General features: G+C 60.8%; 47 protein-coding genes and 1 pseudogene (1 of these 48 running past the window's edge). 21 read left to right on the top strand and 27 right to left on the bottom strand.

The genetic code is table 11. The features are described 5' to 3' along the window. A protein-coding gene (locus IB241_RS12245; RefSeq protein WP_192298647.1) for a PilZ domain-containing protein crosses the window boundary here: on the top strand, window positions 1-249 show its 3' portion. 48 nt of this gene lie to the left of the window's left edge; only the last 249 of its 297 coding nucleotides appear in the window; its start codon lies off the left edge, out of view; the stop codon is at window positions 247-249. 60 nt (window positions 250-309) lie between these two features. Here IB241_RS12245 and IB241_RS12240 read toward each other — a convergent pair whose 3' ends face one another. Next, window positions 310-999, bottom strand: coding sequence for a VacJ family lipoprotein (locus IB241_RS12240; protein WP_192298646.1), 690 nt, complete (start codon window positions 997-999; stop codon window positions 310-312). A 196-nt stretch (window positions 1,000-1,195) separates the two neighbouring features. On the opposite strand from IB241_RS12240, the gene IB241_RS12235 reads away from it, so the two are divergent. Further along, complete coding sequence (locus tag IB241_RS12235) at window positions 1,196-1,804, top strand: HAD family phosphatase (protein WP_192298645.1); 609 nt, start codon at window positions 1,196-1,198, stop codon at window positions 1,802-1,804. 110 nt (window positions 1,805-1,914) lie between these two features. Continuing rightward, entirely contained in the window at window positions 1,915-2,181 is a 267-nt protein-coding gene (locus tag IB241_RS12230; RefSeq protein ID WP_192298644.1) for a DUF4404 family protein, read from the top strand. A gap of 554 nt (window positions 2,182-2,735) precedes the next feature. Here IB241_RS12230 and IB241_RS12225 read toward each other — a convergent pair. The 4 genes and pseudogenes from IB241_RS12225 to IB241_RS12210 form a co-directional block, all read right to left on the bottom strand. Continuing rightward, on the bottom strand, window positions 2,736-3,356 hold the full coding sequence (locus tag IB241_RS12225) for a hypothetical protein (RefSeq protein ID WP_192298643.1): 621 nt from the start codon (window positions 3,354-3,356) through the stop codon (window positions 2,736-2,738). A 551-nt stretch (window positions 3,357-3,907) separates the two neighbouring features. Continuing rightward, a pseudogene (locus IB241_RS12220) lies at window positions 3,908-4,611 on the bottom strand (NADPH-dependent 7-cyano-7-deazaguanine reductase QueF). 557 nt (window positions 4,612-5,168) lie between these two features. Continuing rightward, on the bottom strand, window positions 5,169-5,999 hold the full coding sequence (gene queF, locus IB241_RS12215; RefSeq protein ID WP_192298642.1) for an NADPH-dependent 7-cyano-7-deazaguanine reductase QueF: 831 nt from the start codon (window positions 5,997-5,999) through the stop codon (window positions 5,169-5,171). A 61-nt stretch (window positions 6,000-6,060) separates the two neighbouring features. Next, entirely contained in the window at window positions 6,061-6,576 is a 516-nt protein-coding gene (locus tag IB241_RS12210; RefSeq protein ID WP_192298641.1) for a plastocyanin/azurin family copper-binding protein, read from the bottom strand. A 156-nt stretch (window positions 6,577-6,732) separates the two neighbouring features. Here IB241_RS12210 and IB241_RS12205 point away from each other — a divergent pair, with 156 nt between their 5' ends. Continuing rightward, a complete protein-coding gene (locus IB241_RS12205; RefSeq protein WP_192298640.1) occupies window positions 6,733-7,413 on the top strand; it encodes a heavy metal response regulator transcription factor in 681 nt (226 codons plus the stop codon). Next, window positions 7,410-8,756, top strand: a complete 1,347-nt coding sequence (locus IB241_RS12200; RefSeq protein WP_192298639.1) for a heavy metal sensor histidine kinase — start codon at window positions 7,410-7,412, stop codon at window positions 8,754-8,756. Before IB241_RS12205 ends, IB241_RS12200 begins: the two co-directional genes overlap by 4 nt. 105 nt (window positions 8,757-8,861) lie before the next feature. Here the strand turns inward: IB241_RS12200 and IB241_RS12195 are convergent, their stop codons facing one another. The 3 genes from IB241_RS12195 to IB241_RS12185 are packed head-to-tail and all read right to left on the bottom strand — an operon-like array spanning window position 8,862 to window position 12,106. Next, window positions 8,862-10,106 (bottom strand): lipoprotein-releasing ABC transporter permease subunit, encoded by a 1,245-nt coding sequence (locus IB241_RS12195; RefSeq protein WP_192298638.1) that lies wholly within the window; start codon window positions 10,104-10,106, stop codon window positions 8,862-8,864. A gap of 58 nt (window positions 10,107-10,164) precedes the next feature. Then, window positions 10,165-10,848, bottom strand: a complete 684-nt coding sequence (gene lolD / locus IB241_RS12190; protein ID WP_003218941.1) for a lipoprotein-releasing ABC transporter ATP-binding protein LolD — start codon at window positions 10,846-10,848, stop codon at window positions 10,165-10,167. Window positions 10,849-10,855: 7 nt separating this feature from the next. Continuing rightward, a complete protein-coding gene (locus IB241_RS12185) occupies window positions 10,856-12,106 on the bottom strand; it encodes a lipoprotein-releasing ABC transporter permease subunit (protein ID WP_192298637.1) in 1,251 nt (416 codons plus the stop codon). Between the two features lie 94 nt (window positions 12,107-12,200). Here IB241_RS12185 and IB241_RS12180 point away from each other — a divergent pair, with 94 nt between their 5' ends. Beyond that, window positions 12,201-12,785 carry a PilZ domain-containing protein gene (locus IB241_RS12180; RefSeq protein WP_192298636.1) on the top strand — a complete coding sequence of 195 codons (585 nt, stop codon included), beginning with the start codon at window positions 12,201-12,203 and terminating at the stop codon, window positions 12,783-12,785. A 44-nt stretch (window positions 12,786-12,829) separates the two neighbouring features. Next, window positions 12,830-13,552, top strand: coding sequence for a glycerophosphodiester phosphodiesterase (locus IB241_RS12175; protein ID WP_192298635.1), 723 nt, complete (start codon window positions 12,830-12,832; stop codon window positions 13,550-13,552). 42 nt (window positions 13,553-13,594) lie between these two features. On the opposite strand, the gene sthA is transcribed toward IB241_RS12175, so the two are convergent. Together sthA and IB241_RS12165 are read right to left on the bottom strand one after the other, a co-directional pair. Next, window positions 13,595-14,989, bottom strand: coding sequence for a Si-specific NAD(P)(+) transhydrogenase (gene sthA, locus IB241_RS12170; RefSeq protein WP_017526644.1), 1,395 nt, complete (start codon window positions 14,987-14,989; stop codon window positions 13,595-13,597). A gap of 188 nt (window positions 14,990-15,177) precedes the next feature. Further along, entirely contained in the window at window positions 15,178-16,188 is a 1,011-nt protein-coding gene (locus tag IB241_RS12165) for an FAD:protein FMN transferase (RefSeq protein ID WP_225595458.1), read from the bottom strand. Between the two features lie 64 nt (window positions 16,189-16,252). Here IB241_RS12165 and IB241_RS12160 point away from each other — a divergent pair, with 64 nt between their 5' ends. Then, window positions 16,253-16,774, top strand: a complete 522-nt coding sequence (locus IB241_RS12160) for a chalcone isomerase family protein (RefSeq protein WP_192298634.1) — start codon at window positions 16,253-16,255, stop codon at window positions 16,772-16,774. A gap of 173 nt (window positions 16,775-16,947) precedes the next feature. On the opposite strand, the gene IB241_RS12155 is transcribed toward IB241_RS12160, so the two are convergent. After that, a complete protein-coding gene (locus IB241_RS12155; RefSeq protein WP_192298633.1) occupies window positions 16,948-18,411 on the bottom strand; it encodes a glyceraldehyde-3-phosphate dehydrogenase in 1,464 nt (487 codons plus the stop codon). 340 nt (window positions 18,412-18,751) lie between these two features. On the opposite strand from IB241_RS12155, the gene mfd reads away from it, so the two are divergent. Genes mfd through IB241_RS12140 form a run of 3 tightly spaced genes read left to right on the top strand, consistent with a single transcriptional unit; the run spans window position 18,752 to window position 25,482 of the window. Further along, window positions 18,752-22,201 (top strand): transcription-repair coupling factor, encoded by a 3,450-nt coding sequence (gene mfd, locus IB241_RS12150; RefSeq protein ID WP_192298632.1) that lies wholly within the window; start codon window positions 18,752-18,754, stop codon window positions 22,199-22,201. An 11-nt stretch (window positions 22,202-22,212) separates the two neighbouring features. Then, a complete protein-coding gene (locus IB241_RS12145) occupies window positions 22,213-22,782 on the top strand; it encodes a CsiV family protein (protein ID WP_192298631.1) in 570 nt (189 codons plus the stop codon). Between the two features lie 9 nt (window positions 22,783-22,791). Beyond that, a complete protein-coding gene (locus IB241_RS12140) occupies window positions 22,792-25,482 on the top strand; it encodes a DEAD/DEAH box helicase (RefSeq protein ID WP_192298630.1) in 2,691 nt (896 codons plus the stop codon). Window positions 25,483-25,594: 112 nt separating this feature from the next. Here IB241_RS12140 and nagZ read toward each other — a convergent pair whose 3' ends face one another. Next, window positions 25,595-26,605, bottom strand: coding sequence for a beta-N-acetylhexosaminidase (nagZ, locus tag IB241_RS12135; RefSeq protein ID WP_192298629.1), 1,011 nt, complete (start codon window positions 26,603-26,605; stop codon window positions 25,595-25,597). A 145-nt stretch (window positions 26,606-26,750) separates the two neighbouring features. Beyond that, window positions 26,751-27,458: a TetR/AcrR family transcriptional regulator gene (locus tag IB241_RS12130; protein WP_192298628.1), complete on the bottom strand. Its 708-nt coding sequence runs from the start codon at window positions 27,456-27,458 to the stop codon at window positions 26,751-26,753. Window positions 27,459-27,721: 263 nt separating this feature from the next. Between IB241_RS12130 and lexA the strand changes: the two genes are divergently transcribed. Both lexA and sulA read left to right on the top strand, forming a co-directional pair. After that, entirely contained in the window at window positions 27,722-28,330 is a 609-nt protein-coding gene (lexA, locus tag IB241_RS12125; RefSeq protein ID WP_003172575.1) for a transcriptional repressor LexA, read from the top strand. A gap of 13 nt (window positions 28,331-28,343) precedes the next feature. Continuing rightward, window positions 28,344-28,820, top strand: coding sequence for an SOS-induced cell division inhibitor SulA (gene sulA, locus IB241_RS12120; protein WP_192298627.1), 477 nt, complete (start codon window positions 28,344-28,346; stop codon window positions 28,818-28,820). 203 nt (window positions 28,821-29,023) lie between these two features. On the opposite strand, the gene IB241_RS12115 is transcribed toward sulA, so the two are convergent. The 7 genes from IB241_RS12115 to IB241_RS12085 form a co-directional block, all read right to left on the bottom strand. Further along, entirely contained in the window at window positions 29,024-29,257 is a 234-nt protein-coding gene (locus tag IB241_RS12115; RefSeq protein WP_026136850.1) for a hypothetical protein, read from the bottom strand. Between the two features lie 130 nt (window positions 29,258-29,387). After that, window positions 29,388-29,909 carry a DUF6586 family protein gene (locus tag IB241_RS12110; RefSeq protein ID WP_192298626.1) on the bottom strand — a complete coding sequence of 174 codons (522 nt, stop codon included), beginning with the start codon at window positions 29,907-29,909 and terminating at the stop codon, window positions 29,388-29,390. A gap of 175 nt (window positions 29,910-30,084) precedes the next feature. Next, window positions 30,085-32,706: a type I DNA topoisomerase gene (topA, locus tag IB241_RS12105; protein WP_192298625.1), complete on the bottom strand. Its 2,622-nt coding sequence runs from the start codon at window positions 32,704-32,706 to the stop codon at window positions 30,085-30,087. A gap of 114 nt (window positions 32,707-32,820) precedes the next feature. Next, on the bottom strand, window positions 32,821-33,057 hold the full coding sequence (locus IB241_RS12100; protein ID WP_028619417.1) for a DUF1653 domain-containing protein: 237 nt from the start codon (window positions 33,055-33,057) through the stop codon (window positions 32,821-32,823). A gap of 97 nt (window positions 33,058-33,154) precedes the next feature. Then, entirely contained in the window at window positions 33,155-34,330 is a 1,176-nt protein-coding gene (gene fadA, locus IB241_RS12095) for an acetyl-CoA C-acyltransferase FadA (RefSeq protein ID WP_192298624.1), read from the bottom strand. 29 nt (window positions 34,331-34,359) lie between these two features. Continuing rightward, window positions 34,360-36,507, bottom strand: a complete 2,148-nt coding sequence (gene fadB / locus IB241_RS12090; RefSeq protein WP_192298623.1) for a fatty acid oxidation complex subunit alpha FadB — start codon at window positions 36,505-36,507, stop codon at window positions 34,360-34,362. Window positions 36,508-37,009: 502 nt separating this feature from the next. Continuing rightward, window positions 37,010-37,447 (bottom strand): hypothetical protein, encoded by a 438-nt coding sequence (locus IB241_RS12085; protein WP_192298622.1) that lies wholly within the window; start codon window positions 37,445-37,447, stop codon window positions 37,010-37,012. A 105-nt stretch (window positions 37,448-37,552) separates the two neighbouring features. On the opposite strand from IB241_RS12085, the gene IB241_RS12080 reads away from it, so the two are divergent. After that, window positions 37,553-37,993 (top strand): universal stress protein, encoded by a 441-nt coding sequence (locus tag IB241_RS12080; RefSeq protein ID WP_192298621.1) that lies wholly within the window; start codon window positions 37,553-37,555, stop codon window positions 37,991-37,993. A 184-nt stretch (window positions 37,994-38,177) separates the two neighbouring features. Here IB241_RS12080 and IB241_RS12075 read toward each other — a convergent pair whose 3' ends face one another. After that, window positions 38,178-40,097 (bottom strand): ATP-binding cassette domain-containing protein, encoded by a 1,920-nt coding sequence (locus IB241_RS12075; protein WP_192298620.1) that lies wholly within the window; start codon window positions 40,095-40,097, stop codon window positions 38,178-38,180. 214 nt (window positions 40,098-40,311) lie between these two features. Between IB241_RS12075 and IB241_RS12070 the strand changes: the two genes are divergently transcribed. Continuing rightward, window positions 40,312-42,240 carry a transglycosylase SLT domain-containing protein gene (locus IB241_RS12070; protein ID WP_192298619.1) on the top strand — a complete coding sequence of 643 codons (1,929 nt, stop codon included), beginning with the start codon at window positions 40,312-40,314 and terminating at the stop codon, window positions 42,238-42,240. Between the two features lie 134 nt (window positions 42,241-42,374). On the opposite strand, the gene IB241_RS12065 is transcribed toward IB241_RS12070, so the two are convergent. Continuing rightward, window positions 42,375-44,141, bottom strand: a complete 1,767-nt coding sequence (locus IB241_RS12065; protein WP_192298618.1) for an ABC transporter transmembrane domain-containing protein — start codon at window positions 44,139-44,141, stop codon at window positions 42,375-42,377. 246 nt (window positions 44,142-44,387) lie between these two features. On the opposite strand from IB241_RS12065, the gene IB241_RS12060 reads away from it, so the two are divergent. After that, window positions 44,388-44,561: a PA1571 family protein gene (locus tag IB241_RS12060; RefSeq protein WP_192298617.1), complete on the top strand. Its 174-nt coding sequence runs from the start codon at window positions 44,388-44,390 to the stop codon at window positions 44,559-44,561. A gap of 60 nt (window positions 44,562-44,621) precedes the next feature. On the opposite strand, the gene pdxB is transcribed toward IB241_RS12060, so the two are convergent. Next, window positions 44,622-45,764: a 4-phosphoerythronate dehydrogenase PdxB gene (gene pdxB, locus IB241_RS12055; RefSeq protein ID WP_192298616.1), complete on the bottom strand. Its 1,143-nt coding sequence runs from the start codon at window positions 45,762-45,764 to the stop codon at window positions 44,622-44,624. Between the two features lie 280 nt (window positions 45,765-46,044). Between pdxB and IB241_RS12050 the strand changes: the two genes are divergently transcribed. Continuing rightward, a complete protein-coding gene (locus IB241_RS12050) occupies window positions 46,045-47,439 on the top strand; it encodes an MATE family efflux transporter (RefSeq protein ID WP_192298615.1) in 1,395 nt (464 codons plus the stop codon). Here the strand turns inward: IB241_RS12050 and tusA are convergent. Together tusA and rlmM are read right to left on the bottom strand one after the other, a co-directional pair. Then, window positions 47,436-47,681, bottom strand: coding sequence for a sulfurtransferase TusA (gene tusA / locus IB241_RS12045; protein ID WP_192298614.1), 246 nt, complete (start codon window positions 47,679-47,681; stop codon window positions 47,436-47,438). The two genes, IB241_RS12050 and tusA, sit on opposite strands and share 4 nt — an antisense overlap. Window positions 47,682-47,842: 161 nt before the next feature. After that, a complete protein-coding gene (rlmM, locus tag IB241_RS12040; RefSeq protein ID WP_192298613.1) occupies window positions 47,843-48,919 on the bottom strand; it encodes a 23S rRNA (cytidine(2498)-2'-O)-methyltransferase RlmM in 1,077 nt (358 codons plus the stop codon). Between the two features lie 196 nt (window positions 48,920-49,115). Here rlmM and acnA point away from each other — a divergent pair, with 196 nt between their 5' ends. After that, entirely contained in the window at window positions 49,116-51,857 is a 2,742-nt protein-coding gene (gene acnA, locus IB241_RS12035; RefSeq protein WP_192298612.1) for an aconitate hydratase AcnA, read from the top strand. A 133-nt stretch (window positions 51,858-51,990) separates the two neighbouring features. On the opposite strand, the gene IB241_RS12030 is transcribed toward acnA, so the two are convergent. Next, a complete protein-coding gene (locus IB241_RS12030; protein ID WP_192298611.1) occupies window positions 51,991-52,926 on the bottom strand; it encodes an aspartyl/asparaginyl beta-hydroxylase domain-containing protein in 936 nt (311 codons plus the stop codon). Window positions 52,927-53,041: 115 nt separating this feature from the next. After that, on the bottom strand, window positions 53,042-54,016 hold the full coding sequence (gene cysK / locus IB241_RS12025; protein ID WP_192298610.1) for a cysteine synthase A: 975 nt from the start codon (window positions 54,014-54,016) through the stop codon (window positions 53,042-53,044). A 127-nt stretch (window positions 54,017-54,143) separates the two neighbouring features. Between cysK and IB241_RS12020 the strand changes: the two genes are divergently transcribed. The 3 genes from IB241_RS12020 (at window position 54,144) to IB241_RS12010 (ending at window position 57,517) form a co-directional block, all read left to right on the top strand. Beyond that, window positions 54,144-55,220: a DUF748 domain-containing protein gene (locus IB241_RS12020; protein ID WP_192298609.1), complete on the top strand. Its 1,077-nt coding sequence runs from the start codon at window positions 54,144-54,146 to the stop codon at window positions 55,218-55,220. A 273-nt stretch (window positions 55,221-55,493) separates the two neighbouring features. Beyond that, a complete protein-coding gene (locus IB241_RS12015) occupies window positions 55,494-56,339 on the top strand; it encodes an AAA family ATPase (RefSeq protein WP_034112447.1) in 846 nt (281 codons plus the stop codon). Beyond that, window positions 56,339-57,517, top strand: coding sequence for a vWA domain-containing protein (locus IB241_RS12010; protein WP_192298608.1), 1,179 nt, complete (start codon window positions 56,339-56,341; stop codon window positions 57,515-57,517). Before IB241_RS12015 ends, IB241_RS12010 begins: the two co-directional genes overlap by 1 nt. Window positions 57,518-57,671 lie beyond the last annotated feature (154 nt).

Below are 57,671 nucleotides of genomic sequence, written 5' to 3'. Positions count from 1 at the left end.
ATGCGAGTGGATGCCGATGTGTCGCTGATCCACGCCGGGCAGGAGATTGCCGGGGTTTGCGTGGACCTTTCCAGTTCCGGCATGCAGGTGCAGGCACCTCGCCAATTCCAGGTAGGCGACAAACTGACTGTACGCATCGATTCCGAGCACAGCGCCCTCACGGGACTGGAAGCGGACACCGAAGTGGTCTGGACCAAGACAAACGTCCCAGACCAGCACCTGGGGCTCAAGATCCTGAAAATGTACTGAAACCTGCCCACAAAAAAGGCGACCATCGAGGTCGCCTTTTTCGTTTCAAAACATCACGGCTTAAAAGTCGTCGACGACCTTGCCGTCCTTGACCTTGAACTCGCGGTTCTGCAGGTAAGCATTGCGGATGAACGTGTACTTGTCGCCGGTGATCAGCTTCTCGCTGTCCAGCAGGCTGGCACGGGTATCGACAACGTTCAGACCGAAGGTGCTGTTGCGCCAGCCGATGTCGTTCATATAGCGGTACGGCTGGGTGTAGCTGTCTACGTATTTGGACGGCGCATCACGCAGGGTGCTTGGGCCCAGCAGTGGCAGCATCACATAAGGACCACTGCCGACGCCCCAGTAGCCGAGGGTCTGACCGAAGTCTTCGTCACTGCGTTGCAGCCCCATTTTGGTGCCGACGTCGATAAAGCCGAGCACACCAAACGTGGTGTTCATCAGCAAGCGCGCCGTGTCCACACCCGCCGCATGCGGCTTGAGCTGCAGCACGTTGTTGGCCAGGTTGCCGACATCGCCGATGTTACGGAAGAAGTTATGAACGCCGTCCTGCATGAATTGCGGCGTCACGAACTGATAACCCTGGGCCAATGGCTTGAGCGCATAGGTATCAACGGTGTCGTTGAAGGTGAAGATCGGGCGGTTGACGCTTTCCCACGGATCATCTTCCGAGGCGGCCTGTACAGCGAACGGGGCCAGCAGGACAGTGGCACACACCGACAGCTGAGCGAAATAGTGGCTCCAGCGCATAGCTTTTGCTCCTTAAGGGTCTGTCATGGGCGCTATGCCCTGAATAAGTCAGTGAGTATATGACGGAAGTGTCCATTTACGCAGCAGTCGGGGAAACGTCCTGTCTAAAATGCACAAAATTCCTACAATTGAAGCCCTGTGTCATCCACTTGTCATCCTATGCCGATAGCGTCAGAGCTATTTCAGGGATGTCGACATGCCTCACGCCGAGATTGCCATCGCCAGCGCGCCTGCCTTGACCGCTGTATTGTTCGGCCTGAGTGGCTGCCTGGTGGACTTCGGTTCCCAGGCACGTACCGATTCGCCCTCGCCGGGCTCCCACGCCACGCCGGGCGCCCTGAGCATACTGCGCAGCCTGCATGAACAAGGCGTGCCCTGCGCTTGGCTGGATGAACTGCCCGCTTCCGTCACCACGCCACTGGCCGCCGTATTGCCGGGCTGGCTGAAAGCCGCATCGCCCTCTGCCATCCGTTGGCCTGCGCCTCACGCCTGCTGGCAAGCCTTGATGGAACTGAACATCGAACGCCTGGAAGGCTGTGTGCTGATCAGCGGCGAACCGCGCTTGCTGCAATCGGGGCTCAACGCCGGCCTGTGGACGATTGGCCTGGCATCCTGCGGCTCGCTGTGCGGCATGGCCCCGACACAATGGCAGGCATTGAGCGAGCAAGAGCGCGAGCACAAGCGCGGCAAGGCCACCGTGGCCCTGTACGGGCTGGGCGTGCACTCGGTGATCGACCACCTGGGCGAACTCGGCACCTGCCTGGCCGACATCAGCCTGCGCCAACTAAAAGGCGAGAAGCCCTGACACGGATCATGCACGGTTGGCGCCAGTGGATTAATCTACAGGTCAGCCCGTAGACCTTTCTCGGCGTGCCGTGGTCTATGTCAGTGCCTATCGATAAAAGGAAACACGTCATGCCTGATCGCAAAAAACTGGAAGAACAGGTCGAAATCCTGCGCGGGCAGTTGGAACAGGAACCGCCGCTGTCGGAAGAAAAACGTACAGCATTGCAAGCCTTGATTGCCAAGTTCGAATTACAACTTGAACTTGAGCCGGCCACCCAGACACCGAGTATTTCCGATGATGTGAATCAAGCGGCCATTGAGTTCGACGCTGAGCACCCGGTGATTTCCGGGACCTTGCGCAATATCATGGTCACCTTGGGCAATATCGGGATCTGACGGCACAGCACCTGAAAATCAACATCTATCAGAGCTGCATTTGCGCGGATCCCTCTCGGCAAACAATTGAAAACCGATGCCTAAGCGGGCGTCGGCTTTTTTTTGCTCAGAAATACGCCTTCCCTTTTGTAGAATCATAGCGTCGCTTTTGCGGGAAATTTCATCATCGACGGGAACCCAAACCGCGGAGCTTTCCACTCAGGTTGTGAGAGGAATGGTCCTTTCAATTAACTTTGGAAGTTTTACCTATAATGAATGCCGTATCGAGCACATCGCCAGTTTTTCAACCAAGCCAACAGTATTATCAGCAGAACGAGATAGATACAGGGCCGCAAGAGGCTAAAGGACCTGGGCCTTCATACTCAATTTCGCGCAGCGCTGGTGAGGCTTCAGACGAGAATGGTCGACGTTTCACAGTTGGCGACGACATGGAGAAAATGCAAATCACATACTGATACCCACGAAACGCCGTCTATCCACGCACATTAGGCGTGGATAAGAAAGTGGCGGGAGGAACCACTCCCGCCACTCCTGAAGAGTGACGTTTTCCGGTTTTACTGACGCGCCAGGCGCACGTTCTGGAACGCCACATCCTCAGTACTGCGATACGGGTTGATATCCAACCCGCCCCTGCGAACATACCGCGCATACACGGTCAGTTTTTCCGGCTTCAGCAAGCTCGCGTGATCCAACGCGCGCCCCCGGTATTCGACCACCACACTGCCCCAATCGGGCTGGCTGGTCACCGGGCAGTTGGATTTGAGCAGGTGGCTGTGCACGCCCTCCTCGACAATCCGCGATTGATCGCAACGCAGCAGCTCCGGGCGTGGGTGTTCGTAGTTGCTGACGCTGATGTCCAACTCTTCAATGCACAGACCGGGCAACGCCATCACGCCTTCGGCCTCGATCTCGGCCAGGCTGCGGATGCGCACGCTCACCGGCTTGCCCGACGGCAGCAGCCAGGACAGTTCGAAGCAGTTCCAGAAATCCACGCCTTTGTATGGCAGGGTCTCGGCACTCAGGCCCAGCTCGGCCCATTTGGCGGCGCGAGGGATCGGGAACAACAACGACGGGGTGTAGGTGGAGATGTATTCACTGGACTTGCCCAGCGGCGAATTTCCGGGACCTTGCGCAATATCATGGTCACCTTGGGCAATATCGGGATCTGACGGCATAGCACCTGAAAATCAACATCTATCAGAGCTGCATTTGCGCGGGTCCCTCTCGGCAAACAATTGAAAACCGATGCCTAAGCGGGCGTCGGCTTTTTTTTGCTCAGAAATACGCCTTCCCTTTTGTAGAATCATAGCGTCGCTTTTGCGGGAAATTTCATCATCGACGGGAACCCAAACCGCGGAGCTTTCCACTCAGGTTGTGAGAGGAATGGTCCTTTCAATTAACTTTGGAGTTTTTACCAATAATGAATGCCGTATCGAGCACATCGCCAGCTTTTCGACCAAGCCAACAGGATTATCAGCAGAACGAGATAGATGCAGGGCCGCAAGAGCGTGTGAAAGATAAAGAACATAAGCCTTCACAGGCAATTACGCGCAGCGCCTCTGGGGCTACAGACGAGAATGGTATATATTTCTCAGAAGCTGGCCCTGAACAGAAAATCACATACTGATACCCACGAAACGCCGTCTATCCACGCACATTAGGCGTGGATAAGAAAGTGGCGGGAGGAACCACTCCCGCCACTCCTGAAGAGTGACGTTTTCCGGTTTTACTGACGCGCCAGGCGCACGTTCTGGAACGCCACATCCTCAGTACTGCGATACGGGTTGATATCCAACCCGCCCCTGCGAACATACCGCGCATACACGGTCAGTTTTTCCGGCTTCAGCAAGCGCTGCAAATCCAGGAAGATGCGCTCCACGCACTGCTCATGGAAGTCAGAGTGCTGGCGAAAGCTCACGATATATTCCAGCAAGCTCGCGTGGTCCAACGCGCGCCCCGGGTATTCGACCACCACACTGCCCCAATCGGGCTGGCTGGTCACCGGGCTGTTGGATTTGAGCAGGTGGCTGTGCACGCTCTCCTCGACAATCCGCGATTGATCGCAACGCAGCAGCTCCGGGCGTGGGGGTTCGTAGTTGCTGACGCTGATGTCCAACTCATCAATGCACACACCGGGCAACGCCATCACGCCTTCGCCTCGATCTCGGCCAGGCTGCGGATGCGCACGCTCACCGGCTTGCCCGACGGCAGCAGCCAGGACAGTTCGAAGCAGTTCCAGAAATCCACGCCTTTGTATGGCAGGGTCTCGGCACTCAGCCCCAGCTCGGCCCATTTGGCGGCGCGAGGGATCGGGAACAGCAACGACGGGGTGTAGGTGGAGATGTATTCACTGGACTTGCCCAGCGGCGAATTTCCGGGACCTTGCGCAATATCATGGTCACCTTGGACAATATCGGGATCTGACGGCATAGCACCTGAAAATCAACATCTATCAGAGCTGCATTTGCGCGGGTCCCTCTCGGCAAACAATTGAAAACCGATGCCTAAGCGGGCGTCGGCTTTTTTTTGCTCAGAAATACGCCTTCCCTTTTGTAGAATCATAGCGTCGCTTTTGCGGGAAATTTCATCATCGACGGGAACCCAAACCGCGGAGCTTTCCACTCAGGTTGTGAGAGGAATGGTCCTTTCAATTAACTTTGGAGTTTTTACCAATAATGAATGCCGTATCGAGCACATCGCCAGCTTTTCGACCAAGCCAACAGGATTATCAGCAGAACGAGATAGATGCAAGGCAGCAAGAGGCTGTGAAAGAGAAAGAACATAAGCCTTCATGGTCAATTTCGCGCAGCGCCAGTGGGTCTACAGACGAGCAAAAAGGATATTCCTCAATTGTCGACAAAATACCGACAGTGGAAATCACATACTGATACCCACGAAACGCCGTCTATCCACGCACATTAGGCGTGGATAAGAAAGTGGCGGGAGGAACCACTCCCGCCACTCCTGAAGAGTGACGTTTTCCGGTTTTACTGACGCGCCAGGCGCACGTTCTGGAACGCCACATCCTCAGTACTGCGATACGGGTTGATATCCAACCCGCCCCTGCGAACATACCGCGCATACACGGTCAGTTTTTCCGGCTTCAGCAAGCGCTGCAAATCCAGGAAGATGCGCTCCACGCACTGCTCATGGAAGTCAGAGTGCTGGCGAAAGCTCACGATATATTCCAGCAAGCTCGCGTGGTCCAACGCGCGACCACGGTATTCGACCACCACACTGCCCCAATCGGGCTGGCTGGTCACCGGGCAGTTGGATTTGAGCAGGTGGCTGTGCACGCTCTCCTCGACAATCCGCGATTGATCGCAACGCAGCAGCTCCGGGCGTGGGTGTTCGTAGTTGCTGACGCTGATGTCCAACTCATCAATGCACACACCGGGCAACGCCATCACGCCTTCGGCCTCGATCTCGGCCAGGCTGCGGATGCGCACGCTCACCGGCTTGCCGGCGGCGGCGCCGAGGTCGGTACGCAAGGTCGCTTCCAGGCTTGCCGTATCGGCAAACGCGGTCTGGTTCAACGAGTTGAGGTACAGCTTGAAGGACTTGGACTCAATGATATTCGGCGAGTCAGCCGGGATGCTGAACTCACCGATGGCCACCACCGGCTTGCCCGACGGCAGCAGCCAGGACAGTTCGAAGCAGTTCCAGAAATCCACGCCTTTGTATGGCAGGGTCTCGGCACTCAGGCCCAGCTCGGCCCATTTGGCGGCGCGAGGGATCGGGAACAACAACGACGGGGTGTAGGTGGAAATGTATTCACTGGACTTGCCCAGCGGCGAATGTTCGGCTGCGGGATGCATGGCGGAAACCTGGCTAAATAAACGCCGCCAGTCTACCAGCCTTTGCCCCCGCCTTTGCGGCCTACTCGACGTTCAGCTTGCCAACCATGCCCGCCTGATAATGCCCTGGCAGGTTGCAAGCAAACTCCAGGCCCGTGGACTGGGTGAACGTCCACGTCAACTCGGCGGTTTTGCCGGGCTCGACCAACACGCTGTTGGGATCATCATGCTTCATCATTGCGCCATGGCCCATGGCGCTGTGATCCATCTTGCCCATGCCAGTGGCGGTGAGCATGCCGCTGGCCTGCATCTGCAACATTTCCTTCTGATGCTGGGCATGCATCGCCGCATCGCCCAGGTTGAATTCGTGCAGCAACTGGCCTTTATTCACCAGGACAAAGCGCACGGTCTCACCGGCCTTCACGTCCAGTGACTTGGGCGAAAAAGCAATGTCCTGCAGGGTCACTTCCACGGTACGCGTGGCCTGCTCGGCCGGGGCCGCGTGGCCGAAGGCAAAGGTATGTGCCGCATCCGCCATCGCACCAAAACTCGCCACCAACAGGCAACCTGCCAACAACAGGGGTGTACGCAATGCCATCTCAACTCTCCAAAAATGTGTAACCCGCTTGGACAGCACTCTAAGATGAGGCCGCTGCCAGCCAGCTGACTGCTAGATTACAACTTTGTCAGGTTGCGCCCTGATCCCGTAACCCACGGTATAAAGCGCCTCGTGCACCGCAACCAAGAGCCGCCCATGAAATTGCTGATTATCGAAGACCAACCGAAAACCGGCCATTACCTGCGCCAGGGCCTGGCCGAGGCCGGCTTCACCACCGAACTGGTGGCCGACGGCACCAGCGGCCAGCACCTGGCACTGACCGGCGACTATGATCTGCTAATCCTCGACGTGATGCTGCCGGGGCGCGACGGCTGGCAAATCCTGCAAGCGGTACGCAGCGCCGGCCTGGACATTCCGGTGCTGTTTCTCACCGCTCGCGACGCCGTGGAAGACCGCGTGCATGGCCTGGAGCTCGGTGCCGACGATTATCTGGTCAAACCCTTCGCCTTTTCCGAACTGCTGGCCCGGGTACGCAGCCTGCTGCGCCGCGGTAGCAGTTCGCCGCAGGAAACCGCCCTGCAACTGGCCGACTTGCGCCTGGACCTGATCCGCCGCCGCGTCGAGCGGGATGGCCAGCGCATCGACCTCACCGCCAAGGAGTTCTCCCTGCTGGAACTGCTGCTGCGCCGCCAGGGCGAAGTATTGCCAAAATCCCTGATTGCCTCACAAGTGTGGGACATGAACTTCGACAGCGACACCAACATCATCGAAGTGGCGATCCGCCGCCTGCGCCTGAAAGTCGACGACAACTTCCCCAACAAACTGATCCACACAGTACGCGGCATGGGTTATGTGCTGGAGGAGCGTGTCAATTGATCAAGCGCCTGTCCCTGGCCAGCCGCCTGGCGCTGCTGTTTGCCGCGTGCACGGCGGTGGTCTCGTTGCTCGCCGGCGTGTTGTTCAACCGCGCCAGCGAGGCGCACTTCATCGAACTGGACCAGCAACTGCTCGAAACCAGGCTGGGAGCCCTGCGCAGTACCTTGCAAGGGGTCGACACGCCGCAGCTATTCAGCCAGCGCGAAGCGCAATTGCGCACTGAACTCGATCACCAACCCGACCTGACCCTGCGCATCAGCGCTGCCGGCCAACGCTGGTTTGATGGTGCGCCGGGGGTCACGCTACCCGAATCCCCGGGCCTGCATCGCCTGCAACACGCCGGCACCGATTACCGTGTCTACAACGCGCCGCTGAGCGCCGGTCAACCGGGCTCGGCGCAACTGAGCCTGATGCTCGACATCACCCACCACCAGCACTTCCTGCAACGCATGCAGCATTTGATCTGGCTCACCGTCGGCCTTTCGGCACTCGCCACCGCACTGCTCGGCGCATGGGCGGCACGCAGTGGCTTGCGGCCACTGCGGCGCATGGGGGAAGTGGCGGCGGGCGTTTCCGCCCACTCCCTGACCCAGCGCCTGCCCCAGGAACAAATGCCGGCGGAACTGGCCGAGTTGGCCCAAGCCTTCAATGCCATGCTCGGCCGCCTGGACGACGCGTTCCAGCGCCTCTCGGCGTTCTCCGCCGACATCGCCCATGAACTGCGCACGCCGCTGTCAAACCTGCTGACCCAGACCCAGGTCATCCTCACCCAACCACGCCCGCTAGAGGATTATCGCGAGGCCCTGCACAGCAACCTGGAAGAGCTGCAATGGATGGCGCAGCTCGTGAACGACATGTTGTATTTGGCCAAGGCGGACCACGGCTTGCTGATGCCCAGGCGCGAACCGCTGGCACTGGCGGAAGAAGTGGATGCCCTGCTGGAGTTTTTTGCGTTGCTGGCGGAAGACGCGCAGATCAGCCTGATGCGCGAAGGCACGGCCCACATCACCGGGGATCGCGGGATGCTGCGTCGGGCGCTGTCGAACCTGCTGGATAACGCGCTGCGGTTTACCCCGACAGGCGGAGAAGTGCGGGTACGGATCGAGGACGGGGTGCGGCTGACTGTCGAGAACACCGGGGAAGGCATTGCACCGCAGTTGCTACCAAAGCTGTTTGACCGCTTCTACCGGGCTGACCCGGCGCGGCGCGAGGGCAGCAGCGAGCATGCGGGGCTGGGGCTGGCGATTACCCAGTCGATTGTGCGGGCGCATGGGGGGCGGATTTTCTGTGAGTCCGGGCCGGGGTGGACCAGGTTTGTGGTTGAGCTGCCACAGCCGGATTGATGCAGGCGGTGCCGGCCGCTTCGCGAGCAAGCCCGCTCCCACATTTGAATGTATTCACAACTCAAAATGTGGGAGCGGGCTTGCTCGCGAAGACGGTCTTAAAAACTACGAGTATCTCAGGGCATGCGCCGGCTCAATCTTCGCCGCCCGATACGCCGGGTACAGCGTCGCCAAAAAGCTCAACACAAACCCTGCCGTACAAATCAGCAGCACATCGCCGCCTTGCAGCTCCGAGGGCAGGTTACTGACGAAGTACACGTCTGAGCTGAAGATATGCTGCCCCGTCACCCGCTCGACCCAGCCCACCAGCTCACTCACGTTCAGGGCCGCAATCACCCCCAGCACACCGCCAATCAACGTGCCGACGATGCCGATCACCGTGCCCTGCACCATGAAGATCGCCATGATCTGGCGTGGCGTGGCACCGATGGTGCGCAGAATCGCGATGTCGGCGCCCTTGTCGTTCACCACCATGATCAAGGTCGCGATGATGTTGAACGCCGCCACCGCGACGATCATCAGCAGCAACAAGCCGATCATGGTCTTTTCCATCTTCATCGCGCTGAACAGGCTGCCCTGGGTGTGGGTCCAGTCATCCGCCTTGTAGGCCGCGCCCAGGCTAGCGGCAATATCGGCCGAGACTTTGGGGGCGGCGTACAGGTCCTTCACCGCCAGGCGCACGCTCTGCACCTGGTTCGGCTGCCAATGCTGGATTTCTGCCGCGTCAGCCATGTGGATCAACGCCATGGAGCCATCCAGCTCGGCGCCGACCTTGAAGATGCCGACCACATTCAAGCGCTGCATGCGCGGGGTGATGCCGCCGGGCGCGCTGCTGATTTCCGGCACGATCAGGGTCAGCTTGTCACCCACGTTCAGGCGAAAGCGCCGTGCGGTGATTTCGCCGACCACCACTCCGAACTCGCCGGGTTTCAGGTCATCCAGTTTGCCCTGCACGATGTGCTGGGCCACGATAGACACCTTGCCTTCCTGGGCCGGGTCGACGCCGCTGATTTCAATCGGCTGCATGGCGCCCTTGTAGGAGAACATGCCGTCCATTTGCGTGAACGGTACTGCGGCAGTCACCTCGGGATTCTTCATCGCAGCGGCAGCCAGCGGCTGCCAGTCGTCAATCGGGTTCACGCCGACGATGGTGGCGTGGGGCACCATGCCGAGGATGCGCGAGCTCATTTCACGCTGAAAGCCGTTCATTACCGACAACACCACGATCATCGCCAGCACGCCCAGGGCGAGGCCGATCATCGAGGTCATCGAGATAAACGAAACAAAACGGTTGCGGCGCTTGGCGCGGGTATAGCGCGTGCCGATGAAAATCGATAACGGTCTGAACATTCGCGGGCACCGTTGGAAAAATAGAAAACCCGATGTAGGACACCGGGCTTGAAACAGGTCAGATGGCGACCAGATGACCTTCCTGCAGGTGCAGCACACGGTCCATCTGGCGGGCCATGCTCATGTCATGGGTCACCACCAGGAACGCGGTGCGCATCTGGGTGCTCAGTTCCAGCATCAAGTCCTTGATGCCCTGGGCGGTGTGGGAGTCGAGGTTGCCGGTCGGCTCGTCGAGCATCACCAGGCCTGGGTTGTTCACCAGGGCGCGGGCGATGGCCACGCGCTGGCGCTCACCACCGGACAGCTCGGCCGGCTTGTGCTCCAGGCGATGGCCGAGGCCGACGCGCTCCAACAAGGCTTGGGCGCGCTGGCGGGCTTCCGGGATCGCGGTCTTGCCAATCAGCAGCGGCATGCACACGTTTTCCAGGGCGGTAAACTCCGGCAGCAGGTGGTGGAACTGGTACACAAAACCGAGGGAACGGTTGCGCAGTTGGCCACGAGCCTTTTCACCGAGGGCCGAGAGTTCTTCGCCGGCCAGCCAGACACTGCCCTGGGACGGCGTATCGAGGCCGCCCAACAGGTTCAGCAGGGTGCTTTTGCCGGAGCCGGAACTGCCGACAATCGCCACGCGCTCGCCAGGATGCAGTTCCAACTGCAGGTTCGACAGCACCACCACCGACTCCGGGCCTTCCTCGTAGGACTTGCCCAGGTTGCGGCAGCTCAAGATTGCTTTTTCACTCATGCCCGATTCACTCATAACGTAAGGCCTGTGCTGGCTGGGTACGTGCCGCGCGCCAGGCTGGATACAGGGTGGCAAGGAAGCTCAATACCAACGCGGCGCCGCCCACCATCAACACGTCCTGGGCCTGCACCTGGGACGGCAAGTAATCGATGAAATAGACGTCGGCGTTGAGGAATTTGTGGCCGATCAAGGTTTCAAGGCCGGCGATGGCGGCGCTGACGTTGAGCGCGGCCAAAATGCCGACGGCGGTACCGATCAAGGTGCCGACCACGCCGATCACCGTGCCCTGCACCATGAAGATCGCCATGATCTGCCCGGGCGTGGCGCCCAGGGTGCGCAGGATGGCGATGTCGCCCTTCTTGTCGTTCACCACCATCACCAGCGTGGAGATGATGTTGAACGCGGCCACGGCGACGATCAGCAGCAACAGCAGGCCGATCATGGCTTTTTCCATGCGGATGGCCTGGTACAGGTTGCCGTGGGTACGCGTCCAGTCGCGGGCGTAGTACTGGCTTTCACCCAGGTGCTGGGCGATTTCCCACGAGGTACGCGGAGCGTCGAACAGGTCGTTGAACTTGAGACGCAGGCCCTGCACCTGATCCGGCTTCCAGCGATGCAGGCGCGCCAGATCGGTGAGGTTGGTCAAGCCAAGGTAGCCGTCGATCTCGCCGGCGCCGACGTGGAAGGTGCCGACCACGGTAAAGCGCTTCATGCGCGGGAACATGCCTGCCGGGGTCACGGTGACTTCCGGGGCGACGAAGGTCAGCTTGTCACCCAGGTTAACGCCGAGCTTGGCCGCTGCCTTGTCGCCGATCACGATGCCGAATTCACCCGGCGCCAGGTCATCGAGTTTGCCCGACAACATGAACTTGTCGATGATCGAGACGTTGCGCTCCTGGGCCGGATCGATGGCATTGAGCAGGATCTTCTGCACCTTGCCGTCATTGGTCAGCAACCCCTGCATCTGGGTAAACGGCGCGACGGCCACTACCTTGGGGTTCTGCTTGACCTTGTCGGCCAGGCTTTGCCAGTCACTGATGGGCGCGTCGCCCTCGATGGTCGCGTGGGGCACCATGCCCAGCACGCGGGTACGCATTTCATGATCGAAGCCGTTCATCACCGACAGCACCACGATCATCACGACCACGCCCAAGGCGAGCCCGATCATCGAGGTCAAGGAAATGAACGACACAAAATGATTGCGACGCTTTGCACGGGTATAACGCGTGCCGATAAATACGAAGAGAGGTCTGAACATGTCGGGGCTTGTTCGGAGGAAAAGAAGACGTCCCGGTGGCGGGGTCTGGTAAGCAGCTTTACACTCAGACCATTAACGCTAGCTGGGGTTCGCCATGTCGACATTAGATGAAGAAGAGCGCCGCGAATACTACCGTATCGACGACATGATCGCACTTCAAATCAAAAACCTGTCCGCCCCTGAAGCAGCGAGCAAGGAAGTGTTGCAGGATGAGTCACCGCTGTTCAATCTGCTCAGCGAACTGCACCTGAGCGAATTCGAAGCCCAACACCTGCTACGCCAGATCAGCGAGAAAGATCGCAGCCTGGCCGCCTTCCTCAAAGTGCAGAACAAGCGCCTGGACCTGCTCAGCCAGGTCATGGCGCAAAGCCTGCGCAGTGCGGTTGGCGAGCCGCAGCCGGTGATCATTTCCGAAGGCGGCATCGACTTCCAGCACCCCACCCCGCTCGTCCCCGGCGCACACCTGGCGGTCAAGCTGGTGCTGATGCCCCAGGCGCTCGGCCTGCTGCTGCGTGCGCGAGTGACCCATTGCGATCCCAAGGGCGCAGGTTTTGACATCGGCACCGAGTTCGAATCCATGACCGACGCCCAACGCCAACTGCTCGCCCGCTATATCCTGCAAAAACAAGCCCAGGAACGCCGACTGGCGCGGGAACAAAGCGACGCCCAAGACACCTGAATCCCTATTCACCCCGCCAGGACAGCTGGCGCAAAGGAGCAATTGTGACCCTGATTTACGGCCACCGCGGTGCCAAAGGCGAAGCACCGGAAAACACCCTGACCAGCTTTCAGGAATGCCTCAAGCACGGCGTGCGCCGTTGTGAACTGGATCTGCACCTGTCCATGGACGGCGAGTTGATGGTCATCCACGACCCTACCCTCAAGCGCACCGCCGACCGGCGCGGCAAAGTCGTCGAATACTCGGCGGCGGACCTGGTGAAGATGGACGCGCGCAAGGGCGGCCCTGGCTGGATCACGCCTTGCCCGATCCCGCGCCTGGAAGAACTGTTCGAAAAATGCGACTTCGATCACTGGCAACTGGAAGTCAAAAGCGCTTCGCGCACCCGCGCGGCCACCACCGTACTGGCAATTCGTGAGATGGCCGTACGTTTCGGCCTGATGGACAAGGTCACCGTGACCTCAAGTTCGCGGGAAGTACTGAAAGCCGCGGTAGAACTCACCCCGGATCTGTCACGCGGCCTGGTGGCCGAATACGCCTGGCTCGACCCGCTGAAGGTCGCGCAGAACTACGGCTGTGAGATTCTGGCGTTGAACTGGACGTTGTGCACCCCCGAGCGTCTGGAAAAAGCCCAGCGCCAGGGCCTGCATGTATCCGTGTGGACGGTCAACGAACCTGCGCTGATGCGCAGGCTCGCCGACTTCGGCGTAGATAGCCTGATTACAGACTTTCCCGGTTTGGCCACTGCCACCCTCGGGAATTACTGAAATCGGTCTCCCCGGCCGGCTCAGGCCACCGGCCGGAGCCGCTCAAAAAAGCCGGTTGAGACCGTCGTAGGCGGCTACCCGATAGGCTTCGGCCATGGTCGGGTAGTTGAACGTCGTGTTCACAAAATACTTGAGGGTATTCTGCTCGCCCGGCTGGTTCATGATCGCCTGGCCGATGTGCACGATCTCCGACGCCTGATAGCCGAAGCAATGCACGCCGAGGACTTCCAGGGTTTCGCGGTGGAACAGGATCTTCAGCATGCCTTGGGGCTCACCGGCGATCTGCGCACGCGCCATGCTCTTGAAGAACGCCTTGCCCACTTCGTAAGGCACCTTGGCCTTGGTCAGTTCGTGCTCGTTCTTGCCGATCGAGCTGATCTCGGGAATCGTGTAGATCCCGGTCGGCACGTCGTTCACATAACGCCAGCTGCCATTGTCGACGATGCTGCCAGCGGCCGAACGGCCCTGGTCATGCGCGGCACTGGCCAGGCTTGGCCAGCCGATCACGTCACCGGCGCCGTAGATGTTCGGCACGCAGGTGCGGTAGTTCTCGTCCACCTCGATCTGGCCACGGCTGTTGACCTTGACCCCGATGTTTTCCATGCCCAGCTTGTCGGTGTTGCCGGTACGGCCGTTGCACCACAGCAAGGCGTCGGCCTTGATCTTCTTGCCGGACTTGAGGTGCAGGATCACGCCGTTGTCCAGGCCTTCGACGCGCTCGTACTCTTCATTGTGGCGCACGGTGATGTTGTTGTTGCTGAAGTGGTAGCTCAACGCCTGGGAAATTTCCGAGTCGAGGAAGCTCAGCAACTGGTCGCGGTTGTCCACCAGCTCCACCAGCACACCCAGGCCGCTGAAGATCGAGGCGTATTCACAGCCGATCACGCCGGCGCCGTAGATGATCAGTTTGCGCGGGGTGTGGCCCAGGCTCAGGATGGTGTCGCTATCGTAGATACGCGGGTGGTGGAAATCGATGTCCGCCGGACGATACGGGCGCGAACCCGTGGCGATGATGATGTGCTTGGCCACCAGCTTTTCGACCACGCCATTGGAGCAGACCACTTCGATGGTTTGCTCGTCGGCGAAACTGCCGGTACCGAAGAACAGGTCGACACGGTTGCGCGCGTAGTAGCCAGTGCGCGAGGCGACCTGCTTGGAGATGACTTTCTCGGCGCTTTTCAGCACGTCCGGGAACGAGAACCAGCGCGGCTCACCAATGGCCCGGAACATCGGGTTGGTGTTGAACTGCATGATCTGGCGTACGGAGTGACGCAACGCCTTGGACGGGATGGTACCCAGGTGGGTGCAGTTACCGCCGACCTGGCGACGGCTATCGACCATCGCCACCTTGCGCCCTGCCTTCGCGGCGTTCATCGCCGCACCTTCTCCAGCCGGGCCGGAACCCAGTACCACCACGTCGTAGTTGTAGACAGCCATGCGTACTCCTCAGAACAGGCCAGGCGTACGGTTGGACGCCGGGCTAAATCATGCCGCGGCCAGCGGTCATGAAGGACAATTTGGCTCAAGTGTGTGAACCGGGGCACAGTCTATATAAGGCTCAACGCCGCGCACATTAACCCTTGGTCGCGTCGTAGGCCAGTCTTGCCTTTACTACAGGCTGCCGATTACGGTTTCAGCGCCGTCAGTTGCTCGAATGCCTTGTTACTGCGCGTGACGAAACCTTCGCCCTCACGCAGCACAAAAAACGCCGCGATCTGCTGTTGTTCGGCGTAGTTCCACGCCTGTTCAGGCCCAAGCACCAACAGCAACGTCGACAACCCATCGGCCATCAGCGCCGACGGATGCAACACCGTCACCGACGCCAGTCGATGCCTGACCGGCGCACCACTGCGCGCATCCAGCGTGTGGGAATAACGCTGTCCATCCTGCTGGAAATAATTGCGATAGTCACCTGAAGTGGACACACCAAAGCCATCCACGGCGATGATTCTTTCGGCGACCCGTTGATCGTCACGCGGCTCTTCCAGGGCGATGCGCCAGGGTGTGCCGTCCGGTTTGCGCCCGGCAGCCTTGAGTTCGCCCGTCGCTTCGGCGAGGTAGCGGTGGATGCCCTGCCCGGCCAACAACTCGGCGATGCGATCCACTGCGTAACCGGCGGCGATGCTGTTGAAGTCGACCTCGACGGCGGCGTCCTTGCACAACTGTGCGCCATTGATGCGCAGGTGCTGGTGGCCAACCCGCTGGCGGACCTGCGCCAGCGTCGCCGCGTCCGGCACCTTCAGCTCACGCGCCTGGGGGCCGAAGCCCCACAGGTTGAGCAACGGCTCGACCGTCAGGTCAAACGCGCCGTCACTGGCCAGGGACAACTGCTCCCCGGTGCGCACCAACTGCAGGATCGGCTCGGGCATGGGCTGGCAACTGTGCGCCGGCAGGGCGTTAAAGCGCTCGATGTCCGAATCGCTGCGGTAGGTCGACATTTGCCGGTCAACCTCATCCAAGAGATTTTCCACTTGGCGTTGAAGCTCTTTCGGCGCCGGAGTATGGGCCGTTCTGACGTACTGGACCGAATACGTACTGCCCATGGTCGGGCCTTCAAAGTGCTCCAGCGTCTCGCCACCGCATCCCGCCAGCAGGGCAAGCATCCCCATCATCACCACTTGTCGCAGATCACCCATAAATCCAGTCGCCATCGCAAATTGAATTAACCTGTAGGCACGCACCCTTTCAGGACTGGCCATTATGCGGCATGCGCTTTTTTGTCTATTGCTGATGTTGGCGCCCACAGCCCAAGCCAATGAGGCAGATCGTCTCAGGCAAGCGGATTTTCCGGTGCAGGCGCATGCGCTGACCCTGAAAAACCAGACCGTGCTCACCTACCTCTGGGCCGATGTGTACGCAGCCGCCCTGTACGCCCCGCCTGACACCAGCGCGAAGCTCGCCTGGCATCAGCAACAGGACCTGCGTCTTGAGCTGTATTACTACCGCGACATTGATCGCAGCGATGTGATCAAGGCGGCCAATAGCACGCTGGAGCGCCAGCAAGCCGACGCGCGCTTGAAGCCCGCAGTGGCCCGGCTGCACGCCCACTTTCGCGACATACGCCGGGGCGATCGGTATGCGCTGGATTATCGAGCAGCGCGCGGCTTGAATCTGGAGATCAATGGCCAGGTGGTGTTCAGCAGTCGCGACCGTGAACTGGCGAAGGCTTACCTGGGAATCTGGCTGGCGCCCAAGGGGTTGTCAGAGGGGCTGCTGGACTGAAACTGATCGGTTGACTGAGCTGACGCCTTCGCGGGCAAGCCCGCTCCCACATTTGGAATGCAACGCCCTGTGGGAGCGGGCTTGCCCGCGATGAGGCGCTCACAACCAGCACAAACCCCTCAGCCACAAAAAAGCCCCGAACCAGTCGGGGCTTTTTCATTCAGCGCTGATGCTTAGCGCGGGAACGCAGGCGGGTTGACCCCGGCCATGTCTTCCATCACGCGAACCACCTGGCAGCTGTAGCCGAACTCGTTGTCGTACCACACGTACAGGACAACACGGTTGTCCTGGGTGATGGTCGCTTCAGCGTCCACCACACCGGCGTGGCGCGAGCCAACGAAGTCGGTGGAGACCACTTCCTGGGAATTGACGAAGTCGATTTGCTTATGCAGATCGGAGTGCAGCGCCATGAAGCGCAGGTACTCGTTCATCTCTTCGCGGGTAGCGGCTTTCTCAAGGTTCAGGTTGAGAATGGCCATCGACACGTTAGGCGTCGGAACGCGGATCGCGTTACCGGTCAGCTTGCCGGCCAGTTCAGGCAGGGCCTTGGCGGCGGCAGTGGCAGCACCGGTCTCGGTGATGACCATGTTCAACGCGGCGCTGCGGCCACGGCGATCGCCCTTGTGGAAGTTGTCGATCAGGTTCTGGTCGTTGGTGTACGAGTGAACTGTCTCAACGTGACCGTTGACGATGCCGAACTTGTCATTCACCGCCTTGAGCACCGGCACAATGGCGTTGGTGGTGCAGGAAGCGGCGGACACGATCTTGTCGTCAGCGGTGATTTCACCGTGGTTGATGCCGTGAACGATGTTCTTCAGCTTGCCCTTGCCCGGAGCGGTCAGGACAACGCGGTCGATACCCGGGCAGGCCAGGTGCTGGCCCAGGCCTTCGGCGTCACGCCACACACCGGTGTTGTCCACCAGCAGCGCGTCTTTGATGCCGTACTGGGTGTAGTCCACCTCAGTCGGGTTCTTCGCGTAGATCACCTGGATCAGGTTACCGTTGGCGGTGATGGTGTTGTTTTCTTCGTCGATGGTGATGGTGCCGTTGAACGGACCGTGCACCGAATCACGACGCAAGAGGCTTGCGCGCTTGGTCAGGTCGTTGTCGGCGCCTTTACGCACCACGATGGCACGCAGGCGCAGGCCGTCGCCGCCACCGGTTTTTTCGATCAGGATGCGCGCCAGCAGGCGGCCGATACGACCGAAGCCGTACAGCACAACGTCGGTGCCTTTGCGGGCAGCGGCGTTTTGCTGACCCACCACATCGGCCAATTCTTCACGCACGAACTGCTCGGCGGTACGCCCGGCGCCTTCCTTGCGGAATTTGTAGGCCAGCTTGCCCAGGTCTACCGAAGCCGCGCCGAGCTTGAGCTCGCTCATGGCTTTAAGCAGCGGGAATGTTTCGTGGACGGAGAGTTCGCTGTCGTCGGCGGAGCGATGGCGCGCAAAGCGGTGAGCTTTGAGAATCGCGATGACAGACTGGTTGATCAGGCTGCGGCCATAGATCGAGCTCACCACATTGTTATTGCGGTACAGCTGGCCGATAAGCGGAATCATCGCTTCTGCGAGTGCTTCACGGTCGATCCATTCACCAAGACACTGGTCGGGCTTCTGAGTCACGGGAACCTTCCACATGTAGGGGCAGAAAAAAGGGGCTACATTATGCCGCCCGACCGCCCTCGGAGCAATGCGCGCAACCCAACAAAAAGTGCTTGCGAAAAACAGGCACCGCGCTGGAGCCCAGTAAACACGCGGGTTTCAGAAGGCCATCAGTTGAGCGCGGCACGCGACTTGTCCGTAACCCTCCGAAAACCTGAGCAGTTTTGGCACTACATATTGAGTCAAAACCCGCCATTGTTTGTCTTAGCCACTACATTTCCTACAAACCGTAATAGGCGCAGTCAGCAACTGACAGACGGCGCCTTGCCCCGTTACAATTACCGACTTTGTCGCAACGCTTGGAGCTCAACCTTCCGTGCCCGTCCTGCGTCTACCGCTTCTCCCTGCTGCGGCAGGCAAACAGCACTGGGGCAACCTGCCCGGTGCCGCCCTGAGCCTGGCCATCGCCGAGGCTGCCAGCGCAGCCAAGCGCTTTACCCTGCTGCTCACCGCCGACAGCCAAAGCGCCGAACGGCTGGAGCAGGAGCTGAGCTTCTTCGCCCCCGATTTGCCGGTGCTGCATTTTCCCGACTGGGAAACCCTGCCCTACGACCTGTTCTCGCCGCACCAGGACATCATCTCCCAGCGCATCGCCAGCCTGTACCGCCTGCCGGAACTGGCCCACGGCGTGCTGGTGGTGCCGATCACCACCGCCCTGCACCGCCTGGCGCCGACCAAGTTCCTGTTGGGCAGCAGCCTGGTGCTGGATGTCGGCCAGAAGCTCGATGTAGAGCAGATGCGCACGCGCCTGGAAGCCAGCGGCTACCGCTGCGTGGACACGGTGTACGAGCACGGTGAGTTCGCCGTACGTGGCGCGCTGATCGACCTGTTTCCGATGGGCAGCAAGTTGCCGTATCGCATCGACCTGTTCGATGACGAAATCGAGACCCTGCGCACCTTCGATCCGGAAAACCAGCGCTCCATCGATAAAGTCGATTCGATCAAGTTGCTGCCCGCGCGGGAATTCCCGTTGCAAAAGGATGCGGTCACCCGCTTCAAGGCGCGCTTCCGTGAACGCTTCGACGTCGACTTCCGCCGCTGCCCGATCTTCCAGGACTTGAGCAGCGGGATTACACCCGCTGGTATCGAGTACTACCTGCCGTTGTTCTTCGACGAAACCTCCACCCTGTTCGATTACCTGCCCCAGGACACCCAGGTGTTCTCCCTGCCAGGCATCGAGCAAGCGGCGGAAAACTTCTGGAACGACGTGCGCAACCGCTACGAAGAACGCCGCGTCGATCCGTCCCGGCCTTTATTGCCGCCCGCCGAGTTGTTCCTGCCGGTGGAAGACTGCTTCGCCCGCCTGAAAAACTGGCCGCGCGTGGTCGCCAGCCAACAGGACGTGGACGCTGGCAGTGGCCGCGAGCGCTTTCCCGCGCAGGCGCTGCCCAACCTGGCGATTGAAGCCAAGGCCAACCAGCCACTGGAAGCGCTGTCCAACTTCCTCGGCGATTTCCCTGGCCGCGTGCTGTTTACCGCCGAATCCGCCGGCCGCCGTGAAGTGCTGCTGGAACTGCTCGAACGCCTGAAACTGCGACCGAAAACCGTCGACAGCTGGCCGGATTTCGTCAAAGGCAAAGACCGCCTGGCGATTACCATCGCGCCGCTGGATGAAGGCCTGCTGCTGGACGACCCGGCCCTGGCACTGATCGCCGAGAGCCCGCTGTTCGGCCAACGCGTGATGCAGCGCCGCCGTCGTGAAAAACGCGCCGACGCCAACAACGACGCGGTAATCAAGAACCTTACCGAACTGCGCGAAGGCGCGCCGGTGGTGCATATCGACCACGGTGTCGGGCGTTATCTCGGCCTGCAAACCCTGGAGATCGACAACCAGGCCGCAGAATTCCTCACCATGGAATACGCCGAGGGCGCCAAGCTCTACGTGCCGGTGGCCAACCTGCACCTGATCGCGCGCTACACCGGCAGCGACGACGCGCTGGCACCGTTGCACCGCCTGGGCTCCGAGACCTGGCAGAAAGCCAAGCGCAAGGCCGCCGAACAGGTGCGCGACGTGGCCGCCGAGTTGCTCGACATTTATGCCCGCCGCGCCGCCCGCGAAGGCTATGCGTTCGCCGACCCGAAAGCCGACTACGCCACCTTCAGCGCCGGCTTCCCCTTCGAAGAAACCCCAGACCAGCAAACCACCATCGAAGCGGTGCGTGCCGACATGCTCGCACCCAAGCCGATGGACCGCCTGGTCTGCGGCGACGTAGGCTTCGGCAAGACCGAAGTGGCCATGCGCGCCGCCTTCATTGCGGTACACGGCGGCCGCCAGGTGGCGATCCTGGTGCCCACCACCCTGCTCGCCCAACAGCACTACAACAGCTTTCGCGACCGCTTCGCCGACTGGCCGGTGACCGTGGAAGTGATGAGCCGCTTCAAGTCGGCCAAGGAAGTGAATGCCGCCGTCGCCGATTTGGCCGAAGGCAAGATCGACATCGTGATCGGCACCCACAAGCTGCTGTCGGACGACGTGAAAATCAAGAACCTGGGCCTGGTGATCATCGACGAAGAGCACCGCTTTGGTGTGCGCCAGAAAGAACAGCTCAAGGCCCTGCGCAGCGAAGTCGACATCCTCACCCTCACCGCCACGCCGATTCCGCGCACGCTGAACATGGCGGTGTCGGGCATGCGCGATCTGTCGATCATCGCCACGCCGCCGGCGCGCCGCCTGTCGGTGCGCACCTTTGTGATGGAGCAGAACAAAAGCACGGTCAAGGAAGCGCTGCTGCGTGAACTGCTGCGCGGCGGGCAGGTGTATTACCTGCACAACGACGTGAAGACCATCGAGAAATGCGCCGCCGACCTCGCCGAGCTGGTGCCGGAGGCGCGTATCGCCATCGGCCATGGGCAGATGCGCGAACGTGAACTCGAACAGGTGATGAGCGACTTCTACCACAAGCGCTTCAACGTGCTGATCGCCTCGACCATCATCGAGACCGGCATCGACGTACCGAGCGCCAACACCATCATCATCGAGCGGGCCGACAAGTTCGGCCTGGCGCAACTGCACCAACTGCGTGGCCGGGTCGGGCGCAGCCACCACCAGGCGTACGCCTACTTACTGACGCCGCCGCGCCAACAGATCACCTCCGACGCGGAAAAGCGCCTGGAGGCCATCGCCAACACCCAGGACCTGGGCGCTGGTTTTGTACTGGCCACCAACGACCTAGAAATCCGTGGCGCCGGCGAACTGCTGGGCGACGGCCAGAGCGGGCAGATCCAGGCGGTGGGTTTCACGCTGTATATGGAGATGCTCGAACGCGCGGTGAAAGCCATCCGCAAGGGCGAACAACCCAACCTCGATCAGCCGCTGGGCGGCGGTCCGGAGATCAACCTGCGCTTGCCGGCGTTGATTCCCGAGGACTACCTGCCCGACGTGCATGCGCGACTGATCCTATACAAGCGCATCGCTTCGGCCACCGACGAAGAAGGCCTCAAGGACCTGCAAGTGGAGATGATCGACCGCTTCGGCCTGCTGCCGGAACCGACCAAGAACCTCGTGCGCCTGACCCTGCTCAAATTGCAGGCCGAGCAACTGGGGATCAAGAAGGTCGACGCCGGGCCGCAAGGCGGGCGTATCGAGTTTGAAGCGCAGACGCCGGTGGACCCACTGGTGCTGATCAAACTGATCCAGGGCCAGCCCAACCGCTACAAGTTCGAAGGGGCTACGCTGTTCAAGTTCATGGTGCCAATGGAGCGCGCCGAAGAACGCTTTAATACCCTGGAGGCGCTGTTTGAGCGCCTCATCCCGAAATCTGTTTGAAGGACGCCGTCATGCGCCTGTTCCGCACCCTGAGCCTGTTGTTGCTGGTCGTGGCCCCGTCGGCGTTCGCCGACAGCCCGTACCAGGTGGAAATGATCCTGGTGCGCCAGAATGCGGAGCCGCCGCTCAACAGCCGCGCCGCGCCGGAAAACTGGGATGCCGGGGCGATGCATCTGAACGCCGATAAAATGAGCCCGCCACGCCTGAGCAATATTGTCGACAAGCTGCGCGCCGACAACAGCTACACCGTGCTGGTGCACAAGGCCTGGGAGCAAAACCTCGGCGAACAACCGGTAAAGGTCGCGATCACCGACGGCCAGGAACAGTTCGGCCAGTTCCCCATCGAAGGTGTACTGAACCTGCAATTGGGCCGTTTCACCGACATCGACGCCGACTTCTGGCTCAACAGGTTCGACAGCAACGGCAGCGTGATCGCCAGCGAACATCTGAGCCAGACCGACGTGCGCACCAAGAACAACCAGCTCAACTACCTGGACGGCGGCCACCTGGCCTTGCTGATCAAGATCACTTCGCTGACCGCCAAGCCACCCAGCGCACCACCGCCTGACATTCAGGACTGATCCAGCGCCATGCCCCTGACGTCGCAATTGACCAAACCCCTGGCCCCGTCATGGGCCAATCGCTTTAAAGAGCAGAGCCTGGAGCGCGGGCGGCGTTATGCCCTGGAGAATCGCGTGCGCATCGTCGAGTCCGGCGACAGCACCATCATCGCCAGTTGCTTGGGTTCGGGCGGCAACGTCTACCGGCAGACCATCTCGTTGCGCGAATCGGCCAAGGGCACGCTGATCCTCGTCGACAGCCGCTGTACCTGCCCGGTGCACACCAACTGCAAACACATCGCAGCAGTGCTGCTCAAGGTCCAGGAAACCCTGGACTACCCCGCCGCCGCCCAGGATGCCGAGCTGCTGGAAAAACTCCAGGCCGTGCTGGATAACCGCGTGGTATTGCCGCAAGTGCTCATGGAGGATGTGCTGCCGGTACCGCGCCTGTGGCTGGCCAGCGTCGAGTTCAGCGCCTTTGAACCGCGCAATGGCAAGATGCAGCGCTATATCCAGCACCGCGCGGCACTGTCGTTCAACTACCTGGGCAACTATGTCAGCGGGCAGAAGAACGCCGACATCATCGTCCGTCAGGACACCCAGAGCCTGCGGATCAAGCGGCATCCGGAGCTGGAGCAAGCGTATCGCGAGCAACTGCGCCTGTTGGGTTTCAAGATCGCCACCCGCCAGAGCAAAGCCTTGCCGGAAAGTGCCGGCGAGCTGTTCGAGATGGTCAATGACAGTGCCTGGCTGAACTTCACCCTCAATGCGTCGCCCACCTTGCGCGCCGAGGGCTGGGAGTTGCAGATCGACGAGGATTTCGGCTTTGACCTGAGCGCCGTCGACGATTGGTACGCCACCGTCGATGAAGGGCCGGAGCGCGACTGGTTCGACCTGGAACTGGGAATTATCGTCAACGGCGAACGCCTGAGCTTGCTGCCGATCCTGTTGAACCTGATGCGCTCCCACACCGAGATCCTCAACCCGGAGAAACTTGCGCGACGCCGCGACGATGAGCTGATCCTGGTGAACATCCCCGGCCTGCCCAACGGCCACGGCCCGCTGCAAGTGGCGCTGCCGTACGGCCGCTTGAAACCGGTGCTGGCAACCCTGGGGGAGTTTTACCTACAGGAACCCGGCACCACAACATTGCGCCTGGCAAAGGCGGATGCAATCCGCTTGAACCCGCTGGAAGACCTGCCGCTGCAATGGGAGGGCGGCGAGAAGATCCGCAACTTCGCCCAGCGCCTGCGGGACATCAAGGATTTCAGCTGTGTGGCGCCAGACGGGCTGAACGCGACCTTGCGCCCGTATCAACTGGAAGGCTTGAGCTGGATGCAGTCGCTGCGTCAGCTCGATGTCGGCGGCATTCTTGCGGACGACATGGGCCTGGGCAAAACCCTGCAAACCCTGGCGCATATTCTCACCGAGAAAGCTGCCGGGCGCCTGGATCGGCCCTGCATGGTGGTGATGCCCACCAGCCTGATTCCCAACTGGCTCGATGAGGCTGCGCACTTCACCCCGCAACTCAAAGTTCTGGCACTTTACGGTGCCGGGCGTAAGAAACATTTCGCCAGCTTGCAGGACTATGACCTGCTGCTGACCACCTATGCCCTGCTCCCCAAAGACATCGAAGTGCTTGCCGCCCAGCCCTTGCACGTGCTGATCCTCGATGAAGCCCAATACATCAAGAACCCCAACAGCAAGGCCGCCCAGGCGGCCCGTGAGCTGAACGCACGGCAGCGCCTGTGCCTGAGCGGTACGCCACTGGAAAACCACCTGGGCGAGTTGTGGTCGCTGTTCCACTTCCTGCTGCCGGGCTGGCTGGGTGATGTGAAAAGCTTCAACCGTGATTACCGCGTGCCGATCGAAAAGCGCGCCAGCGAGGTGCGATTGCAGCACCTTAACGGTCGGATCAAACCCTTCTTGCTGCGCCGCACCAAAGAACAAGTGGCGACGGAGTTGCCGCCCAAGACCGAGATCATCCACTGGGTCGATCTCAACGAAGCCCAGCGCGACGTGTACGAAACCATGCGCCTGGCCATGGACAAGAAAGTGCGCGATGAAATCACCCGCAAGGGCGTGGCGCGCAGCCAGATCATCATTCTTGAAGCGCTGCTGAAGTTGCGCCAGGTCTGCTGCGACCTGCGCCTGGTCAACGACGCCGCCCTGCCCGCCCGCGGCAGCAGCTCAGGCAAGCTCGACAGCCTGCTGGAAATGCTCGAAGAACTGTTTGCCGAAGGGCGACGGATCCTGTTGTTTTCGCAGTTCACCTCGATGCTCAGCCTGATCGAAGTCGAGTTGAAGAAACGCGACATCGCCTACGCCCTGCTGACCGGCCAGACCCGGGATCGACGCACGCCGGTGAAGGACTTCCAAAGCGGCAAGCTGCAGATTTTCCTGATCAGCCTGAAGGCCGGTGGCGTGGGGTTGAACCTCACCGAAGCCGACACGGTGATCCATTACGACCCGTGGTGGAACCCGGCCACGGAAAACCAGGCCACCGACCGTGCGTATCGCATTGGCCAGGAGAAGCCGGTGTTCGTTTACAAAATGATTGCACGGGGCACGGTGGAGGAGAAAATCCAACATCTGCAAAAGGAAAAGTCCGACCTGGCGGCCGGCGTGCTGGATGGCCGCACGACGGGGGATTGGCAGTTGGGGAACGAGGATATTGAGGCGTTGTTTGCGCCGTTGCCCAATAAGCAAGAGAAGCGCTGAGCTGTAGATCGCTATCGCGGGCAAGCCCGCTCCCACAGCTTGAGCGCCTTCCAAAATAGGCACTCGGTCGAATGTGGGAGCTGGCTTGCCTGCGATGGCCACACCACGGTATTCAGTCGATCAACTGAGCCTCACGCAACGCAGTCAGCGCCGCCAACCAGCGCGGGGCTTGCTTGTAATCTGTCGAAGCAATCGCCTGCCCGCGCATCCGCGCGATGCGGGCCGACGGCGTCACTTTCATCCGCTGGGCAGCAGTCAGTGCCAACTCCGCCGCCGCGCGATCGTTACACACCAGCCCCATGTCGCAACCCGCCGTCAGCGCCGCCTCGATCCGACTGGCCGCATCGCCGACCACATGGGCACCGGCCATGGACAGGTCATCGCTGAAAATCACCCCATCAAATTGCAACTCGCCGCGCAGGATGTCTTGCAACCAGCGCCGCGAAAACCCTGCGGGCTGGGCATCGACTTGCGGGTAGATCACGTGGGCCGGCATGACTGCCGCCAACTGCTGACTCAGGCGTGCGAAAGGCACCAAGTCATTGGCGCGAATCTGTTCCAGGCTGCGCTCGTCATTGGGAATGGCAACGTGGGAATCGGCCTCAGCCCAACCGTGCCCTGGGAAATGCTTACCGGTGGCGGCCATACCGGCGCTATTCATGCCACGGATAAAAGCCCCGGCAAGCACGGCGGCGCGCTCGGGGTCGCCTTCAAAAGAACGGGTGCCGACCACGGCGCTGCGCTGGTAATCCAGGTCCAGCACCGGAGCGAAGCTGAGGTCGAGGCCCACGGCCAGCACTTCAGTGGCCATGATCCAGCCGCACTGCTCGGCCAGGTATTCGGCGTTGGGGTTGTCCGCCAGCGCACGCATGGCCGGCAGGCGTACGAAGCCCTGGCGCAGACGCTGCACGCGACCGCCTTCCTGGTCGACCGCCAGCAGCAGGTCCGGGCGCACCGCACGAATCGCCGCGCTCAATTCGCGTACCTGGCGCGGATGCTCGATGTTGCGCGCAAAAATGATCAGGCCGCCCACTTCAGGCTGGCGCAACAGGTGGCGATCCTCGGCCGTCAGCCAGGTGCCGGCAACGTCGACCATCAAAGAACCTTGCAGGGCAGCAGTCATAAACCTTCCTTAAATAACGCACACAACCCGTTGTCCTCACCCGATGCGATTGGCATGGTGAACACAACGGGTTGCGAGTAGATAGCTGAATTCGGCATGGGCGGCTAGCTTAGCGGATGCAAGCGGCCGCGCACACCCGGAACGGTCAAACCTTGGCGACAGCCGGGGTGGATTTGCTGCGCGGGCGCAATTGCGCGGCAGCCATGGCCTGGTCGGTCACGCCGGTTTCGGCACGCATGCCGGCGGCGAGGAATGGCACCATCAGGCGCATGACCTGCTCGATGGAGGTATTTACGCCAAAATCGGTCTCGGCAATCGCCCGCAGCGCCTTGATCCCGGACATGCTGAATGCTGCCGCGCCGAGCATGAAGTGCACACGCCAGAACAGTTCGATCGGCGGGATGCGCGGGGCGGCTTCGTTGACCAGCAACATATAACGACGGAATACCTTGCCGTACATATCTTCCAGATACCGCCGCAGGTGGCCCTGGCTCTGGCTGAAAGCAAGGCCGAGCAAGCGCATGAAGATCGACAGGTCGTTGCCGCTGCGCGGCTGCACCACCAGCGCTTGCTCGACGAGGATTTCCAGCAGGTCTTCCAGGCTTGGCTTGTTGTCAGGCTTGGTCTGGCGGCGTTCCAGCTCACGGTCGAGGCTGGCGCAGAATGGCCCCAGGAAGCGCGAGAACACGGCCTGGATCAGGGCTTTTTTCGAGCCGAAATGGTAGTTCACTGCAGCGAGGTTGACCCCGGCCTTACTGGTGATCAGCCGCAATGAAGTTTCAGCAAATCCTTTTTCCGCGAACAACTGCTCGGCAGCATCGAGAATGCGTTCAACGGTTTCCGACTGGGCCATGACTACTCCGCCTGACAAACACTTGTTTGAAACATACGTTTCAGGGTGTGTCTTGTCAACCCTGAGGGTCCGTTTTCCGGCCGGTCAGTCATCTATTTAGTCGCTATTTAATCACATCCTTCCTGGTCTGTAGGCAGCGCTATCTCTGGCTTGTAGGAGGAGTGACGAATGACCGTCCAGCGGAGCGACAGAAAAGGATGATTGCCAAGCGCAGTTCACTGTATATAATCCCAGTCACTGTATAAAAAGACAGAGCGATCAACATGCTAAAACTGACGCCACGCCAAGCTGAGATTCTGGCTTTTATCAAGCGCTGCCTCGATGACAACGGCTACCCGCCGACACGAGCGGAAATTGCGCTGGAACTGGGGTTCAAATCCCCCAACGCCGCCGAGGAACACCTCAAGGCCCTCGCCCGCAAAGGCGCGATCGAGATGACCCCGGGGGCTTCACGCGGCATTCGCATCCCTGGCTTCGAAGCCAAGGCCGACGAATCGACACTGCCGATCATCGGCCGCGTCGCCGCCGGTGCGCCGATCCTGGCACAGCAGCATGTCGAAGAATCCTGCAACATCAACCCGACCTTCTTCCATCCTCGCGCCGACTACCTGTTGCGGGTCCATGGCATGAGCATGAAGGACGTGGGCATTTTCGATGGCGACCTGCTGGCCGTCCACACCACCCGCGAAGCCCGTAATGGCCAGATCGTCGTCGCCCGTATCGGCGATGAAGTCACCGTAAAACGCTTCAAGCGCGAAGGCAGCAAGGTCTGGCTCCTGGCCGAGAACCCTGAGTTCGCACCGATTGAAGTGAACCTGAAAGATCAGGACCTGGTGATCGAAGGCTTGAGCGTCGGCGTCATTCGCCGCTAAAGGAGGCATCATCATGCAGCTCGTGCACACCCCACAACACACACAACTGTCGCTGTTCGAGGCCTTCATGGCCCAACCCCTTGCGCCTATCCTCAAGGAAACGGTCGAGGCGCCCTGGAGCGCCGAGCCCGAGGCGTTCAGTGAATTGTCGTTGCGCGGTGCGGCCGGGAGCTGCCTGAGCCTGCTGGCGCCTATCCTGCGCGAACTCAGCGAAGAACAGGACGACGCCCGCTGGTTGACGTTGATCGCCCCGCCCGCCAGCCTGACCCAGGCCTGGCTGCGGGACGCCGGCCTCAACCGCGAGCGCATCCTGCTGCTGCAACCACGTGGCGCGCAAAGTGCCCAGCAGTTGACGTGCGAAGCGTTACGCCTGGGCCGTAGCCATACGGTGGTGAGCTGGTTGAATCCACTGAATGCCAGCGCCAAGCAACAGTTGGTCAGCGCAGCGCGCGTGGGCGATGCTCAGAGCTTGAATATTCGCTTGGGATAAAGTCACAGGCTGAGCTGTGGTGGGGGCGCTCACTGTGGCCAGAGAGCTTGTTGTGGCGAGCGAGCTTGCTCGCGCTGGGCTGCGAAGCAGCCCCAAAACCAGGCACCGTGGAATGCCTGATAGACCGCATCAATCTATTTAGGGCCGCTTCGTAGCCCAGCGCGGGGCAAGCCCGCTCTCTACACTGCAGCCACCTTCGGTTCTTAATGAAGAACCCGCGGCCCATCATCCTTCTCCGGCTCGCCTTCCGCCAGACGCCCTGCCATCTGCACACCAACGCTCAACATGGCTTTTGCCACTTCCACGTGCTGGCCTTGCAGGAACGCTTTTGCGTCCTCGGAAAAGTCCAAAGTCACCAGAGAACCCTCGTCCTCAGCCCGGCGCAGCTCGATTCGGCCGTCAGGCAGTTCAACAATTTCCAGAAAGGACGTTGGCATAAAAGTCAGTTCTCCACGAAAGGCCGGGATTATATCAGTCATCCACCCGGCCCCGCTGAGGATCTGAAGAGGTTTCTTTACAGCATGATGAACGGCGCGCTCTGCTGCATCGCTAAAACAGTGGGGTACATCAGCACTCGTTCAAGCCTTCGCGAAACCGCAGTGCCATTTTTTTCAGGTCCTGACGCCAGCTTTCCAGCTCCTGCCGGCTCAACGGCTTGGGCTCGTCTTCTTCCAACGCAACTGCCACGATCAGCGGCTGGGTCACATCGCCCTTGGGCACATGGGGGACGCGCGGAGGCTGGAACATATCGGCATGGGCCTTGAGCAGGCGCGCCACCCAACTGTCGGGGCTCTGGGCCATTTCCACCAGTTCGGCCAGCTCAGGGATGGCCATGGTTTCCAGCACCTCGCGGTTCATGATCATTTCTGCGCGGGGCGAACCGGCCTGGGGCAAGCGGTAGAACCCGGCGATCTCATGGCACAGCCCCAGCAAAGCACCGTACAGGTGGAACAACGCCGCTTCACGCCCCGCCTGGACCAACGCGATGGCATTCATCTCCTTCCCGTCCTCGGCACGGCCAAGGGCCTCCAGCGACAAACCCGCAAAGTAAATTTTCTGATTGGTACGGGTATAGAGTTCGTTGGCCATAACGGCAGTCTCCACAACGAAATGAGGCTTGATGCTGGTTTTGTAATGTAACGAGGGAGCTTGCTCCCGCTGGGACGCGCAGCGCACCCAAAGCTTGGGCCTGCTGCGCAGTCCGGCGGGAGCAAGCTCCCTCGCCACAGCAAGCCCGTTCCTACAACTCCGACAGGTTAGTCGATCAAGCGCCCTGGCGCTTGTCCTCGACCTTCCACTTGCCGCCGTCGTAGAACGCTTTCCAGCCGGTAGGCTTGCCGTCCACTTCGGTCTGCACGTACTGCTCCTTGGTCTTGCGACTGTAGCGGATCACGGCTGGGCGACCATCCGGGTCCTTCTTAGGCGCTTCACACAGGAAGTGGTACTTAGGATCGATCTCATCCTTGTGCGGCACGATCTCCAGCACCAGCGGTGCACGGGTCTCGCGGTTTTTCGGGAACTGGCTGGCAGCCAGGAACAAGCCCGAAGCACCATCACGCAGGATGTAAGTGTCGTTGACCTTCTCGCACTTGAGCTCGGGCATCTTCACCGGGTCCATCTTCGGTGGCGCCGCATCGCCGCTCTTCAGCAGTTTGCGGGTGTTCTTGCACGTCGGATTGGTGCAACCGAAGAACTTGCCAAAACGGCCGGTCTTGAGCTGCATCTCGCTGCCACACTTGTCGCACTCCAGGCTCGGACCTTCATAGCCTTTGATGCGGTAAGTGCCCTCTTCAATCTCGTAGCCGTTGCAATCGGGGTTGTTACCACAGATGTGCAGCTTGTGCTTCTCGTCCAGCAGGTAGGCATCCATTGCCGTGCTGCAGATCGGGCAACGGTGCTTGCCACGCAGCACCAGCGACTCGGATTCACCCTCGTCGTCAGCCGCAATTTCATCGCCCGGCACCAGATTGACCGTGGCCTTGCAGCGCTCTTTCGGCGGCAGGCTGTAGCCCGAGCAACCGAGGAAAACACCAGTGGACGCGGTCCGGATCTGCATCGGACGGCCGCAGGTCAGGCACGGGATGTCCGTCATCACCGGCTGGTTGGCGCGCATGCCGTGCTCCGGGCTTTCGGCCACTTCGAGCTTCTTCTTGAAGTCGCCGTAGAACTCGTCCAGCACGTTTTTCCAGTCGCGTTCGCCCTGGGCCACGTCATCGAGGTTCTCTTCCATGCCGGCGGTGAAGCCGTAGTCCATCAGGTTGGAGAAGCTCTCGGACAAGCGCTCGGTAACGATGTCGCCCATCTTTTCCGAGTAGAAACGACGGTTGTGCAGCGCAACGTAGCCACGGTCCTGGATGGTCGAGATGATCGCCGCATAAGTCGAAGGACGACCGATACCGCGTTTTTCCATCTCTTTCACCAGGCTGGCTTCCGAGTAACGGGCCGGCGGCTTGGTGAAGTGCTGGGACGGATCGAGCTTGATCAGTTTCAGCGTGTCGCCCTGGGCCATGTCCGGCAGTACGTCGTCATCGCCTGGCTTGGCGATTTGCGGCATCACACGGGTGTAGCCGTCGAACTTGAGGATACGGCCCTTGGCACGCAGCTCGAAGTCGGAAGCCGCCACAGTCACCGTGGTGGACAGGTATTGCGCCGGCAGCATCTGGCAGGCCAGGAATTGGCGCCAGATCAGCTCGTAGAGGCGCTCAGCGTCGCGCTCCATGCCGGTCAGCTTGGCCGGCGTGGTGTTGGCGTCGGAAGGACGAATCGCTTCGTGAGCCTCCTGTGCGCCTTCCTTGCTGCTGTAGACGTTCGGGTTCTCCGGCAGGTACTTCTTGCCGAACTCGCCTTCGATATAAGTACGCGCCATCGCCACCGCGTCTTGCGACAGGTTGGTGGAGTCAGTACGCATGTAAGTGATGTAGCCGGCTTCGTACAAGCGCTGGGCCATCATCATGGTCTTCTTCACACCAAAGCCCAGGCGGTTGCTCGCGGCCTGTTGCAAGGTGGAAGTGATGAACGGCGCCGACGGCTTGCTGCTGGTCGGTTTGTCTTCACGCTTGACGATGCTGTAGCTGGAAGCCTTGAGCTTCTCCAGCGCGGCCATGGCCTGGGCTTCGTTCAGCGGCTTGAAGGCCTCGCCTTTCTCGCGGGCCACTTCAAAGCGCACGTTGGCGCCCTTGGCGGTGCCGAGGTCGGCGTGGACTTCCCAATACTCTTCAGGAATGAACGCACGGATCTCGCGCTCACGCTCCACCACCAGTTTTACCGCAACCGATTGCACACGGCCGGCGGACAGGCCGCGAGCGATCTTGGCCCACAGCAGCGGCGAGACCATGTAGCCCACGACGCGGTCGAGGAAGCGACGGGCCTGCTGGGCGTTGACGCGGTCGATGTCCAGCTCGCCTGGCTTGGAGAAGGCTTCCTGGATGGCTTTCTTGGTGATTTCGTTGAACACCACACGCTTGTAGCGGCTGTCATCACCGCCAATGGCTTCCCGCAGGTGCCAGGCAATGGCTTCCCCTTCGCGGTCCAAGTCCGTTGCGAGATAGATGGTGTCGGCATCCTTGGCGAGCCGGCGCAGCTCTTCGATGACCTTTTCCTTGCCCGGAAGGATTTCGTACTTGGCCTTCCAGCCATGATCCGGGTCCACACCCATGCGCGAGACCAGCTGCTTGCGCGCCTTCTCTTTAGGGGTGAGCACCGGACCTTCGCCCGCAGCCGCCTTGCCGCGCTTGGCGGCAGGCTCCTTGCTGGCGCTAGCCGAACCGCTGGTGGGCAGGTCTCGGATATGGCCGATACTCGACTTCACCACGTACTCGTTACCCAAGTACTTGTTGATGGTCTTGGCCTTAGCCGGGGATTCCACAATGACCAGCGATTTGCCCATGGATCGGAAAATTCCTGAATTCGAGAAGTGAGAGGCAGTTGGCGCCTGTCGCGGCAACGCTATATATAGTGGCAACAAGGTGAGGTCAAGCGCAGCATTCTGCGCGACCTGCCGTTATTGCCCTGAAAAAAGACTGGGTTCGGCCTGGACCAAAGCAAAGCGCGGGACCTGCTCGCCGTCAACTTCGACGGTCTCCACGAACATGCTCAATGGGCGTACCCAAAAGCCGTAATCCCCATACAGTGCTTGGTAGAACACCACTTCTTCTTCGGTCTCGGAATGCCGCGCCACACTGAAAACACGGTACTGCGGACCTTTATAATGCTGGTAGAGCCCTGGTTCGACTTTCATGCTCTGCCCCTCTTACAAAATTTGTTGAAAAAAAAATACGAAACTGCCCAAAAACAAAAACCGGGGCACTGGGCCCCGGCTTCCGTCAACCCAACGCTTAGACGCGTTCGAAGACGGTGGAAATGCCTTGGCCGAGACCAATGCACATGGTTGCAACCCCGAGGTTGCCGCCATTTTGCTTCATCACGTTCAGCAAAGTGCCGGAGATACGCGCACCGGAGCAACCGAATGGGTGGCCCAGGGCAATCGCGCCGCCGTGCAGGTTAACCTTCTCATTCATCTTGTCGAGTACTTTCAAATCTTTCAGCACTGGCAAGGCCTGTGCGGCGAAAGCTTCGTTGAGCTCGAAGAAGTCGATGTCGTTGATGGTCAGGCCCGCGCGCTTCAAGGCTTTTTGTGTGGCCGGTACTGGACCATAGCCCATGATTGCCGGGTCCACACCCGCCACTGCCATCGAACGGATCACCGCCAGCGGCTGGATACCCAGGTCCTGGGCACGCTGCGCCGACATCACGATCATGCACGAAGCACCGTCGGTGATTTGCGACGAAGTGCCCGCTGTCACGGTACCGCCCTTTGGATTGAACGCCGGCTTCAAGGCCGCCAGGCTTTCCAGGGTGGTGTCCGGACGAATGGTTTCGTCGTAGTCGAACAGTTTCAGGAAACCGTTCTCGTCGTAGCCGTTCATCGGGATGATTTCGTCCTTGAACTTGCCTTCCACCGTCGCCTTGTGGGCGAGCTGATGGGAACGCAGGCCGAACGCATCCTGGGCTTCGCGGGTAATGCCGTGCATCTTGCCGAGCATTTCTGCGGTCAGGCCCATCATGCCCGAGGCTTTCGCCGCGTACAGCGACATGTGCGGGTTCGGATCGACGCCGTGCATCATGCTGACGTGGCCCATGTGCTCCACGCCGCCGACCACGAATACATCACCGTTGCCGGTCATGATCGCTTGCGCAGCGGTGTGCAGCGCGCTCATCGACGAGCCACACAGGCGGCTGACGGTCTGGCCGGCCGCAGTGTGCGGGATCTGGGTCATCAGCGACGCCATGCGCGCGATGTTCCAACCCTGCTCCAGGGTCTGGTTGACGCAGCCCCAGATCACGTCCTCGACTTCGCTCGGATCAACCTTGACGTTGCGTTCCAGCAATTTGCTGATCAGGTGTGCCGACATGTCTTCGGCACGGGTGTTGCGGTGCATGCCGCCCTTGGAGCGGCCCATTGGCGTGCGACCGAAGTCGACAATCACCACGTCTCTTGGATTCAAGCTCATAAATAGTCTCGCTCTAGTCGTTTGGGCGCTTAACCGAAGAAGCTCTGGCCGTTCTTGGCCATTTCACGCAGCTTCGCGGTCGGGTGGTACAGCTGGCCCAAATCAGCGTATTGATCAGCCAGGGCAACGAACTCGGCCACACCGATCGAATCGATGTAACGCAGTGCACCACCACGGAATGGAGGGAAACCAATCCCGTACACCAGGCCCATATCGGCTTCGGCGGCGGTTTCAACGATGCCGTCTTCCAGGCAACGTACGGTTTCCAGGCACAGGGCGATCATCATCCAGTTGATGATGTCTTCGTCCGACACCTCACGCTGCTCGTAGATGACAGGCGCGAGTACTTCGTGCACCGAAGGGTCGGCCACTTTCTTCTGCTTGCCCTTCTTGTCGGTCTCGTAGGCGTAGAAGCCCTTGCCATTTTTCTGGCCCAGGCGCTTGGCCTCGTAGAGCGCGTCGACAGCCGAGCGGCGGTCGTCTTTCATGCGGTCCGGGAAGCCTTCAGCCATTACGTCGCGACCGTGGTGGCCGGTGTCGATGCCGACCACGTCCATCAGGTACGCCGGGCCCATTGGCCAGCCGAATTTTTCCATGACCTTGTCGATGCGTACGAAGTCCACGCCGGCGCTGACCAGCTTGGCGAAACCGCCGAAGTACGGGAACAGCACACGGTTGACCAGGAAGCCCGGGCAGTCGTTGACCACGATCGGGTTCTTGCCCATTTTCTTGGCGTAGGCAACGGTGGTGGCGATGGCCAGCTCGCTGGACTTCTCGCCACGGATCACTTCTACCAGCGGCATCATGTGCACCGGGTTGAAGAAGTGCATGCCGACGAAGTTTTCCGGACGCTTGAGGGCCTTGGCCAGCAGCGAGATGGAAATGGTCGAGGTGTTGGACGCCAGGATGGTGTCGTCTTTGACCTGAGCTTCCACTTCGGCCAATACGGCTTGCTTGACCTTCGGGTTTTCGACAACCGCTTCGACCACCAGGTCGACATGGCCGAAATCACCGTAGGACAGCGTAGGACGAATGCCGTTAAGCACTTCAGCCATCTTCGCTGCGGTCATGCGACCTTTATCCACACGACCGACCAGCAGCTTGGCGGCTTCCGCCAGGCCCTGCTCGATGCCGTGTTCGTTGATGTCTTTCATCAGGATCGGCGTGCCTTTGGACGCCGACTGATAGGCGATACCGCCGCCCATGATACCGGCGCCGAGTACGGCAGCCTGCTTCACGTCCTTGGCGATTTCGTCGTAGGCCTTGGCCTTTTTCTTCAGTTCCTGATCGTTCAGGAACAGGCCGATCAGGCTCTGGGCCGCCGAGGTTTTCGCCAGTTTGACGAAACCTGCTGCTTCCACTTCCAGGGCTTTGTCGCGACCGAAGTTCGCCGCTTTCTGGATGGTCTTGATCGCTTCAACCGGCGCCGGGTAGTTCGGGCCGGCCTGGCCAGCCACGAAACCTTTGGCGGTTTCGAACGACATCATTTGTTCGATGGCGTTGAGCTTGAGTTTTTCCAGCTTCGGCTGACGCTTGGCCTTGTAGTCAAATTCGCCGCTGATGGCGCCCTTGATCAGGTTCAGTGCGGCTTCTGCCAGCTTGTCCGGGGCAACCACGGCATCGACGGCGCCGACTTTCAGCGCGTCTTCAGCACGGTTTTCCTTGCCGGCGGCAATCCACTCGATGGCGTTGTCCGCACCGATCAGGCGCGGCAGGCGGACGGTGCCGCCAAACCCTGGGTAGATGCCCAGTTTGACTTCAGGCAGACCGATCTTGGCCGTGGCCGACATGACGCGGAAGTCCGCCGCCAGGCACATTTCCAGGCCGCCGCCCAACGCGATGCCGTTGATCGCGGCAACGGTCGGCACGTTGAGGTCTTCGAAATCGCTGAAAATCTTGTTGGCTTCGAGGTTGCCAGCCACCAGCTCGGCATCGGGCAGCTTGAAGTTGTCGACGAATTCGGTGATGTCAGCGCCGACGATAAACACGTCCTTGCCGCTGGAAACGATCACGCCCTTGACCGAAGCATCTGCTTTGATGGTGTCTACGGCCTGACGCAATTCATTCAGGGTTAGACGGTTGAACTTGTTGACGGACTCACCCTTGAGGTCGAACTTCAGTTCGACGATGCCACTTTCAAGAGCCGTAACCGTGATGGCTTTACCTTCGTAAATCATCAACTGATCTCCACGATATGGAAGCTGAACAGTACACATTGGACGCTGGCCTATTGGTTGGACATTGATGATTTGGTCAACGTTCAGGCCAATCCGCCAGGCACACCCGCCAATGCGATAGTCGGGATTATGTATGAGCGGTCTGACAGACAAACGCTCAATTCATACGCCCGTTTGATTTGGGTACGCCACCTTCATCCAATTCCGGGCAATTGTCAATCGCTCGAAAGGCTAGGAAAAACGCGACTTTCCAGTCATTTCAGAACCCCGCGCCCACACCAACGCCTCGTCAATATTCGAATATTCACGAAATCAATAATAGAAAAGAGCCGGGAAAAGGCTGTACAGATTCGGATATACGGCTAGGCTAGCCGCAACCGCAAAGCGCACGGATGAACATCCGGCGCAAGACAACTCAGAATTACCGGCCTGCCTGGCCAACTCCAGCCCGATGATGATGTCGGGCTTTTTATTGCCTGCCATTTTTGCTGCACGGGTTGGCTCAGGCCAAGGCTTTGAGCAGCGTATCAATGTCCTTCAACACACTCGCATCACCCTTCTCGCCCCAATACAAGGCGATCATTTGTTTATCCGCCTCGATTTTGTAGACGTTGTCCGGCAGCCTCGAAAAATACCCCAGCAACGTCTCATCGACGCACACTTCACGCCACTGGTTGACCCACACCCCCGGCTCCAGTTGCCAATAACTCCAGAGCGCCGGTGTGCTGCCGCGCCGTGGCCGACAGTACTGCGCGCACGGGCTCGGCGGCTCCTGCTTGAGCCAGTGCGGCCACTCCTGAGGCGCCAATTGCATGGCCAGGCCGATGCGGCGCGCCTCCATGCGCAGGGCCATGCGCCCGCTCTGATGGCGCGAAGGGCGCAGCCAGGCCAGAGGGCTCAGAACCACCACAAGGATTGACACCACTATCCAGACCGTCATATGTGTACTCCCGAATTTCTAGATGAGCGGATTTGATCTGACGCAACCCCATCCGCTTGAAAGCAGCCATACTGAATCTATTGCAGTCCCCTGGAGGAACGCCCCATGTCCTACGAACGTATTCTGGTCGCTGTCGACCTGACTGAAGAGTGCGATCCAGTCATCAAACGTGCGCGCGCGTTAGCCGTCGCCAGCGGCGCCAAATTATCGCTGGTGCATATCGTCGAGCCCATGGCCATGGCCTTTGGCGGCGATGTGCCGATGGACCTGTCCCAGCTGCAGCAACAACAGTTTGATCAGGCCAAGGAGCGCCTTGACCGCCTGATCCTCAAATATCCTGAGGTGACCAAAGAAAATTCCCACCTCACCTACGGCCAGCCACGCCAGGAAATCCACCACCTGGCCAAGGAACAGAATTGCGACCTGATCGTGGTCGGCAGCCATGGGCGACACGGCCTGGCGCTGCTGCTGGGCTCCACCGCCAACGACGTGCTGCACGGTGCGCCGTGCGACGTACTGGCCGTCAAGCTGGTCAAAGCCCCTTGAGCGATATGAAGATCCAATGTGGGAGCGGGTTTGCCCGCGAAAGCGCTCTGTCAGCTGCGGCATTTGGCGGCTGATACACCGCTTTCGCAGACAAGCCCGCTCCCACACGTTTGATAGCATTTCATACAAAAAGCCCGGCGTTCATGCGAATGAAAGCCGGGCTTTTTTAATGCGCAGGAATCAATCAGGCATCCAACTCAGCCCAACGCTCAACCAACGCTTCCAGTTCCTGGTTCAATTTTTCCAGGGAGGCGATGACCTTGGCAGTCTCAGCTGCCGGACGCAGGTAGAACCCCGCGTCAGCCATTTCCGCTTCTACCGCCGCAATCTGCTGTTCCTTGGCGTCGATGTCACCCGGCAGGGCTTCCAGCTCGCGCTGCAGCTTGTAGCTGAGCTTCTTCTTGGCAGCCGGTGCGGCTTCCTGGACCGGCGCAGCGGCGGCCACAGGCGTCACCACCGCCGAAGTCAGGTCGGCCTTGCCGGACTTGCTCTCGGTCACGCCCAGCAGGCGCGGCGAGCCGCCCTGACGCAGCCAGTCCTGGTAACCACCGACGTACTCGCGCACCTTGCCTTCACCTTCGAAGACCAGGGTGCTGGTGACCACGTTGTCGAGGAATGCCCGGTCGTGGCTGACCATCAGCACGGTGCCGTTGAAGGTCAGCAAGACCTCTTCCAGCAGCTCGAGGGTTTCCACGTCGAGGTCGTTGGTCGGTTCGTCGAGGACCAGCAGGTTCGCCGGCTTGCTGAACAGCTTGGCCAGCAGCAGGCGCGCACGCTCACCACCAGACAAGGCTTTCACCGGCGTGCGTGCACGCTGCGGGCTGAACAGGAAGTCGCCCAGGTAGCTGAGCACGTGGCGGCTCTGGCCGTCGATGTCGATAAAGTCACGGCCTTCGGCGACGTTGTCGATCACGGTTTTTTCCAGGTCCAACTGGTGGCGCAACTGGTCGAAGTAAGCCACGTCGATGCGCGTGCCCTCCTCAACCTTGCCGCTGGTCGGCTGCAGGCCGCTGAGCATCAGCTTGAGCAAGGTGGTCTTGCCAGTACCGTTGGCGCCCAACAGGCCGATACGGTCGCCACGCTGCAGGACCATGGAGAAGTCCTTGATCAGGAACGGGCCGTCCGGGTGATGGAAGCTGACGTTTTCCAGCACCATCACCTGCTTGCCGGATTTCTCGGCGGTATCCAGCTGGATATTCGCCTTGCCGGTACGCTCGCGACGCTCGCTGCGCTCGACGCGCAAGGCTTTCAAGGCGCGCACGCGGCCCTCGTTACGGGTGCGACGGGCCTTGATGCCCTGGCGGATCCAGACTTCTTCCTGGGCCAGCTTTTTGTCGAACAGCGCGTTGGCGGTCTCTTCAGCCGCCAGGGTGGCTTCCTTGTGCACCAGGAAGCTGGCGTAGTCGCCGTTCCAGTCGATCAGGCCGCCACGGTCCAGTTCAAGGATGCGCGTGGCCAGGTTTTGCAGGAAGGAACGGTCGTGCGTGATAAACAGCACGGCGCCCTGGAAATCCTTGAGGGCTTCTTCCAGCCAGGCGATGGCGCCAATGTCCAAGTGGTTGGTTGGCTCATCGAGCAGCAGCAGGTCCGGTTCGGACACCAGGGCCTGGGCCAGCAGCACACGACGACGCCAGCCGCCGGACAACTCGGCGAGGGTCTTGTCGGGCGGCAGTTGCAGGCGGCTCAGAGTGCTGTCGACCAGTTGCTGCAAACGCCAGCCGTCACGGGCTTCGAGGTCTTGCTGGACATGCATCAGCTTGTTCAGGTCGTCTTCGGTGACACAGTTCTGCGCCAGGTGGTGGTATTCGGCGAGCAGTGCGCCGACGCCGTCGAGGCCTTCGGCAACCACGTCGAACACTGTCCGTCCGTCGGCCACCGGCAATTCTTGCGGCAATTCGCCGATCTTGAGGCCTGGGGAGCGCCACACGGAGCCGTCATCGGGCTTCTGGTCGCCTTTTACCAGCTTCATCATGCTGGACTTGCCGGTGCCGTTGCGGCCGATGATGCACACCCGCTCACCACGGGCGATCTGCCAGGACACCTTGTCCAACAACGGCATAGCGCCGAAAGCAAGGGACACATCGCTGAATTTGAGCAGGGTCATACGCTTCTCCAAAAACTGGGCGCGCATTCTACCTGAGTTAGGGGTGGGATGCGGCTGGCATTTTCGCTATCGACACGTTCTGTAGGACATTTCCGGCGAACCTGAACGAACCGGCCAGCAAAGCTTTCGTAGGTGTCGGGCAAAAGGCTAAGCTAGGGGCAATCTAGTGTCGGCCTTACCGGCGCTCTTCGTGATTTCTCTGCACGGACGTCTCATGCGCAGTCGCCTTTTCAACTTTTTATCTTGTCTGCTTCTTTCCGCCACTGCCGCCCAATCCGCCCAGGCCGTGGACCTCACTACCCAACGTCAATATTACGATGAGGCCAAGCGTGCCCTGGCCAAGGGCGATTCCGGCCCGTACATGCAATACAGCCAGGCGCTGGCCGACTACCCGCTGACGCCGTACCTGGCCTACGACGAGCTGACCGCGCGCCTGAAAACCGCGAGCAACGAGGAAATCGAACAATTTCTTGGCAAAAACGGCGACCTGCCCCAAGCCAACTGGATGAAGTTGCGCTGGCTGCGCTGGCTGGCCGAGCGTGGCGACTGGCAGACCTTTGAAAAGTACTACGAGCCCAAGCTCAACTTCGTCGAACTGGACTGTCTGCATGCCCAGTACCAACTCACCCACAATCTGAAGGCAGAAGGCTACAAGACCACCGAAAAGCTCTGGCTGACCGGCAAGTCCCAGCCATCCGCCTGTGATGCCACCTTCGCCCAATGGGCCGCAGACGGCCAACTCACCGAACAGAAGATCTGGGACCGTGCCAAGCTCGCCGCCGAAGCGCGCAACTACGCGCTGGCCAACAGCCTGGTGAAAACCCTGCCAACCCTCGGCGCCCAAGGCCGCCTGATGGTGGACGTTGCGCAAAAGCCCGAGATGCTGAGCGACCCGTCGCGCTTCCGGCCGGTCAACGAGGCCATGTCTGACGCCGTGGGCCTGGGCCTGCGTCGCCTGGCGCGCCAGGACCCGGACAAGGCCATGGCCCTGCTCGACGGCTACGCCAGCAGCATGCACTTCTCCCGTGACGAAAAAGTGTCGATCGCCCGTGAAATCGGCCTGACCCTGGCACGTCGCTACGACCCGCGCGCCCTTGACGTGATGACCCAGTACGACCCGGAACTGCGCGACAACACCGTGTCCGAATGGCGCCTGCGTCTGCTGCTGCGCCTGGCACGCTGGGAAGATGCCTACCAGCTAACCCGCAAGCTCCCACAAGACCTGGCGACCACCAATCGCTGGCGCTACTGGCAGGCCCGCGCCCTGGAACTGGCCGAACCCAAAAACCCGCAAGCCCTGGTGCTGTACAAAAACGTGGCCAAGGAACGTGATTTCTACGGTTTCCTCGCCGCCGACCGCTCCAAATCCCCCTACCAGCTGACCAACAAACCGCTGGTGATGAGCCAGGCGCTGACCAACAAGGTGCGCAATACCCCAGGCGTGCGCCGTGCCCTGGAGTTCTACGCCCGCGGCCAGATCGTCGATGGCCGTCGTGAGTGGTATCACGTCAGCCGCCACTTCAACCGCGACGAAATGGTCGCCCAGGCCAAGCTGGCCTACGACATGAAGTGGTACTTCCCGGCGATCCGCACCATCAGCCAGGCGCAGTACTGGGACGACCTGGACATCCGCTTCCCGATGGCCCACCGCGACACCCTGGTGCGTGAAGCCAAGGTGCGCGGCCTGCATTCGAGCTGGGTGTTCGCCATCACCCGCCAGGAAAGCGCGTTCATGGACGACGCCCGCTCCGGCGTCGGCGCCAGTGGCCTGATGCAACTGATGCCCGGCACCGCCAAGGAAACCGCGCGCAAGTTCAGCATCCCCCTGGCCTCCCCGACCCAGGTGCTCGATCCGGACAAAAACATCCAGCTCGGCGCGGCCTACCTGAGCCAGGTGCACAGCCAGTTCAACGGCAACCGCGTGCTCGCATCGGCCGCCTACAACGCCGGCCCCGGTCGCGTACGTCAATGGCTGCGCGGCGCCGATCACCTGAGTTTCGACGTGTGGGTGGAAAGCATCCCGTTCGACGAAACCCGCCAGTACGTACAGAACGTGCTGTCTTATTCGGTGATCTACGGGCAGAAGCTCAATTCACCGCAGCCGCTGGTGGATTGGCACGAACGCTACTTTGACGACCAGTAGTGAGCGGGCTTGCCCCGCGCTGGGGGGCGAAGCCGCCCTAAACCCAGGCACCACGGTGTATCAGTAAGACCGCGGGGCCTGGATTTGGGGCGGCTTCGCCCCCCAGCGCGGGGCAAGCCCGCTCACTACATCCGTCAGGGGCTGTCACTGAACTGCAATGCCGCCAACCGCGCATACAGCGCATTGCTCGCAATCAGTTGCTGATGCGTGCCCACCGCCACCAGCTTGCCTTGGTCCATCACCGCGATCCGATCCGCGTTCTTCACCGTTGCCAGCCGATGGGCGATCACCAGCGTGGTACGGCCCTGCATGAGTTGCGGCAGCGCTTGCTGGATCAAGTGTTCACTCTGCGCATCCAGCGCACTGGTGGCTTCGTCCAGCAGCAGAATCGGTGCATCCACCAGCAAGGCGCGGGCGATGGCTAGGCGTTGGCGCTGGCCGCCGGAAAGGCCCATGCCGCCGTCCCCCAGGTGGGTCTGGTAGCCGTCGGGCATTTGCAGGATGAAATCGTGGGCGTGGGCGATGCGTGCGGCGGCTTCGACCTGTTCCCGGGTGGCGGTCGGGTTGCCATAGCGGATGTTTTCTTCGACGCTGCCGAAGAACAGCGCCGGGCTTTGGGACACCAGGGCGAAGTGGCGGCGCAGGTCCATGGGCTCAAGTTCGGTCAGCGGCTGGCCTTCGATCAGGATACGGCCGTGCTGCGGGTCATAGAAACGCAGCAGCAAATCGAAAATCGTCGATTTGCCTGCGCCGGACGGACCGACCAGGGCCAGGGTTTCGCCAGGGTTAATCGTCAGATTCAAGCCGTCGATGGCGTAGCTGTCCGGCCGCGATGGGTAGGAAAAGCGCACGTCTTGCAACTCCATACGACCGCTGACGCGCTCCGGCAACTGGACCGTGCCAGTGGCAGGTGCCTGGATGTCATTGTTTGACTGCAACAATTCGCCGATGCGCTCGGCGGCACCGGCAGCACGCTGCAATTCACCGAGCACTTCACTCAGGGTGCCGACGGCGCTGCCGACGATCAGGCTGTAGAACACAAACGCCGCCAGCTCCCCACCGGAAATGCGCCCGCCGATCACGTCCATACCCCCCACCCAGAGCATCACGCCCACGGCGCCGAGCACCAGCATGATCACCAGGGTAATCAGCCATGCGCGCTGGACGATACGTTTGCGCGCCGTGGCGAAGGCCTCTTCCACGGTCATGGCGAAGCGCTGCTCGTCCTGCACCTGATGGTTGTAGGCCTGCACGGTCTTGATCTGCCCAAGGGTCTCGGACACATAGCTGCCCACGTCGGCGATCCGGTCCTGGCTCTGGCGCGACAAGCTGCGCACGCGGCGGCCGAAGATCAGGATCGGCGCAAGCACCAGCGGCAACGCAACCACCACAATACTGGTGAGCTTGGGATTGGTGACAAACAGCAGCACGATGCCACCGATGACCATCAACCCATTGCGCAGGAACAGCGACAGCGACGAACCGATCACCGATTGCAGCAACGTGGTGTCGGTGGTCAGGCGCGACTGGATTTCCGAGCTGCGGTTGTTCTCGTAGAACCCCGGGTGCAGGTAGATCAGGTGGTTGAACACCTGACGCCGGATGTCCGCCACCACCCGCTCGCCAATCCACGACACCAGGTAGAACCGCGCAAAGGTGCCCACGGCCAGGCCCAGTACCAACAGCATGAACAGACCGATGGACTGGTTGAGCAGGTGCGGCGATTGGGTCATGAAGCCCTGGTCCACCAGCAGGCGGATGCCCTGCCCCATGGACAAGGTAATGCCTGCCGTGATGATCAGCGCCAACAAGGCACCCAGCGCCTGCCAGCGGTAGGGCGCGATAAAGCGGCTGGCCAGGCGGATCGCACGGCGTTGACGGATCGAGAACATGGAGGGCATCACCTGCGCAAGGAGGATAGGTATCTACACTGCAACATTGGGGGAACTTGGCTGAATAACAATGAGTCAGGTTAATTATGCCCGCCAGCATGGGCGCCTAGAGGCTATCGGTCTAATACCCGGCTGGAAATCCGCAGTGGTTTCTGGTGGACTGAGGGTTCGAACCGGTGATCTAGCAGGGAGTTGTAACAGCGCGGTCACGCGGGGGAATTAGAGTAGGTACACAACCTGATGAGGAGACAGGCCATGACCTTGCACACCAGCAGCAATGCCAAGATTGAAGTGATCCGTCAGCCGCAGCAGTTGCCTTGCTCGTATATCGATGCAACGGGCCGCGAAGTGCAGATCACCGAAGAGATGATCCAGCAAGCGTGCAGCGAGCTGGAACAGCGACTGGTCACGCCTGCCAAGCAAGGCTGAAGCGCCCAAGCTCTTTCAAACCCGGCCCAGGTGGCCGGTTTTTTTGTGGCGTGGGAGTGCCTACAGGGACTTGGCGCCCAACGCCGAGACGATGCTGGTCAGCACCGCCGACTCACCGTTGATGCGCACGCTCAAACCATCGATCTCACGCCGCGCCGGATAATGCTTGCGCAACAGGTCAAAGGCCGTGCGCTGTTCCTGCACCGTACCTACAAGGCTGCGGCGAAAATCCGCATCGTCGCGGCGCGGGTCGTACACGCTGCGGCACAAGGTCGCCAGCGCCCAGGCCGGGTCGGTTTCTGCATTCAGGTGCACCTCGGCCAGCCACAACGGTGGCAGCAGGTCGCTCAGTTGAATGCTCGGCGCCTGCCCCAGATAAGCACAGAACGCCTGATAGATCTGTGCCGTACCGCGCTGGCGGCCTTCCAGGCTATAGCCGGCGATATGCGGCGTGGCCAGCACGCACAGGTCGGCCAGGTCGACGTCTACCTCGGGCTCACCTTCCCACACGTCCAACACTGCTTGCAGGTCTTCGCGCGCCAGTAACACTTCGCGCAGGGCCGCATTGTCCACCACCGGCCCACGGCTGGCGTTGATCAGCCAAGTGCCGAGCTTGAGTTGGTTGAGGCGCTGACGATCAAACAGGTGCCAGGTGGAAGCGTTGCCAGACTTGGTCAGCGGCGTGTGCAGGCTGATCACATCGCACTGCTCGATGATCTGCTCCAGGCTGACGTAATCCCCGCCTTCGGCGCCCTGCCGTGGCGGATCGCACACCAGCACGTTCCAGCCCAGGCCCTTGAGCACCTTGACCAGCCGCCCGCCGACTTCCCCGGCGCCGACGATGCCGTAGGTGCGCTGATTGAGGTCGGCACCTTCGATCTCGGCCAGGGTCTGCAAGCTGCCCAGCACGTAATCCACCACGCCCCGCGCATTGCAGCCGGGGGCGCTGGACCACTGGATGCCGGCCTGCTTGAAATAATCGAGGTCCAGGTGATCGGTGCCGATGGTGCACGTGCCGACAAACCGCACCGACGAGCCTTCCAGCAGCGCGCGATTGACGTTGGTCACCGAACGCACCAGCAGCACATCGGCCTGCTCCACGGTGGCGCGGTCAATGGAACGGCCGGGCACCCGGCGGATCTCGCCAAAGCCTTCGAAGAAGGCATCGAGCAGCGGAATATTTTCGTCGGCAACAATCAACATGGCAGGCTCCTTTCGCGGACCCGCAGTGTACACAGTTCCCATGCAGGGGAGCTTGTGTGGGAGCGGGCTTGCTCGCGAATACGGTGGGTCAGTAACAAATCAGTCGCCTGACACGCCGCCTTCGCGAGCAAGCCCGCTCCCACACAAGCCAGCTCCCACAAGGGATTTGTGGTGCTTGGAAGGGTGCTTACAAATCGCTAACACAGGTTTTTTCCTGACCATTGCGTCAGGGCGTAGAATCCGCCGTCCTTGCGTCTCCCTTATTCCTGGACACCCGTACGTGAACACTGCCACCGCTCCCCTCACCCGCCCCGCCCGCATCAGCCGGGAAGTGCGCGACCTACTGACGCTCGCCCTGCCGATCATGATCGGCCAACTGGCAACCACCGCGATGAGTTTCGTCGACGCCGTGATGGCCGGGCGCGTCAGCCCGCAGGACCTGGCGGCAGTGGGCCTGGGCAATTCGATCTGGATCCCGGTGTACCTGCTGATGACCGGCACGCTGCTGGCGACCACGCCAAAAGTCGCCCAGCGCTACGGTGCGGGCACGTTCAGCGAAATCGGGCCGTTGGTGCGCCAGTCGCTGTGGCTGGCGCTGGTGGTCGGGAGCATCGCCTCGCTGTTGCTGCTCAGCGCAGAACCGATCCTGCACTGGATGAACGTCGAGCCGGACCTGATCGCACCGTCCATGGGCTACCTGCACGGCATCGCCGCCGGCATGCCGGCGATCGCGCTGTATTACGTATTGCGCTGCTTCAGTGATGGCCTGGGCCGTACGCGGCCAAGCATGGTCATGGGCCTGTGCGGCCTGGCGCTGAACATTCCGCTGAACTACATCTTCATCTACGGCCACCTCGGCGTGCCAGCCATGGGCGGCGTGGGCTGCGGCTGGGCCACGGCCATCGCGATGTGGGTGATGATGCTCGGCCTGGCCGGCTGGACGTTTTTCGGCCCGGCGTACCAGAGCAGCGAACTGTTCAAGCGGTTCGACTGGCCGCAGTGGGCGGTGATCAAGCGCGTACTGGGTATCGGCCTGCCGATCGGCGTGGCGATCTTTGCCGAATCGAGCATCTTCGCGGTGATCGCCCTGTTGATCGGCAGCCTCGGTGCCACGGTGGTGTCCGGTCACCAGATCGCGCTGAACGTCAGCTCGCTGGTGTTCATGATCCCCTACTCCCTGAGCATGGCCGTCACCGTGCGCGTCGGCCAGGCACTGGGGCGGGACCAGCCGCGGGAAGCGCGCTTCGCCGCCGGGGTCGGCATGGGCACCGCCCTCGCCTACGCATGTTTGTCATGCAGCCTGATGCTGGCGTTTCGCGAGCAGATTGCCGCGATCTATACGCCGGACCCGATCGTGATCCACCTGGCCTCGACGCTGATCGTGTTTTCCGCGCTGTTCCAGTTCTCCGACTCGCTGCAAGTCACCGCCGCCGGTGCGCTACGCGGTTATCAGGACACGCGGGTGACCATGGTGCTGACCCTGTTCGCGTATTGGGGTGTGGGGCTACCGGTCGGCTATGCCCTGGGGCTCACCGACTGGCTCGGCGAACCGAGCGGCCCCAGCGGTTTGTGGCAGGGCCTGATCGTCGGCCTGAGTTGTGCGGCAGGGATGTTGCTGGTGCGCCTGGCGCGCAGTGCACGTCGACGCATTCGCGCGGCAAAAGCCCTGGGTTAAGCGGACTTCTTGCGAATCCAGTACAGGTACGTACCGGCCTGCTCCTGCTGATCCACCAGTTCGTGGTCAAGGAACACGCAGAACTTGGGAATATCGCGACGGGTCGACGGATCGGTCGCGATCACCTTGAGCAAGCCGCCGGGCGGCAGGTCGCGGATGTGCTGGTGCAGCATCATCACCGGCTCGGGACAGTTGAGGCCGGTGGCGTCGAGCACAGCGTCTACAGGCAAATCGAGGTTCATACATCACTCCTGAAACGGGCGCCGCTCCAACTGTGGGAGCGGGCTTGTGTGGGAGCGGGCTTGCTCGCGAATGCGGTGTGCCAGTCACTGATGATTTGACTGAACCACCGCTTTCGCGAGCAAGCCCGCTCCCACAGGGGTTTTGAGGTCACTTCAAATATTCAGCGGTTCCTGGGTTTCTTGGGGGTTTCCAGGCGGCGCAGGTGACACGTCACTTCCTCGCGGTCGTGGTACAGCTGCTTGCAGCCGATCTCCACCCGAATGCCGCGCGCCTTGAAGCCGTCCTCGATACGCTCGAGCAAACGCTTCACTTCAGCATAACGCTGCTTCATCGGCAGCTTCAGGTTCACCACCGCTTCACGGCAATGCCCTTCGCCGATCCAGGTTTCCAGCAACGCGGCATTGCGCGCGGGCTTCTCGACGATGTCACACACCATCCAGTCCACCGGCTGCTTGGGCACGAAGGTAAAACCGTCGGCCATCAAGTGTTGCACCAGGCCGGTATCCATCAGGCTTTCGGCCATGGGGCCGTTGTCGATGGCGGTCACCAGCATGCCGCGGTTGACCAGTTGCCAGGTCCAGCCGCCGGGGGCGGCACCGAGGTCGACGCCGGTCATGTCGCCGTGCAGGCGCTCGTCCCACTGGTCGCGAGGGATAAAGTGGTGCCAGGCCTCTTCCAGCTTGAGCGTCGAACGGCTCGGCGCCTCACGCGGGAATTTGAGGCGCGGAATGCCCATCGGCCACATCGCCGAGTTGTTCGACTCGGCCAGGCCCATGAACACTTCGCGGCCGCTCTTGAAGGTCAGCAGCAGGCGCGGTTTGCTCGGGTCGTCCACCAGCTTGCCGGCGTTGAGCAGGGCTTTGCGCAGGTGCACTTCAAATTTCTTGCAGAAGTTCGACAGTTCCTTGCCGTCGTTGGTGTCGACCATCTCCAGCCACAGGCTGCCACATACCGGGAACTCGCGCAGGTGGGCGAGGATCACGCTGATACGGTCGGTTTCCGGCAGGTCGATGAATACCCCGCGCGCCCACTGCCTTGGGAAGATCAACTCGGCAAAACGCTGGCCGTGCATCAGGCGCTGGGCGCCGTCTTCTTCGGTGCAGACAAATTCGGCGCAGGCGCTGCCGGTCTTGGCCTTGGCGTAGCCGGAAACGTTCAGGCGCGCGGCGTGTTCCGCGATCTCGGAACAGACTTCGCCTTCAAACCCCGGGCGGCAGTGCATAAAAAGGGTGTTCATCAACTCTCCTGGTGACTCGACCGACGTTGCGCTATCGCAATGTCTGTCATGAAAACGCGCGCATGATAGCTGAGTTCGGAACCTTGGACTTAACCATAGAGTCCAGTTATTAGCCTGCTAATGAAAACAGCGCTAGCTTTATAGCTCTGTCTGTCCCGTCAGGTCCGTAGCCGTGCGGATCATAAGGAGTCGCGTCATGTCATCGCTTGATAGCCTGAAAACCCTTAAAACCCTGCAAATCGACAGCAAGACCTACCACTACTTCAGCCTGCCCGAGGCGGCCAAAAGCCTGGGCGACCTGGACCGGTTGCCGATGTCGCTCAAAGTGCTGCTGGAAAACCTGCTGCGCTGGGAAGACGACAAGACCGTCACCGGCGCCGACCTCAAGGCCATTGCCGCCTGGCTCAAGGAGCGCCAGTCCGACCGCGAGATCCAGTACCGCCCCGCCCGCGTACTGATGCAGGACTTTACCGGCGTCCCCGCCGTGGTCGACCTGGCCGCCATGCGCGCCGCCGTGGCCAAGGCCGGGGGCGACCCGCAGCGCATCAACCCGCTGTCGCCGGTGGACCTGGTGATCGACCACTCGGTGATGGTCGATAAATTCGGCAACGCCGACGCCTTTGAACAAAACGTCGATATCGAAATGCAGCGCAACGGCGAACGCTACGCCTTCCTGCGCTGGGGCCAGAGTGCCTTCGACAACTTCAGCGTGGTGCCGCCCGGCACCGGCATCTGCCATCAGGTCAACCTCGAATACCTGGGCCGCACCGTGTGGACCAAGGACGAGGACGGCCGCACCTACGCCTTCCCCGACACCCTGGTCGGCACCGACTCCCACACCACCATGATCAACGGCCTCGGCGTACTCGGCTGGGGCGTCGGCGGCATCGAAGCGGAAGCGGCGATGCTCGGCCAGCCGGTGTCGATGCTGATCCCGGAAGTCATCGGTTTCAAACTCACCGGCAAGCTCAAGGAAGGCATCACCGCCACCGACCTGGTGCTGACCGTGACCCAGATGCTGCGCAAGAAAGGCGTGGTGGGTAAATTCGTCGAGTTCTACGGCGACGGCTTGGCCGACCTGCCTCTGGCCGACCGCGCCACCATTGCCAACATGGCTCCGGAATATGGCGCCACCTGCGGTTTTTTCCCGGTGGATGAGGTGACGTTGGACTACCTGCGTCTGTCGGGCCGTCCGTCAGAAACCGTCAAACTGGTCGAGGCCTACACCAAGGCCCAGGGCCTGTGGCGCAATGCCGGCCAGGAACCGGTATTCACCGACAGCCTGGCCCTGGACATGGGCAGCGTCGAAGCCAGCCTGGCCGGGCCAAAACGTCCGCAGGACCGTGTTTCGCTGCCGAATGTCGGCCAGGCGTTCAGCGACTTCCTCGACCTGCAGTTCAAACCGGCCAGCAAAGAGGTCGGCCGCCTGGAAAGCGAAGGCGGCGGCGGTGTCGCCGTGGGCAATGCCGACTTGGTGGGTGAAGCCGATTACGACTTCGAAGGTCAGACCTATCGCCTGAAAAACGGCGCGGTGGTGATCGCCGCGATCACCTCCTGCACCAACACCTCCAACCCCAGCGTGATGATGGCCGCCGGGCTGCTGGCGAAAAAGGCCGTAGAAAAGGGCCTGACGCGCAAGCCCTGGGTCAAAAGCTCCCTGGCACCGGGCTCCAAGGTAGTCACCGACTACTACAACGCCGCCGGGCTCACCCACTACCTCGACAAACTTGGCTTCGACCTGGTGGGCTATGGCTGTACCACCTGCATCGGCAACTCCGGCCCGTTGCCGGAGCCGATTGAAAAAGCCATCCAGAAAGCCGACCTCGCCGTGGCTTCGGTGCTGTCCGGCAACCGCAACTTCGAAGGCCGCGTGCACCCACTGGTGAAAACCAACTGGCTGGCCTCGCCGCCGCTGGTGGTCGCCTATGCGTTGGCCGGCACAGTGCGCATCGACATCAGCAGCGAGCCGCTGGGCAACGATCAGCAGGGCAAGCCGGTGTACCTCAAGGACATCTGGCCGAGCAGCCAGGAGATCGCCGACGCGGTGGCCCAGGTCAGCACCGGCATGTTCCACAAGGAATACGCCGAAGTGTTTGCCGGTGACGAGCAGTGGCAGGCAATTGAAGTACCGCAGGCCGCGACCTACGTGTGGCAGGAGGATTCCACCTACATCCAGCACCCGCCGTTCTTCGACGATATTTCCGGACCGCTGCCGGTAATCGAAGACGTCAAGGGCGCCAACGTCCTGGCCCTGCTCGGCGACTCGGTGACCACCGACCACATCTCCCCTGCTGGCAACATCAAAGCCGACAGCCCCGCCGGCCGCTACCTGCGCGAGCAAGGCGTGGAGCCGCGCGACTTCAACTCCTACGGCTCACGCCGGGGTAACCATGAAGTGATGATGCGCGGCACCTTTGCCAATATCCGCATCCGCAATGAAATGCTCGGCGGCGAGGAAGGCGGCAATACGCTGTACATCCCGACTGGCGAGAAAATGGCGATCTACGATGCGTCGATGAAATACCAGGCCTCGGGGACACCGCTGGTGGTGATCGCCGGCCAGGAATACGGCACGGGCTCGAGCCGCGACTGGGCGGCCAAGGGGACCAACCTGCTGGGGGTGAAGGCGGTGATCGCCGAGAGTTTCGAGCGGATCCACCGTTCCAACCTGGTGGGAATGGGCGTGTTGCCGTTGCAGTTCAAGCTGGATCAGAACCGCAAGACGCTCAAGCTCAGCGGCAAGGAGCAGATCGATATTCTGGGGCTGACGGGCGTGGAGATCGTGCCGCGGATGAACCTGACGCTGGTGATCACGCGGGAGGATGGCAGCAGCGAGAAGGTCGAGGTGCTGTGCCGGATTGATACGCTGAACGAGGTGGAGTACTTCAAGGCGGGGGGCATCTTGCACTACGTCCTGCGGCAGCTGATCGCGTCCTGAGCAACACTGCAAAACCAAATGTGGGAGCGGGCTTGCTCGCGAATGCGGTATGTCAGTCACAGATGTTTCGACTGATCCACCGCATTCGCGAGCAAGCCCGCTCCCACATTTTGACCGTGTTCACAAATTCAGGTCAGAACAACCACTTCCACAGCAATACCAGCACAACCACCGCCAACACCGGCCGCGCAATCCGGTAAGCCTTGGGATGCTTGCGCTTCCACTGCTTGACCACGCCACTGAACTTGTCGCTGAATGTCTTGCTCCAGGCATACGCCTGGTTGATCCCGCCAACCCGCTCGTCGTCCAGGTTCTGCGGCGCCGTGGCGCGGCCCAGTTGCTTGCTGACCCAACGATTGACGCGGGTCATGAAGCCATTGCTCAACGGCCGCTCAATGTCGCAGAACAGGATCACGCGGGTCTGTTCGGTCTCGTTCTTCACCCAGTGCACATAGGTTTCATCGAACATCACGTCGTCACCGTCACGCCAGGCGTACTCCTGCCCGTCGACAAAGATGCGACAAGCGTCGGAATTGGGCGTGGACAGACCCAGGTGATAACGCAAGGAACCGGCGAACGGATCACGGTGCGGGTTGAGGTGGCTGCCACCCGGCAACAGCGCGAACATCGCGCCCTTGACGTTGGGAATGCTGCTCACCAGCGCCACGGTTTTCGGGCACAGCGCCTCGGCCGATGGCAACGGTTTGTCGTACCACTTGAGGTAGAAGCGCTTCCAGCCCTTCTTGAAGAAGGAACCAAAACCGGCGTCGTTGTTCTTTTCGGCGGCGCGGATGTAACCCTCGTCGAACAGGTGCATGGCCTCTTCGCGGATCACTTCCCAGTTGTCCTTCAGCACGTCCAGTTCCGGGAACCTGGAGCGGTCCAGGTACGGCTTGGACGGCACCGCCGAGAACAGGTACATCAAGGCGTTATAGGGGGCGAACAGCGCCGAATGGTTGACGAACTGACGCAATATCGGCAAACGGGCCTTGCCGCGCAGGTGCACATACAGCGTGCTGCCGATAAACAACAGCAACACCGACAGTTTGGCGGCCAAAGAAAAGGTCATGCAGCAACTCCTGGAAAAATGCGCCGGGCATCATAAACACTTGGGCCATTATGCAGAAGGCTTTGGCTGACCGGCTGACACATATCAAACCTTGCGCCCTCGCCACAGACACACATCAGGCTTGGTTTTCCTGTTCGGTAAACAGATCGCTGAACAGCATGCTCGACAGGTAGCGCTCACCGGAGTCCGGCAGGATCACCACGATGGTCTTGCCCTGCATCTCCGGTTTCTGCGCCAGGCGCACCGCCACGGCCATCGCCGCACCGCAGGAGATACCGCACAGAATCCCTTCTTCCTGCATCAGGCGCAGGGCCATGGCCTTGGATTCTTCATCACTGACCAGCTCCACGCGGTCGACCATCGACAGGTCGAGGTTCTTCGGCACGAAACCGGCGCCGATGCCCTGGATCTTGTGCGGGCTTGGCTTGATCTCTTCACCGGCCAGCGCCTGGGTGATCACCGGCGACACGATCGGCTCCACGGCCACCGACAAAATCGGCTTGCCCGCAGTGTTCTTGATATAGCGCGACACGCCGGTGATGGTGCCACCCGTGCCGACGCCGGCCACCAGCACATCCACTGCGCCATCGGTGTCGTTCCAGATTTCCGGGCCGGTGGTTTTTTCGTGGATCGCCGGGTTGGCCGGGTTTTCGAACTGGCCGGGCATAAAGTACCGGGCCGGGTCGCTGGCGACGATTTCAGCGGCTTTCTCGATCGCGCCCTTCATGCCCTTGGCCGGTTCGGTCAGCACCAGCTCGGCGCCGAGGGCCTTGAGCACCTTGCGCCGCTCGATGCTCATGGACGCCGGCATGGTCAACAGCAGCTTGTAGCCACGGGCGGCAGCGACAAACGCCAGGCCGATGCCGGTGTTGCCCGAGGTCGGCTCGACAATGGTCATGCCCGGCTTGAGTTTGCCGCTGCCTTCCGCGTCCCAGATCATGTTCGCGCCGATACGGCACTTCACCGAGTAACCGGGGTTACGCCCTTCGATCTTGGCCAGGATGGTCACGCCACGCGGCGCGATACGGTTGATCTGCACCAGGGGCGTATTACCGATGGAGTGCGCGTTGTCTGCAAAGATGCGGCTCATGACGGGTCCTATGTTGACGGTATCCGGGAAGGCAACAAGGGTATGCCTCGTGCGGCAAAGCGTCCAGTCGCTGGAACGTTGCGCGCCCCTTAGAGGTCAATCGCCTATCTATACGGAGAATACCTACATGAAACGTCGCTACAGCTGGCCGCTATGGACCGTTGCCGGGCTGGTAGTGGTGCTGGTCGCCCTGGACCTGGCCCTGCCCTATCTGGTGCGCAACTACCTGAACGACAAGCTCGCCGACATGGGCGACTACCGCGGCCGGGTCAGCGACGTGGACCTGGCCCTGTGGCGCGGCGCGTACAGGATCAACGGCCTGGAAATCATCAAGGTAGATGGCAAGGTGCCAGTCCCCCTGCTCAAGGCGCCGTTGATCGATCTGGCGATAAGCTGGCAATCGCTGTGGGACGGCCACGCGGTGGTGGCCAAGGTACGGTTTATCAACCCCGAGGTGAACTTCGTCGATGGCGGCGCCAACAGGCAGGCCTCGCAGACCGGTAAAGGCACCGACTGGCGCGCGCAATTGGGCAAACTGGCGCCGTTCACCTTGGATGAAGTGCGCATCGAAGACGGCAAGATCGCCTTCCACAACTTCAGCTCCAAGCCGCCGGTAAACATCAACGCTACGGCCGTCAACGCAAGCTTCTACAACCTCACCAACGTGGTGCAAGTGCAAGGCCAGCGCGACGCCCGCTTCGAAGGCAAGGCCCTGCTGCAAGGCCAGGCGCCGCTGGAAGCCTCCGCCACGTTCGACCCGCTGAGCAACTTCGAGAACTTTGAATTCCGTTTCCGCGCCAAGGATCTGCAACTCAAGCGCATGAACGACTTTGCCTCGGCCTACGGCAAGTTCGACTTCAAGGCCGGCACCGGCGACGTGGTGATCGAAGCCCGGGCGGAAAAAGGCCAGTTGACTGGTTACATCAAGCCATTGTTGCGCGATGTGGAAGTGTTCGACTGGCGGCAGGATGTGGAAAACCAGGACAAAAACATCTTCCGTTCGATCTGGGAAGCGGTGGTCGGCGCCAGCGAGACCGTGTTGAAGAACCAGCAGAAAAACCAGTTCGCCACCCGTGTGGAATTGAGCGGCAGCGTGCATCAGCGAGATGTCAGCGCATTCGGTGCGTTTCTGGCGATTTTACGCAATGGTTTCATCCAGGCCTTTACTGCCCGCTACGAGCAACCCAAGCCCAGCGCCGACTAAAGATATGCACTATTGCTGTAGTGAGCTGGCTTGCCCCGCGCTGGGTGGCGAAGCCGCCCTAAACGGAACGCCGCGGTGCTTCAGCAAGACCGAGTTGCCTGGATTTGGGGCGGCTTCGCCACCCAGCGCGGGGCAAGCCCGCTCACTACAACGTTGCTCCTACGGGCAGGGGGGCCGTGACCGGCCATTCAGAGACTGAATAACCCGTCTGCGTTCACAGTCGCCGGGGCTGCGCGGTATAGTCCGGGCATTGATGAATTCGAGGAAACACCGATGAAGTTCGAAGGCACCCAGGCCTATGTAGCCACCGACGACCTGAAACTGGCCGTCAACGCCGCCATCACCCTGGAGCGGCCGCTGCTGGTCAAGGGCGAGCCCGGCACCGGCAAGACCATGCTCGCCGAGCAATTGGCCGAGTCCTTCGGCGCCAAGTTGATCACCTGGCACATCAAGTCCACCACCAAGGCCCACCAGGGCCTCTACGAGTACGACGCGGTCAGCCGCCTGCGCGACTCGCAACTGGGCGTGGACAAGGTGCACGACGTACGCAACTACCTGAAAAAGGGCAAGCTCTGGGAAGCCTTCGAGTCCGACGAGCGGGTGATCCTGCTGATCGATGAAATCGACAAGGCCGACATCGAGTTCCCCAACGACCTGCTGCAAGAGCTCGACAAGATGGAGTTCTACGTCTACGAGATCGACGAGACCATCAAGGCCAAGAAGCGCCCGATCATCATCATTACCTCCAACAACGAAAAAGAGCTGCCGGACGCGTTCCTGCGCCGCTGCTTCTTTCACTACATCGCCTTCCCCGACCGTACCACCCTGCAAAAGATCGTCGACGTGCACTACCCAGACATCAAGAAAGACCTGGTCAGCGAAGCGCTGGACGTGTTCTTCGACGTGCGCAAGGTGCCAGGCCTGAAGAAAAAACCGTCCACCTCCGAACTGGTGGACTGGCTCAAGCTGCTGATGGCCGACAACATCGGCGAAGCCGTACTGCGCGAGCGCGACCCGACCAAGGCGATTCCACCGCTGGCCGGAGCGCTGGTGAAGAACGAGCAGGACGTGCAGTTGCTGGAGCGTCTGGCGTTCATGAGCCGTCGCGGTAATCGCTGATGCTGCTCAACCTGTTCAATGAAATGCGCGCCGCCAAGGTGCCAGTGTCGGTGCGCGAGCTGCTGGACCTGATCAACGCGCTGAAAATGCGCGTGACCTTCGCCGACATGGACGAGTTCTACTACCTGTCCCGGGCGATCCTGGTCAAGGACGAGCGGCATTTCGACAAGTTCGACCGGGCGTTCAGTGCCTATTTCAACGGCCTGGAAAAACTCGACGAGCACTTGCAGGCACTGATCCCCGAAGAGTGGCTGCGCAAGGAGTTCGAACGTTCGCTGAGCGATGAAGAACGTGCGCAGATCCAGTCCCTGGGCGGCCTCGACAAGCTGATCGAGGAGTTCAAGAAACGCCTGGAAGAACAGAAAGAACGCCATGCCGGCGGCAACAAATGGATCGGCACCGGCGGCACCAGCCCGTTCGGTTCCGGCGGCTACAACCCCGAGGGCATCCGCGTCGGTGACGCCGGCAAGCGCCAGGGCAAGGCCGTCAAAGTGTGGGACCAGCGCGAGTACAAGAACCTCGACGATCAGGTGGAACTGGGCACACGCAATATCAAGATCGCCCTGCGCCGCCTGCGCAAGTTCGCGCGCCAGGGCGCCGCCGAAGAGCTGGACATCGACGGCACCATCGACCACACCGCCCGCGATGCCGGCTTGCTGAACATCCAGATGCGCCCGGAGCGGCGCAACACCATCAAGCTGCTGTTGCTGTTCGACATCGGCGGCTCGATGGACGCCCACGTGAAGATCTGCGAAGAGCTGTTTTCGGCGTGCAAGACCGAGTTCAAGCACCTGGAGTACTTCTACTTTCACAACTTCGTGTACGAATCGGTGTGGAAGAACAACCAGCGCCGCACCTCGGAGCGCACCTCCACCCAGGACCTGCTGCACAAGTACGGCGCGGACTACAAAGTGATCTTTATCGGCGATGCGTCGATGGCACCGTATGAGATCACCCAGGCCGGCGGCAGCGTCGAGCACTGGAACGAAGAACCGGGGTATGTGTGGATGCAGCGCTTCATGGCCAAGTACAAGAAGCTGATCTGGATTAACCCGTATCCCAAGGACACTTGGGGGTATACGGCGTCGACGGGGATTGTGCGGGAATTGGTCGAGGATCAGATGTATCCGCTGACGTTGCGGGGGTTGGAGGAAGGGATGCGCTTCCTCTCCAAGTAAATGGAGATCCAAATGTGGGAGCGGGCTTGAACTGGTCAAGTAATCTTGGACACCGATTAAGGTTTCACGCCGCCAACTTCTCCCTGGCGACTGGTGACCGATAGTCGTTGTAGCTATGCGGCCTGGTGATGTTGTAGCGCGATACATAGCGCTG

This window comes from Pseudomonas sp. PDM05 (genome assembly GCF_014851685.1).
Classification (GTDB): Bacteria; Pseudomonadota; Gammaproteobacteria; order Pseudomonadales; family Pseudomonadaceae; genus Aquipseudomonas.
This window is presented reverse-complemented; position numbering and strand designations above follow the sequence as displayed.

Excerpts from the sequence above, each read along its gene's own strand:
- IB241_RS12240 (WP_192298646.1), bottom strand. The coding sequence starts at position 999 with ATGCGCTGGAGCCACTATTTCGCTCAGCTGTCGGTGTGTGCCACTGTC.
- IB241_RS12235 (WP_192298645.1), top strand. The coding sequence starts at position 1,196 with ATGCCTCACGCCGAGATTGCCATCGCCAGCGCGCCTGCCTTGACCGCT.
- IB241_RS12230 (WP_192298644.1), top strand. The coding sequence starts at position 1,915 with ATGCCTGATCGCAAAAAACTGGAAGAACAGGTCGAAATCCTGCGCGGG.
- IB241_RS12225 (WP_192298643.1), bottom strand. The coding sequence starts at position 3,356 with ATGCCGTCAGATCCCGATATTGCCCAAGGTGACCATGATATTGCGCAA.
- queF (WP_192298642.1), bottom strand. The coding sequence starts at position 5,999 with ATGCATCCCGCAGCCGAACATTCGCCGCTGGGCAAGTCCAGTGAATAC.
- IB241_RS12210 (WP_192298641.1), bottom strand. The coding sequence starts at position 6,576 with ATGGCATTGCGTACACCCCTGTTGTTGGCAGGTTGCCTGTTGGTGGCG.
- IB241_RS12205 (WP_192298640.1), top strand. The coding sequence starts at position 6,733 with ATGAAATTGCTGATTATCGAAGACCAACCGAAAACCGGCCATTACCTG.
- IB241_RS12195 (WP_192298638.1), bottom strand. The coding sequence starts at position 10,106 with ATGTTCAGACCGTTATCGATTTTCATCGGCACGCGCTATACCCGCGCC.
- lolD (WP_003218941.1), bottom strand. The coding sequence starts at position 10,848 with ATGAGTGAAAAAGCAATCTTGAGCTGCCGCAACCTGGGCAAGTCCTAC.
- IB241_RS12185 (WP_192298637.1), bottom strand. The coding sequence starts at position 12,106 with ATGTTCAGACCTCTCTTCGTATTTATCGGCACGCGTTATACCCGTGCA.
- IB241_RS12180 (WP_192298636.1), top strand. The coding sequence starts at position 12,201 with ATGTCGACATTAGATGAAGAAGAGCGCCGCGAATACTACCGTATCGAC.
- sthA (WP_017526644.1), bottom strand. The coding sequence starts at position 14,989 with ATGGCTGTCTACAACTACGACGTGGTGGTACTGGGTTCCGGCCCGGCT.
- IB241_RS12165 (WP_225595458.1), bottom strand. The coding sequence starts at position 16,188 with ATGGGTGATCTGCGACAAGTGGTGATGATGGGGATGCTTGCCCTGCTG.
- IB241_RS12160 (WP_192298634.1), top strand. The coding sequence starts at position 16,253 with ATGCGGCATGCGCTTTTTTGTCTATTGCTGATGTTGGCGCCCACAGCC.
- IB241_RS12155 (WP_192298633.1), bottom strand. The coding sequence starts at position 18,411 with ATGTGGAAGGTTCCCGTGACTCAGAAGCCCGACCAGTGTCTTGGTGAA.
- IB241_RS12145 (WP_192298631.1), top strand. The coding sequence starts at position 22,213 with ATGCGCCTGTTCCGCACCCTGAGCCTGTTGTTGCTGGTCGTGGCCCCG.
- IB241_RS12140 (WP_192298630.1), top strand. The coding sequence starts at position 22,792 with ATGCCCCTGACGTCGCAATTGACCAAACCCCTGGCCCCGTCATGGGCC.
- nagZ (WP_192298629.1), bottom strand. The coding sequence starts at position 26,605 with ATGACTGCTGCCCTGCAAGGTTCTTTGATGGTCGACGTTGCCGGCACC.
- IB241_RS12130 (WP_192298628.1), bottom strand. The coding sequence starts at position 27,458 with ATGGCCCAGTCGGAAACCGTTGAACGCATTCTCGATGCTGCCGAGCAG.
- lexA (WP_003172575.1), top strand. The coding sequence starts at position 27,722 with ATGCTAAAACTGACGCCACGCCAAGCTGAGATTCTGGCTTTTATCAAG.
- sulA (WP_192298627.1), top strand. The coding sequence starts at position 28,344 with ATGCAGCTCGTGCACACCCCACAACACACACAACTGTCGCTGTTCGAG.
- IB241_RS12115 (WP_026136850.1), bottom strand. The coding sequence starts at position 29,257 with ATGCCAACGTCCTTTCTGGAAATTGTTGAACTGCCTGACGGCCGAATC.
- IB241_RS12110 (WP_192298626.1), bottom strand. The coding sequence starts at position 29,909 with ATGGCCAACGAACTCTATACCCGTACCAATCAGAAAATTTACTTTGCG.
- topA (WP_192298625.1), bottom strand. The coding sequence starts at position 32,706 with ATGGGCAAATCGCTGGTCATTGTGGAATCCCCGGCTAAGGCCAAGACC.
- IB241_RS12100 (WP_028619417.1), bottom strand. The coding sequence starts at position 33,057 with ATGAAAGTCGAACCAGGGCTCTACCAGCATTATAAAGGTCCGCAGTAC.
- fadA (WP_192298624.1), bottom strand. The coding sequence starts at position 34,330 with ATGAGCTTGAATCCAAGAGACGTGGTGATTGTCGACTTCGGTCGCACG.
- fadB (WP_192298623.1), bottom strand. The coding sequence starts at position 36,507 with ATGATTTACGAAGGTAAAGCCATCACGGTTACGGCTCTTGAAAGTGGC.
- IB241_RS12085 (WP_192298622.1), bottom strand. The coding sequence starts at position 37,447 with ATGACGGTCTGGATAGTGGTGTCAATCCTTGTGGTGGTTCTGAGCCCT.
- IB241_RS12080 (WP_192298621.1), top strand. The coding sequence starts at position 37,553 with ATGTCCTACGAACGTATTCTGGTCGCTGTCGACCTGACTGAAGAGTGC.
- IB241_RS12075 (WP_192298620.1), bottom strand. The coding sequence starts at position 40,097 with ATGACCCTGCTCAAATTCAGCGATGTGTCCCTTGCTTTCGGCGCTATG.
- IB241_RS12070 (WP_192298619.1), top strand. The coding sequence starts at position 40,312 with ATGCGCAGTCGCCTTTTCAACTTTTTATCTTGTCTGCTTCTTTCCGCC.
- IB241_RS12065 (WP_192298618.1), bottom strand. The coding sequence starts at position 44,141 with ATGCCCTCCATGTTCTCGATCCGTCAACGCCGTGCGATCCGCCTGGCC.
- IB241_RS12060 (WP_192298617.1), top strand. The coding sequence starts at position 44,388 with ATGACCTTGCACACCAGCAGCAATGCCAAGATTGAAGTGATCCGTCAG.
- pdxB (WP_192298616.1), bottom strand. The coding sequence starts at position 45,764 with ATGTTGATTGTTGCCGACGAAAATATTCCGCTGCTCGATGCCTTCTTC.
- tusA (WP_192298614.1), bottom strand. The coding sequence starts at position 47,681 with ATGAACCTCGATTTGCCTGTAGACGCTGTGCTCGACGCCACCGGCCTC.
- rlmM (WP_192298613.1), bottom strand. The coding sequence starts at position 48,919 with ATGAACACCCTTTTTATGCACTGCCGCCCGGGGTTTGAAGGCGAAGTC.
- acnA (WP_192298612.1), top strand. The coding sequence starts at position 49,116 with ATGTCATCGCTTGATAGCCTGAAAACCCTTAAAACCCTGCAAATCGAC.
- IB241_RS12030 (WP_192298611.1), bottom strand. The coding sequence starts at position 52,926 with ATGACCTTTTCTTTGGCCGCCAAACTGTCGGTGTTGCTGTTGTTTATC.
- cysK (WP_192298610.1), bottom strand. The coding sequence starts at position 54,016 with ATGAGCCGCATCTTTGCAGACAACGCGCACTCCATCGGTAATACGCCC.
- IB241_RS12020 (WP_192298609.1), top strand. The coding sequence starts at position 54,144 with ATGAAACGTCGCTACAGCTGGCCGCTATGGACCGTTGCCGGGCTGGTA.
- IB241_RS12015 (WP_034112447.1), top strand. The coding sequence starts at position 55,494 with ATGAAGTTCGAAGGCACCCAGGCCTATGTAGCCACCGACGACCTGAAA.
- IB241_RS12010 (WP_192298608.1), top strand. The coding sequence starts at position 56,339 with ATGCTGCTCAACCTGTTCAATGAAATGCGCGCCGCCAAGGTGCCAGTG.